General features: G+C 62.0%; 40 protein-coding genes, 1 pseudogene and 1 riboswitch (1 of these 42 only partly in view). Of the genes and pseudogenes, 26 read left to right on the top strand and 15 right to left on the bottom strand.

The window, feature by feature from the left end; translation table 11 throughout:
• The 3 genes and pseudogenes from JQN68_RS03705 to thiF form a co-directional block, all read right to left on the bottom strand.
• Positions 1 to 490: pseudogene (locus JQN68_RS03705) on the bottom strand (thiazole synthase); the annotation flags it as partial.
• A 144-nt stretch (positions 491 to 634) separates the two neighbouring features.
• Entirely contained in the window at positions 635 to 838 is a 204-nt protein-coding gene (gene thiS, locus JQN68_RS03710) for a sulfur carrier protein ThiS (RefSeq protein ID WP_225072939.1), read from the bottom strand.
• Positions 826 to 1,653 carry a sulfur carrier protein ThiS adenylyltransferase ThiF gene (gene thiF, locus JQN68_RS03715; protein WP_225072940.1) on the bottom strand — a complete coding sequence of 276 codons (828 nt, stop codon included), beginning with the start codon at positions 1,651 to 1,653 and terminating at the stop codon, positions 826 to 828. The genes thiS and thiF overlap by 13 nt, the downstream gene beginning before the upstream one ends.
• Before the next feature lie 49 nt (positions 1,654 to 1,702).
• A riboswitch (TPP riboswitch) is annotated at positions 1,703 to 1,807 on the bottom strand.
• 211 nt (positions 1,808 to 2,018) lie between these two features.
• Between thiF and JQN68_RS03720 the strand changes: the two genes are divergently transcribed.
• Both JQN68_RS03720 and JQN68_RS03725 read left to right on the top strand, forming a co-directional pair.
• A complete protein-coding gene (locus JQN68_RS03720) occupies positions 2,019 to 2,321 on the top strand; it encodes a hypothetical protein (protein WP_225072941.1) in 303 nt (100 codons plus the stop codon).
• 79 nt (positions 2,322 to 2,400) lie between these two features.
• Positions 2,401 to 2,586, top strand: coding sequence for a MerR family transcriptional regulator (locus JQN68_RS03725; protein ID WP_225072942.1), 186 nt, complete (start codon positions 2,401 to 2,403; stop codon positions 2,584 to 2,586).
• A 56-nt stretch (positions 2,587 to 2,642) separates the two neighbouring features.
• Here the strand turns inward: JQN68_RS03725 and JQN68_RS03730 are convergent, their stop codons facing one another.
• On the bottom strand, positions 2,643 to 3,713 hold the full coding sequence (locus JQN68_RS03730) for a 3-deoxy-7-phosphoheptulonate synthase (protein ID WP_225072943.1): 1,071 nt from the start codon (positions 3,711 to 3,713) through the stop codon (positions 2,643 to 2,645).
• A gap of 244 nt (positions 3,714 to 3,957) precedes the next feature.
• Between JQN68_RS03730 and JQN68_RS03735 the strand changes: the two genes are divergently transcribed.
• From JQN68_RS03735 to JQN68_RS03750, 4 genes are all read left to right on the top strand, one after another.
• Positions 3,958 to 4,254: a YggT family protein gene (locus tag JQN68_RS03735; protein ID WP_349632295.1), complete on the top strand. Its 297-nt coding sequence runs from the start codon at positions 3,958 to 3,960 to the stop codon at positions 4,252 to 4,254.
• 12 nt (positions 4,255 to 4,266) lie between these two features.
• A complete protein-coding gene (locus tag JQN68_RS03740) occupies positions 4,267 to 4,785 on the top strand; it encodes a DivIVA domain-containing protein (protein ID WP_225072944.1) in 519 nt (172 codons plus the stop codon).
• Positions 4,782 to 5,069 carry a DUF167 domain-containing protein gene (locus JQN68_RS03745; protein ID WP_225072945.1) on the top strand — a complete coding sequence of 96 codons (288 nt, stop codon included), beginning with the start codon at positions 4,782 to 4,784 and terminating at the stop codon, positions 5,067 to 5,069. Before JQN68_RS03740 ends, JQN68_RS03745 begins: the two co-directional genes overlap by 4 nt.
• A 96-nt stretch (positions 5,070 to 5,165) precedes the next feature.
• Entirely contained in the window at positions 5,166 to 5,414 is a 249-nt protein-coding gene (locus JQN68_RS03750) for a hypothetical protein (RefSeq protein WP_225072946.1), read from the top strand.
• Between the two features lie 106 nt (positions 5,415 to 5,520).
• Here JQN68_RS03750 and JQN68_RS03755 read toward each other — a convergent pair whose 3' ends face one another.
• The 3 genes from JQN68_RS03755 to JQN68_RS03765 are packed head-to-tail and all read right to left on the bottom strand — an operon-like array spanning position 5,521 to position 7,607.
• Complete coding sequence (locus JQN68_RS03755; protein WP_225072947.1) at positions 5,521 to 6,024, bottom strand: LEA/WHy family protein; 504 nt, start codon at positions 6,022 to 6,024, stop codon at positions 5,521 to 5,523.
• 18 nt (positions 6,025 to 6,042) lie between these two features.
• The gene (locus tag JQN68_RS03760; protein WP_225072948.1) at positions 6,043 to 7,209 is read right to left on the bottom strand and encodes a DUF362 domain-containing protein; all 1,167 of its coding nucleotides are present in this window, start codon (positions 7,207 to 7,209) and stop codon (positions 6,043 to 6,045) included.
• Positions 7,206 to 7,607 (bottom strand): secondary thiamine-phosphate synthase enzyme YjbQ, encoded by a 402-nt coding sequence (locus JQN68_RS03765; RefSeq protein ID WP_225072949.1) that lies wholly within the window; start codon positions 7,605 to 7,607, stop codon positions 7,206 to 7,208. The genes JQN68_RS03760 and JQN68_RS03765 overlap by 4 nt, the downstream gene beginning before the upstream one ends.
• A gap of 145 nt (positions 7,608 to 7,752) precedes the next feature.
• Here JQN68_RS03765 and xerC point away from each other — a divergent pair, with 145 nt between their 5' ends.
• A complete protein-coding gene (gene xerC / locus JQN68_RS03770) occupies positions 7,753 to 8,661 on the top strand; it encodes a tyrosine recombinase XerC (RefSeq protein WP_225072950.1) in 909 nt (302 codons plus the stop codon).
• 33 nt (positions 8,662 to 8,694) lie between these two features.
• Here xerC and scpC read toward each other — a convergent pair whose 3' ends face one another.
• The 3 genes from scpC to rpoH form a co-directional block, all read right to left on the bottom strand.
• Entirely contained in the window at positions 8,695 to 10,254 is a 1,560-nt protein-coding gene (scpC, locus tag JQN68_RS03775) for a succinyl-CoA:acetate CoA-transferase ScpC (protein ID WP_225072951.1), read from the bottom strand.
• A 172-nt stretch (positions 10,255 to 10,426) separates the two neighbouring features.
• Positions 10,427 to 11,164 carry an outer membrane protein assembly factor BamD gene (locus tag JQN68_RS03780; protein ID WP_225072952.1) on the bottom strand — a complete coding sequence of 246 codons (738 nt, stop codon included), beginning with the start codon at positions 11,162 to 11,164 and terminating at the stop codon, positions 10,427 to 10,429.
• 76 nt (positions 11,165 to 11,240) lie between these two features.
• Positions 11,241 to 12,137 (bottom strand): RNA polymerase sigma factor RpoH, encoded by an 897-nt coding sequence (gene rpoH, locus JQN68_RS03785; protein ID WP_225072953.1) that lies wholly within the window; start codon positions 12,135 to 12,137, stop codon positions 11,241 to 11,243.
• Between the two features lie 209 nt (positions 12,138 to 12,346).
• Between rpoH and mnmM the strand changes: the two genes are divergently transcribed.
• The 3 genes from mnmM (at position 12,347) to JQN68_RS03800 (ending at position 14,758) form a co-directional block, all read left to right on the top strand.
• Complete coding sequence (mnmM, locus tag JQN68_RS03790) at positions 12,347 to 13,027, top strand: tRNA 5-(aminomethyl)-2-thiouridylate-methyltransferase MnmM (protein ID WP_225072954.1); 681 nt, start codon at positions 12,347 to 12,349, stop codon at positions 13,025 to 13,027.
• An 18-nt stretch (positions 13,028 to 13,045) separates the two neighbouring features.
• Positions 13,046 to 13,876 carry an exodeoxyribonuclease III gene (gene xthA, locus JQN68_RS03795; protein WP_225072955.1) on the top strand — a complete coding sequence of 277 codons (831 nt, stop codon included), beginning with the start codon at positions 13,046 to 13,048 and terminating at the stop codon, positions 13,874 to 13,876.
• Between the two features lie 249 nt (positions 13,877 to 14,125).
• The gene (locus tag JQN68_RS03800; RefSeq protein WP_225072956.1) at positions 14,126 to 14,758 is read left to right on the top strand and encodes an OmpW/AlkL family protein; all 633 of its coding nucleotides are present in this window, start codon (positions 14,126 to 14,128) and stop codon (positions 14,756 to 14,758) included.
• Positions 14,759 to 14,990: 232 nt separating this feature from the next.
• Here JQN68_RS03800 and JQN68_RS03805 read toward each other — a convergent pair whose 3' ends face one another.
• On the bottom strand, positions 14,991 to 16,088 hold the full coding sequence (locus JQN68_RS03805; RefSeq protein ID WP_225072957.1) for an OmpA family protein: 1,098 nt from the start codon (positions 16,086 to 16,088) through the stop codon (positions 14,991 to 14,993).
• A 195-nt stretch (positions 16,089 to 16,283) separates the two neighbouring features.
• On the opposite strand from JQN68_RS03805, the gene JQN68_RS03810 reads away from it, so the two are divergent.
• Positions 16,284 to 17,972: a DUF6178 family protein gene (locus JQN68_RS03810; RefSeq protein WP_225072958.1), complete on the top strand. Its 1,689-nt coding sequence runs from the start codon at positions 16,284 to 16,286 to the stop codon at positions 17,970 to 17,972.
• A 27-nt stretch (positions 17,973 to 17,999) separates the two neighbouring features.
• On the opposite strand, the gene rlmD is transcribed toward JQN68_RS03810, so the two are convergent.
• Entirely contained in the window at positions 18,000 to 19,391 is a 1,392-nt protein-coding gene (gene rlmD / locus JQN68_RS03815; RefSeq protein WP_225072959.1) for a 23S rRNA (uracil(1939)-C(5))-methyltransferase RlmD, read from the bottom strand.
• Between the two features lie 162 nt (positions 19,392 to 19,553).
• Here rlmD and ispG point away from each other — a divergent pair, with 162 nt between their 5' ends.
• The 4 genes from ispG (at position 19,554) to JQN68_RS03835 (ending at position 26,196) form a co-directional block, all read left to right on the top strand.
• Entirely contained in the window at positions 19,554 to 20,630 is a 1,077-nt protein-coding gene (gene ispG / locus JQN68_RS03820; RefSeq protein ID WP_225072960.1) for a flavodoxin-dependent (E)-4-hydroxy-3-methylbut-2-enyl-diphosphate synthase, read from the top strand.
• Positions 20,631 to 20,682: 52 nt separating this feature from the next.
• On the top strand, positions 20,683 to 21,876 hold the full coding sequence (locus JQN68_RS03825) for a cation:proton antiporter domain-containing protein (RefSeq protein WP_225072961.1): 1,194 nt from the start codon (positions 20,683 to 20,685) through the stop codon (positions 21,874 to 21,876).
• A gap of 25 nt (positions 21,877 to 21,901) precedes the next feature.
• Positions 21,902 to 23,545, top strand: coding sequence for a glucose-6-phosphate isomerase (gene pgi, locus JQN68_RS03830; RefSeq protein WP_225072962.1), 1,644 nt, complete (start codon positions 21,902 to 21,904; stop codon positions 23,543 to 23,545).
• A gap of 305 nt (positions 23,546 to 23,850) precedes the next feature.
• Complete coding sequence (locus JQN68_RS03835; protein WP_225072963.1) at positions 23,851 to 26,196, top strand: methyl-accepting chemotaxis protein; 2,346 nt, start codon at positions 23,851 to 23,853, stop codon at positions 26,194 to 26,196.
• A gap of 52 nt (positions 26,197 to 26,248) precedes the next feature.
• Here JQN68_RS03835 and tsaA read toward each other — a convergent pair whose 3' ends face one another.
• On the bottom strand, positions 26,249 to 26,980 hold the full coding sequence (gene tsaA, locus JQN68_RS03840) for a tRNA (N6-threonylcarbamoyladenosine(37)-N6)-methyltransferase TrmO (RefSeq protein WP_225072964.1): 732 nt from the start codon (positions 26,978 to 26,980) through the stop codon (positions 26,249 to 26,251).
• Between the two features lie 140 nt (positions 26,981 to 27,120).
• On the opposite strand from tsaA, the gene JQN68_RS03845 reads away from it, so the two are divergent.
• Positions 27,121 to 29,607, top strand: a complete 2,487-nt coding sequence (locus tag JQN68_RS03845) for a PAS domain S-box protein (RefSeq protein WP_225072965.1) — start codon at positions 27,121 to 27,123, stop codon at positions 29,605 to 29,607.
• A gap of 41 nt (positions 29,608 to 29,648) precedes the next feature.
• Entirely contained in the window at positions 29,649 to 30,404 is a 756-nt protein-coding gene (locus JQN68_RS03850; RefSeq protein ID WP_225072966.1) for a ubiquinone/menaquinone biosynthesis methyltransferase, read from the top strand.
• On the opposite strand, the gene JQN68_RS03855 is transcribed toward JQN68_RS03850, so the two are convergent.
• Together JQN68_RS03855 and JQN68_RS03860 are read right to left on the bottom strand one after the other, a co-directional pair.
• Positions 30,377 to 33,577 (bottom strand): DUF3971 domain-containing protein, encoded by a 3,201-nt coding sequence (locus JQN68_RS03855; protein WP_225072967.1) that lies wholly within the window; start codon positions 33,575 to 33,577, stop codon positions 30,377 to 30,379. The genes JQN68_RS03850 and JQN68_RS03855 overlap by 28 nt on opposite strands.
• Before the next feature lie 84 nt (positions 33,578 to 33,661).
• Entirely contained in the window at positions 33,662 to 34,561 is a 900-nt protein-coding gene (locus JQN68_RS03860; RefSeq protein ID WP_225072968.1) for an RluA family pseudouridine synthase, read from the bottom strand.
• A 177-nt stretch (positions 34,562 to 34,738) separates the two neighbouring features.
• On the opposite strand from JQN68_RS03860, the gene smc reads away from it, so the two are divergent.
• The 9 genes from smc to tyrS all read left to right on the top strand — a co-directional run.
• Complete coding sequence (gene smc / locus JQN68_RS03865) at positions 34,739 to 38,260, top strand: chromosome segregation protein SMC (protein WP_225072969.1); 3,522 nt, start codon at positions 34,739 to 34,741, stop codon at positions 38,258 to 38,260.
• 8 nt (positions 38,261 to 38,268) lie between these two features.
• On the top strand, positions 38,269 to 38,628 hold the full coding sequence (locus JQN68_RS03870; protein ID WP_225072970.1) for a roadblock/LC7 domain-containing protein: 360 nt from the start codon (positions 38,269 to 38,271) through the stop codon (positions 38,626 to 38,628).
• A 58-nt stretch (positions 38,629 to 38,686) separates the two neighbouring features.
• Positions 38,687 to 39,967 carry a signal recognition particle-docking protein FtsY gene (ftsY, locus tag JQN68_RS03875; protein WP_225072971.1) on the top strand — a complete coding sequence of 427 codons (1,281 nt, stop codon included), beginning with the start codon at positions 38,687 to 38,689 and terminating at the stop codon, positions 39,965 to 39,967.
• 60 nt (positions 39,968 to 40,027) lie between these two features.
• On the top strand, positions 40,028 to 40,219 hold the full coding sequence (locus tag JQN68_RS03880) for a cell division protein ZapB (RefSeq protein ID WP_225072972.1): 192 nt from the start codon (positions 40,028 to 40,030) through the stop codon (positions 40,217 to 40,219).
• Positions 40,216 to 40,554 carry a cell division protein ZapA gene (locus tag JQN68_RS03885; protein ID WP_225072973.1) on the top strand — a complete coding sequence of 113 codons (339 nt, stop codon included), beginning with the start codon at positions 40,216 to 40,218 and terminating at the stop codon, positions 40,552 to 40,554. Before JQN68_RS03880 ends, JQN68_RS03885 begins: the two co-directional genes overlap by 4 nt.
• A 360-nt stretch (positions 40,555 to 40,914) precedes the next feature.
• Positions 40,915 to 41,505 (top strand): 5-formyltetrahydrofolate cyclo-ligase, encoded by a 591-nt coding sequence (locus tag JQN68_RS03890; RefSeq protein ID WP_225072975.1) that lies wholly within the window; start codon positions 40,915 to 40,917, stop codon positions 41,503 to 41,505.
• 13 nt (positions 41,506 to 41,518) lie between these two features.
• Positions 41,519 to 43,081 (top strand): ribonuclease Y, encoded by a 1,563-nt coding sequence (gene rny, locus JQN68_RS03895; protein WP_283775375.1) that lies wholly within the window; start codon positions 41,519 to 41,521, stop codon positions 43,079 to 43,081.
• A 60-nt stretch (positions 43,082 to 43,141) separates the two neighbouring features.
• Positions 43,142 to 43,924 carry a TIGR00282 family metallophosphoesterase gene (locus JQN68_RS03900; RefSeq protein WP_225072976.1) on the top strand — a complete coding sequence of 261 codons (783 nt, stop codon included), beginning with the start codon at positions 43,142 to 43,144 and terminating at the stop codon, positions 43,922 to 43,924.
• A 75-nt stretch (positions 43,925 to 43,999) separates the two neighbouring features.
• A protein-coding gene (gene tyrS / locus JQN68_RS03905) for a tyrosine--tRNA ligase (protein ID WP_225072979.1) crosses the window boundary here: on the top strand, positions 44,000 to 45,000 show its 5' portion. The gene runs 223 nt beyond the window's last position; the window shows 1,001 of its 1,224 coding nt (coding positions 1-1,001); its start codon is at positions 44,000 to 44,002; the stop codon falls past the right edge of the window.

Below are 45,000 nucleotides of genomic sequence, written 5' to 3' on the forward strand. Positions count from 1 at the left end.
GCAGCCCCTTGTTGCTGCCGATGGGCGCGCCCAGGGGCATGACCGTGGCGGTACCGACCTCCTGCAGACGTTTGGCCAGCACCGGGTCGGCGTTGATATAGGGCAGCACCACGAAGCCGTCCTTGACCAGGATCTCGGCGGCTTTGAGGGTCTCAATGGGATCCGGCAGCAGGTAATAGGGATCCGGCGTCACCTCCAGCTTGACCCAGGGCTCGCAGCCGGCGGCCCGCGCCAGGCGCGCCAGGCGCACCGCCTCCTCGGCGTCGCGGGCGCCGCTGGTGTTGGGCAACAGCAGGTATTTGTCGCGGTCGATGTGGCGCAGCAGGTCGTCGTCCGGGCGATCGATATCGACCCGGCGCAGGGCAACGGTGACGATCTCGGCGCCGGAGGCGTCCAGGGCCGCGGCCATCAGGGCGTGGGAGGCGAATTTGCCGGTTCCGGCCAACAGCCGGGAGGCAAAGGGACGGCCGGCGATAATCAGTTCATCCATGGTAGTATCCTTTATCGAACTGCTTTGGTCATGTAGTCGTGATCGTTGTCGCACTCGTACCCGTAATCGTACTCGTACTCAAAATCGTACTCATACTCGCCACAAAGTTCGCCACCAACAACCAACAGCTTTCGCGGCGGAGCATCAGCCGCCGCCCACGAACTGAACGATCTCCAGACGGTCGCCGTCGGCCAGCGGCGTGGTGGCAAAATGCTCCCCCTGCAGAATGATGCCATTGTGTTCCACCGCCACCCGCGCGGCATCGCACTGCAAATGCAGCAGTAACTCAGCCACCGAAAGGGGGGCCGAAGATTGGAAGGACTTGCCGTTGACCATCAGGTTGAGCATGCTTGATCCTGTTCCGGATTCTGGCCCAGCAGCAGGCGCAACACGGCGTTGGCCTGGTGATGGGCGGCGACGCCGACTCTCGGCGCCATGAGTCCCTGGCCCGGTGCCGCCGCGCTCCGGCCGTCACCGATCAGGTAAAGCTGCTGCAGCGTGCGACGGGTAGTGATGCGGTTGGCCGGGCCATGGCCGGCGACACCCGAGGCGGCCACCAGGGGCCGGCCCGGACAGCGGGAGAGAAACGTCTCCGTCAGCATGGCCTTGGCTGCCGGGTCGTCAAACGCTTCCACCAGTACATCCACCTCGCCGAAAATTTCCGGCACGCGTTCCGCAGTCAGGCGCAGGACGTGGCATTCCACCTCGACATAGGGGTTGATGCGGCCCAGGGTTTCACGCAGGGCGACGGTCTTCGGCAGTCCGAGCTGATCCATGAAATACTGTTGGCGGTTCAGGTTGGAGGGTTCGACCACGTCGAAGTCCACCAGCACCAGGCGGCCGATGCCGCTACGCGCCAGAGCGATGGCCACCGGCGAACCGAGTCCACCCAGTCCGGCAATGCCGACGGCAGCCCTTTTCAGTTTCTGATGCACCCCGGGCGTGTGCCGGGCGACCAGCAGCGCCTCCAGTTCCTCGGCGTCGGGCAGGCGCCCGCGCTGGATGAAAACCACCCGATCGCCGTCGGCCAGAGGCTGCTCCGGTTGAACCGGATAGCCGTTGCAGATGAGCACGTCGGCTTCCGGTTGGACCGCTGCTCGCAGTTGCGCCAAGGTGGTGCCTGCTGCGACTTCTTTGGGTTGTTCGTTGAGCCAGATTCTCATGAGAATAAAAAAGGTCGCGATACGCGACCCGTTCAAGCCGTACAGAGGCTTGTCGATAGCGCCGCTTCCCTCCGCCGGAATGACCCGGATCAGGTTCCAAGGGTTATCCGGCAGGTACCGGATTCTCAGTTTTACAACTCCCCTAGGGCGTGTTTCTTTGACATTGAAGATCTATACCTTAGCAGCAGCTTGAAGGGCCAGTCAATCCGGAAGTCGCAAAAAGGCGTCAGGTCAAGGTTGATGTTGTTATGGGACCCGCCAACAGTTAAAATGGCCGCTTCAGGGGAAAAAATGCGCAGACCGTTACCACCCTGCCGGTCATGGCTTTTGCAGGCGGCTAACCAAAGAGATGAGGGAGTATCAGGATGAACATATCGGTTCGTTATCGCAGTCTGGTCGAGGATGTGCGCTGTTTGCGGCAGGGCGCCCAGGATGAAAAGGAAGAACGGCTCATCGATCGGGCCCTGACTGAACTGGCGGCTCTTGAGGAAGGCGTCGGCGATGTGCCGCAAATGCGCCTTGAAGCGGAGTTGACGCCCGTGCTGCTCAAGGCGCACAGCCTGCTGGATCGATCCCGACTGCTGAGGGAGGAGGATGGGCAGCAGGACCGGGTGGCTGTCATCTGGGAAATGGAACAGCAGATATACCGGTTGCTCAACAGCCTGTGAGCCGGGTTGCTTTCCGCCGGGACTACATTAAAGTTGGAAGGAGAGCGGTTGCCTGCCGATGGCGGAAAGGAAGGGAAATATGGCTCTGGTCAAAACCTGGTTGTCGCCTGAAGAGGCCGCGGATAAATTCGGCATCAGCAAGGCTCTGTTGCTGGAATGGGTCCGGCAAGGGCTGGTTCGCAGCGAACGGGAAGATGGTCATGTGGCCCGGGTCAATATCGACGATGTGAAACTGGAGGTCGATGCCATGGTCCATCGTGGCTGAGTATGGCTGCAGTCCAGGGCGGCGCTCCGCGATACCATGGAGTGCCGCCCTGCGCTTCAGTCGGCCAAGGGTCGACCCCCGATGGCCTGCAGGCGGCTGTGGGCATGCCGCAGCATGCGCTCCGTGGTTTTCCAGTCGACGCATTTATCGGTAATCGAGACGCCGTATCTCAACTGGCGGATATCGGTCTGCATGGGTTGGCCGCCGGCCTCGAGATTGCTTTCGATCATCAGCGAACAGATGGAACGGTTACCGGCCTGGATTTGCTCGATGACATGGACCATTACTTCCTCCTGACGCTCATGGTCCTTGTAGGAGTTGGCATGGCTGCAGTCGACCATGATGGCCGGGGTGAGTCCGGCCTTTTGCAACAAGGCTTCGGATCTGGCGATATCCTCCGGAAAGTAGTTCGGTTTGCCGCCCCCGCCGCGTAAAACCAGATGTCCGTCCGGGTTGCCGGTGGTCTGCACGATGGAGATGCGTCCCTCACGGTTGATGCCGAGAAAGCTGTGGGCATGGCGGGCCGCGGCGATGGCGTCGATGGCAATCTGCAGGTTGCCGTCGGTGCCGTTTTTGAAGCCCACCGGAAACGAAAGTCCGCTGGCCATCTCCCGGTGGGTCTGGGATTCGGAGGTGCGGGCCCCGATGGCGCCCCAGCTGATCATGTCCGACAGATACTGGATGGTGATGGGATCCAGCATTTCCGAGGCGATGGGCAGGCCCAGATCGGTGATGGCGCACAGCAGGCCGCGGGCGACGCCGAGTCCCTTGGAAATCTGGTGGGTGCCGTTGAGATCCGGGTCGTTGATGAGGCCCTTCCAGCCGATGGTGGTCCGCGGTTTTTCAAAATACACGCGCATGACCAACAGCAGGTGTTCCGACAGTTCATGGCTCAGGGCGGCGAGTTTCTCGGCATAATCGATGGCGGCCTTGGGATCGTGAATCGAGCAGGGGCCGACCACCACCATGATCCGGCGGTCCTGCTGGGCGAGGATGTTGCGGATGTCCCGTCGGCTGTTGACCACGAATTCAGCGGCTTTTTCGGACAGGGGAAAAACCTGCTTGAGATCCGCCGGTGCGATAATCGGGGTCAGGGAGTGAACATTGAGGTTGGTGGTACGCAACATGGCAAATCCTTTGCGCCGCATGGCTTTGGGGGCCCGCCGAAGCGAACCGGTTGAAATTGCGCTGATAATCTAGCCGCTTTGGGACAGAAAGTCAAAACGTCTTCGGTGCGATTCGGGTTTTTCCGGTAGCCCGCGAGCCGAGCCGGGAAAGCGTTTGACAGCTTGTCAGCCTTTGGGTATAAATTGTCGGGTGTGTGATAATTGGTTGAAAATTCGATGAAAAATTTTTCTGGAGGGAGCCGCCGTGATCCTTGTTCGGGAACTGGGCCTGATTCTGGCACAAATGATCGGATTGATTATCAATGTGTATATTTACATTGTTGTCGCCCGAGCCCTCATCTCCTGGGTCAACCCTGACCCCTACAACCCCATTGTTCGCTTTCTGCACAATGCCACCGATCCGGTTCTGTATCGAATTCGCCGGGTTCTGCCCATGACCTTCGGCGGTTTCGATTTTTCGCCCCTGGTTCTGCTGTTTGGTCTTTATTTTCTGCAACGGCTGGTCAGCCGGTTTGCCCTGAGTCTTGCGCTGGGCATGTAAAAGGAAGTCACCATGGCCATCACTCCCATTGATATTCAGCAGCAGCGATTCAAATCACGCCCTTTTGGTTATGAAAAAGCCGGCGTGGATCAATTCCTCGAGCAATTGGCGGAGGAAATGGAGCGGTTGAGCCGCCAGGGCCTGGAGTGGAAAGAGGAACTGGCTCGGACCCGTGCCGCTCTGGACGAAATGCGTCAACGTGAGGTGACCCTCAAGGAAGCGCTGCTCACGACCCAGAAGGTGACCGACGAACTCAAGGCCAACGCCCGCAAGGAAGCCGAACTGATCATTGAGGAAGCCCGGCTGCAGGCTGAAAAAATGATGCAGGCGGCCGAGGAGCGGCGCTTGTTGCTGATTTCGGAAGTTCAGGAACTGAAACGCCAGAAGATCACCTTTGAGACGGTTCTTCGGACCTTGGTGGAAAGCCATCTGCGCATGCTGGAAGCGGATAATCCGACTGCGGAATTGACTCCGGACTGGCAGGAGCCGATAGCTGAAGTTCTGCCGGAAGAACCTTCCTCGGCATCATGACCCCTTGGCTGCGTCCCGGCGAGGGGGGAGCAATTCTCGAAATCCTGGTGCAGCCCCGTGCCAGCCGTAATGAAATAATCGGCCTCCAGGACGGCGCCCTCAAGGTGCGCCTGACCTCGCCCCCCGTTGACGGTGCGGCCAATCTGACCTGCCGGGAATTTCTGGCCAAAAAGCTTGGCGTGGCCAAGGGACGGGTCATATTGGTGGCGGGTGAAAAGTCCCGCCACAAGCGCCTGCTCATCTCCGGAATGACCGTCGAGGAAATCCGCCCCATACTCGGTTGAAGACCGCCCCGCGATTTTTCTTTGGCAATCATCCGCTCATCGTGTAAAATATGACTAAAAGAGTCATAAAAGCTCGGTCTGTGGAAAGGAGGGCTAATGGCAGCGGAAGTGGTACGAGCGGATATTTACGCCAGGTTTCTTGATGAAATTCGTGCCTTGAAGGAAGAAAACTTGGCCTTGAAGAAGACCAATGACGAGTTGTTGCAGCGTTTGCACGGCCTGCATGGCGAATACCAGGAGTTGCGCTACCATATAAAAGGGATGGCGTCTCACGGTGAAGTGTTGATGCTGCGCAAGAAGATCCTGGAATTGCAGAATCAACTGCAACTCAAGCGTTCCCATTGATTTTCATGTAACACGCAGGACCAGTCAGGCAAGGGTTGTTTCTTCCGGAGTTAGAGTAAAAATGGGGCCATGCCGGTTTTCAGAACGGCATGGCCCATTTTTTTCCTCAATTGACCAGCTTCAAAGCTTCATCAGCGCCGGCCCAGGGCAGATTGCCTGTCTTGCGGAAGGGCAGACTTACCTGCCGGTTGCCGAATCCGACGAGGTGGATGGTGCCCTCGATGACGAAGGGCAGTTCCCCGGGTTTTTGCAGAACCTTGCCGAGTTGCAGCAGATTCAGGTAGGAACTGGAAAGCCGCAGGCCAAGGGTGCTGCGGTCGTGAGCGGCTATGCGGACGCCCCCCAGGGAGTGGCCGGAACCGACGTGGATTCCTTTGAGATGCAACCGATAATCGATGTTTTCGATGCTTATGACCCGATCGTTGGGATTGAAGATGTCCAATTCGGCCAGAAACTGGGCGTGGCTCAGGGACAGGTTTTCCAATTGCAGGTTGAGCAACGCCACTTCCGGCGATTTTTTGGGAAGCGCGGCACAGCCGGAGAACAGCGCGGCCAGCAGCAGAAAGAGGCTAAGCCAGGAAAGATTGAAGAGACCGGTGTGTCTTGTCATGGTATCTACCTTGTGGAGTCAGGGGTGATTGTTCTTGGGCCGGCGATGAGTGCGCCGGCCGTACTGATTCAGGCGCAACAGCAGTCCCTGCCGGGTGAGCAGGGCGCCGAAAGGGCAGAGTTCCTGGCAGCAGAAGCATTGAATACACCGTCGCCGGTCGATGCGCAGCCGACCGTTGTGGATGGCCATGGCCTGCGGCGGGCAATGGCGGACGCACAGGCCGCATTGTTGGCAGCGCTGCCCGTCCGGTTTCGGCCAGGCGCTCATGGACCGCCGCAGCGGACGCCGCAGCCAGGCCGGCAGGCCGAATCCGACATCCGTATCGGCCGCCGGTCGAAAGTTGGGGCAAATCAGTTGTGACAGGGGATCACCCAGCAGTTCGATGTCCGAGGGCGAGGCCCCAGCGCGTCCGGTCTGCTCCGCCAGGCGGGCGGTCCAGACTTCGGATCGGGGCAGGTTGACCAATTGGCACGCCACCGTGTCCAGGGCCACGGGGTTGGCGCCGGCCAGCAAGGCGCCGATTCGCACCGGGTCGCCGCTGCCCGGACCGTTGCCTTCCATGCCGACAATGGCATCGGCGATGGTCAGGGCCGGTGCCAGCTGCTCCGCCAGTTCCAGCAGCATGAGAGCGAACAGTGCCTTGTCGGCTCCCGCCTGCAGGTGCAGGGCGGGCTTGCGCATGCCGACCACGCAGCCGAACAGGTTCTTTACGCCGCAGGTCAGGCCCATCATCTGGTGGGTTTTGAGTTTGGGCAGGTTGATGATGACGTCGGCTTCCAGGGCGTCGCGGGCCAATTCCAGGTGTTGGAAGGTACGGCCCCGGGGGCGCACCCGTACCGAGTCGGCAAAGGGCGCGAAGTGACAGCCGGTCTCCTCGATGACCTGCAACAGACCGCAGCGCTTGGCCACGGCCAGGGGTTGGCCGATGCCCGGTGAATCGCCGACCGCGACGATGCCGCCGGCCTCCTGGACCAGTTGGATGACGGCCCGCAGGACTTCAGGGTGGGTGGTGACGGCCTGTTCCGGCGGTTTGCCCGCCAGCATGTTGGGTTTGAGCAGAACCCGTTGGCCCGGTTTGACGAACCGCGACATGCCGCCCAGCAGTTCCATGAGCCGTCGCAGGGCCGGAGCCACGGTTGCCGGCCCATAGTCCGCGGCCGCGACCAGGGCCACCCGGGACTTCATGAGCCGCTCACCTGGATATGGACCTGGCGTTGGCGCGGTCCGTCGAATTCACAGAAAAAAACCCCCTGCCAGGTCCCCAGCAGTGGTTCGCCGCCGGTTATGATGAGGGGCAAAGTGACACCGAGCAGGGAACTCTTGATATGGGCGTCGCTGTTCCCCTCCCGATGTCGGTAGGTGTCGCCCGGGGGCGCGATGCGGGTGAAGAACTCCTGCAGATCGTGCATCACATCGGGGTCGGCATTCTCGTTGATGGTCAGGGCGGCCGTGGTGTGGGGGACGTGAACCAGGGCTTGGCCGGTGAAGATTCCGCTCTGCCGAATCGCCTGGCGAATCTTTTCGGTCAGGTCGATCATCTGGCTGCGCCGCTGGGTGAGAATATCCAGGGTGATAAGCATCATGTCTCCGGCTTGATGGGTTGCCAAGTGCCCTTGACAGCGGGTAAGATTTTGAAAAACAAGGACAAGCTGTGCGTCAGGATGGGTATTATGGCATGCGAGCGGGAGGGCGTCAACGGCGCTCGCCGGCCGCCGGGCAGGAGCTGGGATGAAACGACTGATTGACAGATTCGCGGGACATCTGGAGCATGAACGCAGCATGTCGCCGCATACGCGCCGTGCCTACCGCCAGGACCTTCATGAGTTCGCGGGGTTCCTGCGGGAAGCCGCCGGCGACCAGGCGTCCGCTCAGGCGCTGCAGGAGCTGACCCCGGTGCTGCTGCGGCGCTACCTGGCCATGCTGCACCGTCGAAACGGTCGCGCGACCATTGCCCGCAAGCTTTCGGCGCTGCGATCCTTTTTCCGGTTTCTGGTGCGGGAAGGGGAATTGGCGGTCAATCCGGCCGCCGGCCTGCTCACCCCGCGTCGGGAACAGCATCTGCCGGTAACCCTGACGGTGGACGAAATCTTCGTGTTGCTGGCTGCGGCCTGCGAAGACGATGAACTCGGCCTGCGCGATCGGGCCATCCTCGAAACCCTGTATTCCTGCGGCCTGCGGGTCGGCGAGTTGACGGCCCTGGATGTCGGCCACCTGGATCTGGAGGAGGGCCTGGTGCGGGTGCGGGGCAAGGGCAACAAAGAGCGTATCGTGCCGGTGGGGAGCAAGGCCTGCGCCGCCTTGCGGGATTACCTGGACTGCCGGGGCCGGCCGGGACCGGAGCGGGCCCTGTTTCTCAACTACCGGGGCGGTCGCCTGACTCCGCGCAGCATCGAGCGCAATCTGCGTCAACGGCTGCTGACCGCCGGCATTCTCAAGGCCGCCACCCCCCATTCCCTGCGGCACTCCTTCGCCACCCATCTGCTGGACGGTGGCGCCGATCTGCGCGCCATCCAGGAACTTCTCGGCCACGCCTCCCTTTCCACCACCCAGAAGTACACTCAGGTCAGTCTCGACCGCCTGATGGCGGTCTATGACCGGGCCCATCCCCGCAGTCGCGGATCCGACAAGGAATCCTAACGGGCTCTGCCGTTTGCCGACCACCTTGCCGGATCAGTTCCAGTTGGGGACTTTCATGGTGCCGTGGCTGGCCAGATGCTGCTGCATGCGGAACACCCGGTCAAGCAGGTGCGGTTCGTGGCCGACGCCGCGGGACAGGCAGGCGCGGCTGGCCCGGTCGAAGTATTCCTGCAGCAGCGGGCGGTAGTCGGGGTGCGCGCAGCGGTCGATGATGGTCTGGGCGCGATCCCGCGGGCACAGGCCGCGCAAATCCGCCAGACCCTGTTCCGTCACCAGCACGTCCAGATCGTGTTCCGTGTGGTCGACGTGGGGCACCATGGGTACCACGCAGCTGATGCCGGTGGGATCGTAGCGGGTGGCGCGCACCGAGGGCGTGTGCATGATGGACAGGTAGGCGTTGCGCAGGAAGTCGCCGGAGCCGCCGATGCCGTTGATCATGCGGGTGCCGCCGACCAGGGTTGAGTTGGCGTGGGCGTAGATGTCGAATTCGACCGGGGTATTCATGGCGATGACGCCGAGGCGGCGGATGATTTCCGGACTGTTGGCCAGGTGCTGGGGACGCAGCACGACCTTGGAGCTGTAGCGGTCCCAGTTCTGGTAAAAGCGTTGGAAGCCTCCGGCGGACAGGGCCAGGGAGGTGGTGGAGGCAAAGTCCAGCTTGCCGGAGTCGAAAAAGTCCAGCATGGTGTCCTGCAGGACTTCCGTGTACAGGGTCAGTCCCGAAAAGGGGCCCTTGACCAGGCCGCCGACCACGGCGTTGGCGATGTTGCCGACTCCGGACTGCAGGGGCAGGAGATTGGCGGGCAGGCGGCCGGCATCGACTTCGGCCTGGAAAAAGTCGAGGATATGGCCGGCGATGCGTTCGGAAACCGCGTCCGTTTCGCCCATGGCCCGGCCGGTGTCGGCTTCCCGAGACTCGATGATGGCGACGATCTTGTCCGGATCGCAGGGCACAAACGGAGTGCCGATGCGGTCGCTGACCCGGGTAATGGGATAGGGTTGCCGGTGCGGCGGCGGTTCGATCATGACGATGTCGTGCAGCCCCTCGTGGTTGGGGATGGCGGTATTGATCTCGATGATCAGCCGATCGGCCATCTGGATGATTTCCGTCGCGGCGCCGATGGAGCCCGCCAGGATGATGCCGCCCTCGGCCGTGATGGCCGTCGCCTCGATGATGCCCAAATCCAGTCGGCCGCCCAGATCCTTGGTATAAAAACCGTACACCAGGTCCTGGGCGAACATGGACAGATGCTTGTCCTGCATGCGGATGCGGCCGTTGTTGATTCCTTCCTGGATGTTGCGACCGTTCTGGTAGGGCCAGCGGCGGGCGATCATGTCCAGGCCGGCCCAACGATCTTCCGTTTCCGTACCGACGGAGGCGCCGATGAACAGATTGAAACGCAACTGCCCCTGCAGGTTGTGCTGTTCGACGTGGTCCGCCAGGGCCTTCGGTACCGCTTTGGGATAGCCGGCCGGGGTAAAACCAGACCAACCGAGATTCATGCCGTTTTTGAAGAGCGGAAGGACATCCTGGGCGGTGCGGATGCGTTGGAACAGGGCGGGACAGGCGATGCGTTGCTGAAGGTCGGACATGGCAGTTCTCCGGGCTGGCTGGGACCGGTGGTCGCGGCCGGCCGCAAAAGCACCGGCGCGGAGGACTCCGGCCGGTGCGGGGTGTAACCATTCATATTGTCACTTCCGTCCGGCTCCCAGAGGATCGCGGCGGGGGAAGGGCAGATACTCTGAGGTCCGGCAGGGCGAACCATCAGAAACGCTGGCGCAGAATTTCCGTGGCGCGGGCCGCCTCGGACGAGCGCGGCTGGTCGGCAATCAGCTGTTCGAAGGTCTGTACCGCCAGATTGGGGTGGCCGTTGTTCAGGTAGGCCTGGCCGAGGAGCAGGTAGGCTTCGCTACGGCCCGGATAGTCCGGGTAGTCCTTGAGCAGTTTCTGCAGACGGCCGATGGCGGCCTGGTGGCGGGCCATCTTCAGGTAAAACCTGCCGACATAGAGTTCATGGGCGGCTAGCTGTTCACGGCAGGCCTGGATGCGGGCCGTCGCTTCGGCAGCTTCCGGTGCGTTGGGGTACAGCCGCAGGAGACTTTCAAAGGTTACCAGGGCGCTCTGGGTAGCCGTCTGATCGCGATCCATGGACAGGATCTGGTTGAAATAGGACATGCCCAGCCGGTACATGACGCGCGCTGCCTCGGCGCTGCCGGGGTACTGTTTTAGAAAGTTTTCGTAGGCGGCCGCCGCTTCGACATACTCCTTGTCGAGAAAATGGGCCTCGGCAATGTTGAGATCGGCCCGGCGGTTGAGCTCGGCCGATTCGAAGATTTGACGGGCTTCGCCGAAAGCGGTTACCGCCTCCCGGTAGCGCCCCTTGGCCATGGCTTCTTCCCCCTGGCGGAAAAAATCCTGGGCCGATGAACCGACGGGCGCCGTTTTGGATGCACAGCCGGCGACCAGAATGAGGAGCAGCAAAAGCGACAGAGTGGTTTTCATTGGGGCCCCCGGGAGGTCAGCACTATGGTTGCAAAGGACGCAAGCCGTGCCAACTTAAGGGATTTACCGTTGTTTGTCAATGCGCCAGAGTCGCAGCCCTGCTCTTTTCGGGCCGCTGCCGATGCTCCTGGTCGGCATCCAGCACCAAGGCCCGGCGGATTTTCTCCAGGGCATTTTTTTCCACCTGACGAATGCGCTCGCGACTGATGCCGTAATCGTCGGCCAGTTCCTGCAGGGTGCGGGGCTGGTCGCTGAGAATGCGGTCCGTCACGATGTGCCGCTCCCGTTCGTTCAATCCCTGCAGGGCCACCCGGACCCTTTTTTGGGTCAGACGTCGCTCTTCCTGTTGGAGCAGCAATTGCTCCTGGTCGGCGCGATCATCGGCTAATGTGTCGAGCAGGGAATAGCCTTCGCCTGCAACCAGCTCGACATCCAGGGAAGCATCATGACCGGCCATGCGCCGGCTCATCTCCTCCACTTCCTGGTCGCTGACCTGCAGTTGCCGGGCAATCTCGCTGGCAGGGGCGGTGCCGGTCATCCGCCGCAGTGCCTCCCGGGCCTGGCCGAGCTTGAAGAACAACTTCTTCTGGGCCTGGGTGGTCCCAATTTTGACCAGAGACCAGTTGCGGATGATGAAGTTGTGAATGAAGGCCCGGATCCACCAGACTGCGTAGGTGATGAAGCGCAGCCCGCGATCGGGTTCGAATTTTTTCAGGGCCATCATCAGGCCGATGTTGCCTTCCTGGATCAAATCGAGCAGCTTGAGGCCGTAGCCGCGATATTCATGGGCGATCTTGACGACAAACCGCAGGTTGGCGCAGATCAGGCGATGGGCGGCATCGACGCTGCCTTCCCTCCGGTAGGCGGTGGTCAGTTGGAGTTCTTCCTCCCGGGACAGGATCTGAAACTGCTTGATTTGGGCGATGTACAGGTCCAGGGTATCGGGCAAGGCGGGCAGCATGGTATTGCTCATGACTTGAACCTCCATAACCGGAAAAAGTCGCATGGTATTAGCACTCATCGAGGCAGAGTGCTAATAATGTATAGCAAAATACCGCTAACGCTTCAAGCCCCCTGATGATGCATCCAACCGGGATGGTGTGGCGCATTGACAGGATCATGGTCCCCTTCGCATAATGGTGCCCGGCAGTTATGCGGGCAATCGGCGGCGAGGAAAACGCGATGGCAGACAGAGAAAAGGCTGATGGTTCGGCCGCTTGGGCGGCGGACAAAGAATCTGACGGCAGCACCCGAGGTGATGCGTGCCCTCTGGCAAGAATGACGGATTGGGCCCGGCTCTGGATAAGCGGGGTTTTGCAGCCGGGCGACATGGCGGTGGATCTGACGGCCGGCAATGGCCACGATACGGCTTTTTTGTGTCGGATGGTGGGTGCCCCCGGTCGGGTCGTCGCTTTCGATATTCAGCACCAGGCCCTGCAGCGCACCGCGGAGCGATTGCAGGAGCAAGGCACGAGCGTGACCTGGACTGCTTCGGAGGGGCCGCCGGCGGCGGCGCCCGGGGCGCTGCTGGTAGCGGCTTGCCACTCCCGGCTGGAGCGTTATGTGGAAGGCCCGCTACGGGCGGTGATGGCCAATCTCGGTTATTGTCCCGGCGGCGATCATGCCCTGGTGACCCGAACCGACACCACTTGCGCCGCTTTGCGCGCGGCCTTGGAACGGCTGCTTCCCGGCGGACGCATCACGGTAGTGCTTTATCCGGGGCATGCCGGCGGTGCCGGGGAGTCTGCCGCGGTTCGGAAATTATTCTCCTCCCTGCCGCCCGGGGAGTGGCAGGTCATGGAACTGGCGGCGGTCAATCGAAGGGCGGCCCCGCATTTGCTGCTTGCGGCCAGAAAGGCGTGAGTCGAAGGGAAAACAGCCATGCAGATTGTATCCTTCAACATCAACGGCATCCGGGCGCGGCTCCATCAGCTGGAGGCGCTGGTGGCCAAATACCGGCCGGATGTCATCGGCCTGCAGGAAACCAAGGTCAGTGATGAAGAATTTCCTCTGGAAGCCGTGACCGCTCTGGGCTACCGGGCTGAGTTTTATGGTCAGAAGGGGCACTACGGCGTCGCTCTGCTGTCCCGCCGGCCGGCGTTGGAGGTGGTCAAGGGATTGCCTGACGACCCCGAGGAGGCGCAGCGCCGGGTGGTCTTTGCCGCCTATCCCATGACCGACGGTGGTCGGCTCTGGGTTGCGAATGCCTATTGGCCGCAGGGCGAAGATCGGCAACATCCCGTAAAGTTTCCCGCCAAGGAGCGCTTTTACAAGGACCTTGGCCGCTATCTGGCTGAGCAATTCAGCCCCGATGATCGTCTCATCCTCATGGGCGATGCCAATGTCGCGCTTACCGATGGCGATATCGGTATCGGCGATGACAACGCCCGTCGCTGGCTGCGCAGCGGCAAATGTTCCTTCCTGCCCGAGGAGCGGCAGTGGCTGCAGGGGTTGCTCGACTGGGGGCTGCAGGATACCTTTCGAGTTTTGCACCCCGAAGTGTCCGACCGCTTCAGCTGGTTCGATTACCGCAGCCGGGGTTTCGAGCGGGTTCCGCCTCGGGGCCTGCGCATCGATGTCATGCTGGCGACTTCACCCCTGACGGCTGTTTTGCAGGGGGCGGGCATCGACTATGAACTGCGGGGCATGGAGCGGCCTTCCGACCACTGTCCGGTTTGGAGCGACTTCGGACTTGAAATTGCGCAGGATTGACCGGGCCGAAATTTGGGGTAACGTTGCTGGTTTCATGGGGGCCGCTCGAAAATTGCGTATACGAATTTTGTGTTCCGCCAGATATCGTATACGGTAAGTATCGGTTGACATGGGTCGGAACTTGTTCTACAGAAAGAGGCTTGGGAGGCGATAGTAACCGCCGAGCGCTGGATATTACAAAACAGTGTTTTGCAGGGTGGCATCGGGCCGCCTTGTATTTGGTCGTCTTTTTTGCGAATGGAGGCAACAATGAAGAGCGTAGTTGCAAGAACGGGAAGTGTCCTGCTCGCCGCCCTGCTGGTGCTGGCGACGGCCTCGGTGAGCCTGGCTGCCGGGCAGAATTTCAAGCGCTGGAGCGTCGGTACTCAGATTATGTATCTCAATCCCGATGTGGATGAGAACTTGGTGGGCTTGGTCAGCGCCGAGGACACCATGACCGGTGGTTTGACCGTGGAATATTTTTTGACCCCCAATTTCAGTGCCGAATTGGTAGCGGCTGTTGCCCACACCGATCTCGTGGTTAAGGCTGGGGGGTCCGAAATCGGTTCCGGCAAGGCCTGGTTGCTGCCGCCGTCCCTCTATGTCAAATATCATCCCATGCCCCAGTGGAAAATCAGCCCTTATGTTGGCGGCGGTTTCTGCTGGATTTTGCCCTGGGACGAAACGCTGTCCATTACAGGTAATCGAGTTGATCTGAAGATCGATGACGCCTTTGGGTGGGCTGCCAAGGCCGGCGCCGATATCCATATCATGGGCAACCTGTACGCCAATGTCGATATCATGTACCTGAATGCCGAGCACGATGCGAAGGTTAATGGGACGAAATTCGACCTCGACCTCAAGGTCTGGAGCTACAATATCGGCATGAAATACCGCTTCTAAAAAGTTCCAATGTACCGAAAAAAAGGGCCTGCGCATGCAGGCCCTTTTTTATTCCGAAGCAACAAAGCGCAGTCCATCCGTCGGATCGTATTGATCCGACGGTTTTCAGGCGACGCAACGCGCACCGGTTGGCAACCTGGGGGCAGTGATAGGCAGGCAGCCATAGGCGCATGATGCAAAAAGGGCGACAGGAATGTCGCCCTTTTTGCATCATGCGTATTTGAAATCCTGCTCAATCCGGTAAAACGCTCAATTCCACCCGGCGGTTGCGCCGGCGCCCGGCCGAAGTGCCGTTGTCGGCGATGGGGCGGCTTTCGCCGTAACCTCTGGCCACCAGGCGCGTGCCGTCGAGGTTGAAGGTCTCCATCAGGTAGCGGCGTACGCTTTCCGCCCGGCGCTGGGACAGGGCCAGGTTGTCGGCCGCCGCTCCCTGGGCATCCGTGTGGCCGGCAATCAGCACGCGGGCCGTGGGATTTTTGCGAACAAACTCGGCGGCCCGGCGCAGTTCCTGGTGGTGACCGGGCTTGATGGCCGCCCGGTTGGCATCGAATTCGATGGCCAGGGCCAAGGTCGCCGGCCTGGATATTTCCGCGGTCGGTGCCGGTGCGGATGCGATGGCGGCAGGCTGGGCAATGGGCCGCTGTTCGCGGACCGGAACTTTCACCGGGCAGCCGTGGGCATCGACCTTGGTGCCGCGGGGGGTGCCGGGGCAACGGTCGAGGCGATCCGGAACGCCGTCGCCGTCGCTGTCAAGCAGAGGTGAGGCCGCGTCGCCTGCCAGGGAGGGTTTCGGACCGCCGAAATGGTAGGTGAGACCCGCCGTGTAGACGAAATTGTTGTCGGGAAAGGTGTATACGTGCCGCAAATCGCCCCTTAATGCCAGGGAGTCGGTGAGAAAATATTTGAGGCCGAAACCGTAGTTGAGCAGCAGATCGGTTTCGCTGCCGCGATTTTCCCGATCGAGGGTGATGCCGCCGATGCCGCCGGCCAGGTAGGGCACCAGGCTGCTGTGGGGCAGAAAGTGATACAGAGTGTCGAAGCGGTAGGCATAGCCGTCCACATCCGTGCCCCGCTGGGTCCCCTGGCCTTCGGTGTTGAAGTAGTTGAGGACGAATTCCGTGCTCCAGCTGTCGCTGATGTTGTAACCCAGACCGAGGCTGACAGTCAGATCGTCCGCCAGCTTTTTGCTGCTGTCAAAGCTGAAGCCCCCCACCATGGGGGAAATGGAAAAATCGCCCTTCGAACGCTTCGCCGCTTCTGCCGGGGCGATCTGCAGGACGGCCACAAACAGGACCGCCAGCAGCAGATAGGAACGCATCGCCCGTGACATGAAAGCCTCCTGATGAAAAACCGAATCGTCTGAACATTGCTGCAATGGAGAGAAAATTACACTCTATAATAATAACATTTGCCCTGCGCAGTTCAAGCCAAAAGTGACGGTGCTGCAAGGACCTTGCTTCCTGCCGGCGCCTGCATTACATTGAGCGGGCATTTCTCAATACCACTACGCAGGAGTCACCTGGATATGGATAAAAGCAATCGTTCCGGGCCGTCACGGTCCGGCTCGTTGATGGCTGCCAGTCGCGCCGGAAGCATGTCCGGAGCCGAATTCAACGCCCTGAGTTTCGAAGACCGCCTCGAAGCCGTGCGTTGGGCGGAGGCCGGACTCAAGTACCGCCTGCTGCTCAAGGCCGCCGATACCAGCGATCTGGTGGCAGCCCTGCCGGCGCAGGATCTTTTCCTGATGATCAAGGAACTGGGCCGTGAGGAGGTCACGGAGGTGCTGGCACTGACTACCGGCGAGCAACTGACCGCTTTTGTCGATCTCGACTGCTGGAACCAGGATCAATTCGATGGCCGGGAAGCGCTGCTGTGGCTGGGGTTGGCCATGACCGAAGGCGAAGAGCGGGTACTGCAGGTCGCCCGCAGCCTCGATTTCGAATTGCTGGTGCTGGTCTGCAAAAAACATGTGCATGTGCTGCGGGGGCTCGAAGCCTATCTGGATGACGAGCAGCCCCGGCCGCGCACCGGCTATTATGAGCTGGCGTTCAAACAACAGGATTTTGCCCGTTTGGTCGGGGCACTGCTGGAATGCCTCTGTCGGCTGGACGAGAGTTTTTATGTTCATCTGCTCGAGGCGGTACGCTCCGAACAGGATGTGACCTTGGAGGAAACGGTTTTCCAGCAGCGCCGTGCCCGCCTGCAGGACCTTGGCTTTGCCGATCCGGCGGAAGCGCGCGGAGTCTATGCCTTTCTGAATCCGGCGGATTTCGATCCGGCACGTTTTCGTCGTGCCGGCGGCCCGGCGGTGCAGGAGGTGTCGCCCTGTCTGGCACTGACCGCCGTCCGCCCGCAAGGCGTGCTGGCGCGGGTCTTGGCGCAGGGCATCGACGACAGTACGGCCTGGGATCTCACCTGCCTGGTCAATCGGGTGCTGGCGGCCGAACAGGCCGATATCGGCCAGCGGGATCAACTCCGCGCCGTGCTCAAGAGGGTCTACGGCTTGCTCAATCTGGCCTTGGAAGGTCTTTGCGGAGAGGATGTGGAACGCGCCGCCGAACTGTTCGCCGCCACCTACCTGCAGCCCCTGTTTCGTTACGGCTTGAGTCGCACCCTGCTGTTGCAGCGTCGGGCACGGGCCTTGCGACGCAGCGCCGTCGGCCCCTACCTGGAGGAACCTTGGGCCGCTCTGGTGGCCGCCCTCGAACGGGCCCTGCCCAACTATTCTCCGGCCCTGGAGGAAGGCGACGGGGTGGCGGAACGTCCCATTGCCGACGGCACGGAACTGGCGCGCTGTGACCAGGCGTTGACGGTCCTCGAGGCGGTTCGGCGGCTCTTCGAGGAACATTGGCAATTCGCTCTGCCGGTCCCGGAGGATTTGGACCTTGCCGGCTGCCTGCCGGCAGCGGCTGCCGAGATGGGCCTGTCCCACTTCTTCCTTACCGCCCTGGCGAATCGTTTGCTGGGAGGGGAGTTTGCGCCCCGGCCCCTGTCCCCGGCCGCCTTGGCGGCTCTGCACCGGCAGGTCTGCGACCAAGGTCGACTGTCGGTTGCCGTGAAGGAGGCGGTTCTGGCTGAGATTGCGACCCTGGAGAGCGCAGCCGGCCCCTTTGCTGCCTGGTGTTTGGCGCGCTGGCAGCAGGATTTGTGCTCCCTGGCTCCGGAACACCTGGATCCGCGCTTCGTCTCCGGTCTGTTGCTGCGGCCGGCCTGACGGGCGCCTGAAATTGATCCGGGGATATTACTTTCGCACCAGTCGGGCCACGGTTTCGACATGGCCGGTCTGCGGAAACATGTCCACCGGCTGCAATTCCAGGGTGCGGTAGCCGAAGCCGGCGAGCAGGCCCAGATCCCGCGCCAGGGTGTCCGGATTGCAGGAGACGTAAACCAGGCTGCGGCAGGCCAGACCGGCCAGTTCCTCAAGGACCTGGGGATCGCAGCCGCTGCGCGGCGGATTCAGTACCGCCACCGAGCCGGGCGGGACTTCCGTGTGCAGATCGTGAATCAGTTCGGCCGCGTCCCCGGCGCGAAACACGCAGTTCCCGAGCCCGTTGAGGGCGGCGTTCTGGCGGGCGTTGCGGACCGCTTCCTCCACCACTTCGATGCCGATCACCTTCCCGGCGTGGCGGGCCAGGTGCAGGGCGATGCCGCCGATGCCGCAGTACAGGTCGAGGGCCCAGTCCTGCGGGCCGGGCGCGGCCCACTGGCGCACCAGTTCGTAGATCCGGGCCGCCTGATCATGGTTGACCTGGAAGAAGGCGCCGGGCGAAATGCGCAGGCGCACATCCCCGACCTGATCGAACAGATCCTCGGCGCCCAGCACCCGGATGGTTTCCCGACCGAAAATGACATTGCCGGCGGAACTGTTGATGTTCTGGTGCACCGCCACCACCTCGGGCACCTTGCGCTGCAGCCATTTGGCCAGTTGCGGGATGCGACGAAAATCCCGTTCGCCGGTGACCAGGGTCACCATGGCCCGGTTGAGGCCCGGGCTGACTCGGATCAACAGGTAGCGCAACAGGCCGCGGCCGCTCATCGGGTTGTAGAGATAGATGTCCTGGCGGGCGATCTCTTCCCGCAGAACCTGAACGATGCGGTTGATGAGGGGGTGGTGCAGGGGGCAGTCGCCGATGTCCACCACCTCGTGGCTGCCGCGCCGGTAGAGGCCGATGCGCAATTTGCCGTGCTGTTTGGCCAGCACCAGCTTGGCGTTGGTGCGGTAGCCCAAAGGTTGCGGCGCCCTCCAGATGGGCAACTGCCGGGCGTCGGCCAGGGCCGGCCGACCGGACAGGGCGTTGCGCACCTTGTCCTCCTTGAAACGCAATTGGGCGTCGTAATCCATGTGGATCAGGGAGCAACTCTGGCAGGCGGCCGCACAGGGGCAGGCCGGCTTGATGCGGTCCGCCGCCGGGCGCAGCACCTGCTGCAACAGGCCGACCATGCGTCGCTGTCCCTGGTGTTCGATGGCGACCTTGATCCGCTCACCGGGCAGGGCACCGGTAACCAGCACTTCCTTGCCGCCATGGCGGCCGACGGCCAAGCCTTCTTCATCCAGGCGATCCACCTCGATTTCGATGCTGTCGGGTTGCGGACGACGCCGGGTGCGGGGCGGCTTGCCAGAGGGTCTGCGCATGGGAAATCCTATTAATTGGGATGGAAGTGTATTCAGTGTGCCGCACCATAAGCCTTCCGCCTCGCGACTGTCAAGTTCCGGCGGCCCTGCCTTGACTTGCCGCCCAACGACGCGTAAACTCTAGGCGCCCATTCGAGGCTAAAATTTCAGGAGTTTAACAATATGAGTCGTACCACCCGCCGCATCACTCTCGGCGGTGTCGCCCTTGGCGGCGGCGCCCCGGTGGCCGTCCAATCCATGTGCAGCACCGACACCCGGGATGTCGCCGCGACCGCCGAGCAGATCCGGCGCCTGGCGGCCGCCGGATGCGAGATCGTCCGCTGTGCCGTACCCGACGAAGCGGCGGCTTTGGCCCTGGCCGACCTGCGGCGGCAATGTCCCCTGCCGCTGGTGGCGGATATCCATTTCGATTATCGCCTGGCCCTGACCGCCCTGCAAAGCGGTGTCGACGGCCTGCGCCTCAACCCCGGCAACATCGGCGAGCGCTGGAAGGTCGAAGAGGTGGTGCGGGCCTGCGCCGAGCGCCGGGTTCCCATCCGCATCGGGGTCAACGCCGGTTCCCTGGAAAAGGACTTGCTGGCCCGTTACGGCCACCCGACCGCCGAGGCCATGGTGGAAAGCGCCCTGCGCCACGTCCGGGTGCTCGAGGAGTTGAACTACGGCGAAATCAAAATCAGCCTCAAGGCCTCCGATGTCCGCCGGACCGTGGAGGCCTACCGTCTGCTGGCGGCGCGGGTCGATTATCCCCTGCATATCGGCATCACCGAGGCCGGCACCACCTGGAGCGGCACCATCAAAAGCGCCGTCGGCCTCGGGGTACTGCTCTACGAGGGCATCGGCGATACCCTGCGGGTTTCCCTGACCGGCGATCCCGTGGCCGAGGTGCGGGTCGGCTGGGAGATTCTCAAGTCCCTCGGACTGCGGCAGCGCGGGCCGATATTCGTCAGCTGCCCGACCTGCGGCCGCTGCCAGATCGATCTCATTGCCGTGGCCGAAGAGGTCGAAGCGCGTTTGCAAAACCTGCCGCGGGCCATCACCGTGGCGGTCATGGGCTGCGTGGTCAATGGACCGGGCGAGGCGCGGGAAGCGGACGTCGGCATCGCCGGCGGCCAGGGCATGGGCCTGCTGTTTCGCCGCGGTCAGGTGGTGCGCAAGGTGCCGGAAAAGGAACTGGCCGATGCCCTGGTGGCCGAGGCCTGGCGCCTGGTGGAGGAGGAAGGCGCCGAAGGCGAAGCCTGAGCAGCGGCCGGAGGTCGGATGATATGTTGCATTTGGAAGCGGAGGGAAGCAAATGACGACCAGTCTGGCCTTGATGCTGATCCTGGGAATGGCGGCCAACGCCCTGTTCGTGAAGATGCGGTTGCCGGGGTTGCTCGGCATGTTGCTGCTGGGGGTGCTGCTCGGTCCTTATGTGCTGAACTGGCTGGATCCCGATATGCTGCGCATGTCCGGGGATCTGCGCCTGCTGGCTCTGATCATCATCCTGCTGCGGGCCGGGTTGGGCATCAAGCGCGAAGCCCTCAACCGGGTCGGGGTGACCGCCCTCAAGCTGAGTTGTATTCCCGGTCTGTGTGAGGGTTTCGCCATCGCTTTCGTATCCATCTACCTGTTGGGCTTCAGCTTCATCGAAGGCGGCATCCTCGGTTTCATCGTGGCGGCGGTCTCGCCGGCCGTGGTGGTGCCGCCCATGCTCAACTTCATCGACCGTCGGGTCGGTGCCAAAAACAACGTGCCGACCCTGATTCTGGCCGGCGCCTCCATCGACGATGTGTTCGCCATCACCCTGTTCTCGGCTTTTCTCGGCCTTTACGGCGGCCATCATGTCAATATCGGCCTGCAGTTGCTCGGTATCCCCCTCTCTATCGTGCTGGGCATCGGTCTGGGTCTGGTGGTCAGTATCGTGCTGGTGCGCCTGTTTACCACCTACTACATCCGATCCACCAAGAAGGTGATGATGATACTGGGGGTGGCCATCTTTCTGACCGCCGTCGAAAAGACTCTCAAGGCCCGGGTGGAGATCGCCAGCCTCCTCGGCGTTATGACCATCGGCTTCATCCTGCTGGAAAAAATGCCCGAAGTGGCGGCCAAGCTGGCGGGCAAATTCAACCGCATCTGGCTGTTCGCGGAAATCCTGCTGTTCATGCTGGTCGGCGCCCAGGTCAATATCCATGTCGCCCTCGATGCCGGCCTTACCGGCCTGCTGCTCATCGCCATCGGTCTGGCGGCGCGCAGCGTCGGCGTGGTGCTCTCCACCTTCGGCACACCCCTGACCTCGCGGGAGCGGTTTTTCTGTATCGTCTCCTATCTGCCCAAGGCCACGGTCCAGGCCGCCATCGGCGCCATTCCCCTGAGCATGGGGGTGCCGTCGGGGGACGTCATCCTGGCCATTGCCGTGCTGTCCATTCTCATTACTGCGCCCATCGGTGCCATCGGCATCGAATATTTTTCCAAACGCTGCCTGGAGGTGGAGTCTGAGTCCGCCTGACAGCGGTTTTGCAAAGGAGGTGGCCGTGTTGACCGGAAGCCGTGCCTGGCAGGCCCTGAAGGAACATTACGCGGCAATGCGCGAAGTCCACATGCGCGACCTGTTTGCCGCCGATCCGGAACGATTCGAAGGGTTTTCCCTGCACTTCGGGGAACTCCTGTTCGACTATTCCAAGAACCGCATCTCCGCCGAAACCCTCGATTTGCTGTGTCGGTTGGCGCGCCAGGAGGGCCTGGAGGACAAGATCGACCGGCTGTTTGCCGGGGAACGGGTCAACGTCACGGAGGAGCGCCCGGCCCTGCACATGGCCTTGCGCAACCGCAGCGGCCGGCCCATGACCGTGGAGGGTCGCGATGTCATGCCCCAGGTCAACGGCGTGCTGGCGCGCATGCGGGAGTTCGTGGCCGCGGTGCACTCCGGCGCCTGGCGCGGATTCAGCGGCGAACCGGTGCGCGACGTGGTGAATATCGGCATCGGCGGCTCGGATCTCGGTCCGCAGATGGTCTGCGCGGCCCTGCGGCCCTATGGCCGGCCCGGCCTGCGGGTGCACTTTGTTTCCAACGTCGATGCCAGCCAGTTGCTGGAAACCCTGCGGGACCTCGACCCGGCCACCACCCTGTTCCTGGTCGCCTCGAAGACCTTTTCCACCCAGGAAACCCTGGCCAACGCCCGCTCCGCCCGCGACTGGCTGCTGCGGGCGGCCGGCGACCCGGCCCATGTGGCGCGGCACTTCGTCGCCATGTCCAGCCACGCACAGCGGGTGCGGGAGTTCGGCATCGATCCGGCCAACATGTTCGAGTTCTGGGACTGGGTCGGCGGCCGTTTCTCCCTGTGGTCGGCCATCGGCCTGTCCATCGCCCTGGCCGTGGGCATGGAACGCTTCGAGGAACTGCTGGCCGGCGCCCATGCCGTCGATGAGCATTTCCGCAGCGCTCCCCTGGAGGCCAACATCCCGGTCATCATGGGGCTGCTCGGCATCTGGTACATCGACTTTTTCGGCGCCGAGAGCCATGCCATTCTGCCTTACGATCAGTATCTGCACCGCCTGCCGGCGTTTCTGCAGCAGGGCGAAATGGAGAGCAACGGCAAAAGCGTGACCCTCGACGGCCGGGCCGTCGATTACGCGACCGCCCCCGTGGTCTGGGGCGAGCCGGGCACCAACGGCCAGCACGCTTTCTACCAGCTTCTGCACCAGGGCACCCGGTTGGTACCGGCCGACTTCTTTGCCGCGGCGCAAAGCCACCATCCTCTGGGCGAGCATCATACCCTGCTGCTGGCCAACTGCCTGGCCCAGAGCGCGGCCCTCATGGCCGGCCGCACCCCGGAGCAGGCCCGCCGGCAACTGCAGGCCGCCGGGCTGCCGCCGGAGACCATCGACAGGTTGCTGCCCCATCGCGTGTTTGCCGGCAACCGGCCGAGCAACACCTTCCTCTATCCCAAACTGACCCCCCGTGCCCTGGGAGCCCTGGTTGCCCTGTACGAGCATAAGGTATTCGTGCAGGGGGCCGTCTGGGGTATCAACTCCTTCGATCAATGGGGCGTGGAACTCGGCAAACAACTGGCCGACTCCATCCGGCCGGCCTTGCGGGACGATGCCAGGGACCAAAAGTTTGACAGTTCCACCGCCGGTCTGCTGCGTTTCTGCCGCCAGTATCGGATTCCTTCCTAACCTTCCTTCTGCCAACCTTATGACAGTTGTCAAGAGACCGGCCGGCAGCCTTCCAGGCCCAGGCTGCCGCCGGTTTTCCGAATGCAGCGCCGCCTTTTGGCTGCGGCTGAATGGGTGTCCAACTGGCTCCAATCATTGAATATTTATTCATCATAAGGGATTCTCTCTTTTCCTGATCTGCATTGGCTTGAACCTTGCTTTTAATGAGCAACACGGTCCCTACCCGGGACCTTGCGTGCACATGTCGAGACCAGACCCAGTCTTTGCGGGGCCTGAGCCGATTCAATTTTTCAAGGAGGAAGTGTATGAAAATTCGTTCCATTCAGATGAAAATTTCCCTTATTGCCGGCTGTTGCCTGCTGGCGGCAGCCTGTATCCTGGTGGGGTACGGGCTGGTGGCCAGCAAGCGGACCCAGAGCCTGGTGGGCGAGCGGGTATCCGGCATGGTTTCCGAGGGCACCCTGGACAGCCTGAAAAACCTGGCCGGCATGCAGGCGGGGCGGATTCAAAGTCGGTTCGATGTGGCGCTGGACGCGGCCCGCACCATGGCCCACACCTTCGCCCTGGCCAAACAGAGCGATGCCTACGGCCGCAGCGTCAACCTGGGCCGCGACCAAATCAACGCCATTCTCCTCAACGTGTTGAAGAACAACCCAGAATTCAACGGCACCTACTCCTGCTGGGAGCCCAACGCCCTGGATGGCCGGGATGCCGATTTTCGCACCGGTCGGGACGGCAACAACAACGAGACTGGCCGCTTTACTCCCTACTGGACCCGTGACGCCGCCGGCAACATCGCCGTGCAGGCGCTGGTGGAATACGACAGCAACGACAAGCACCCCAACGGGGTCGCCAAGGGAGGCTGGTATATCGGCCCGCGCGATACCCTCAAGGAGAGTGTCCTCGATCCCATCCCCTACATCGTCCAGGGCAAACAGGTGTGGCTCGCCACCCTGTCCGTGCCGGTGGTGGCCAACGGGCGGTTTTACGGGGTCGCCGGAGCCGATTACAACCTTGATTTCGTTCAGGAACTGAGCCAGGCCGTGGACGGCCAACTGTTTGACGGCCAGGGCGAGGTGGCCATCGTCAGCAACATGGGCCTGATCGTCGCTCACAGCGAGCGGCCCGAGCTTATCGGCCAACCCTTCAGCGCCGCCGGCAATGCCAATTGGGACAAGACCCTGGCGGCCATTCAGGCGGGCGAGGCGGTGGCGGAAGTCAACGAGCAGACCGGCCGCGTGGAAGCTTTCGCCCCCATTGAGCTGGGCCGCACCGGCAAGCCCTGGGCGGTCATGATCGGGGTGGACAAAGGGGTGGTGCTGGCCCATGCCACGGCCCTGGATCAGGATCTGGGCCGGCGCGGCAGCGTCGGCGCCATGATGCAGGTCGGGGTTGGGCTGCTGGTTACTGCCGGCGCCATCGTGTTTCTCTGGTTTGCGGCCGGCGGCATCGCCCGTCCCATTCGTGCGGCGGCCAAACTGGCGGAAAACATCCAGGCCGGCGACTTTTCCCAGCGCATGACCCACAATAGCGCGGACGAAGTCGGCCAATTGGCCCGTTCCCTGGATGCCATGACCGTCAGCCTGGCGGACAAGGTGACCCTGGCGGAAAAGATTTCCCACGGCGAACTGGATGTTGAGGTGAAGCTGGCTTCCGATCGGGATCAATTGGGCAAGGCGTTGCAGAACATGGTCGCAAAACTGCGGGAACTGGTGACCCAGGTGCAGAGCGGCGCGGATCTCATCGCCGGGGGCGCCATGCAGGTGGCGGATGCCAGCCAGACCCTGTCCCAGGGCGCGACCGAATCGGCTGCCTCCCTGGAGGAGATCAGCGCCTCCATGACCGAGATGGCTTCGCAAACCCGCCTGAATGCCGAAAACGCCCAGCAGGCCAACAGCCTGTCGTCGGGGGCGAAGAATGCCGCCGAGCACGGCAACAAGCTGATGCAGGAACTGGTGCAGGCCATGACCGACATCGAGCAGTCGGGTCAGGATATCACCAAGATCATCAAGGTCATCGACGAAATCGCCTTCCAGACCAATCTGCTGGCCCTCAATGCCGCCGTCGAGGCGGCCCGGGCCGGACAGCACGGCAAGGGTTTCGCGGTGGTAGCCGAGGAAGTGCGCAACCTCGCCGCCCGCAGCGCCGAAGCCGCCAAGGAAACCGCCCTGCTGATTGAAGGTTCGTCGGCGAAGACCCACAAGGGCAGCGAAATTGCCGAAAAGACCGCCGCCTCCCTCAAGGGCATCGTCGCTGGAGCCGCCAAGGTTTCGGGGCTGGTGGCGGAAATCGCCGCCGCCTCCAAGGAGCAGGCGTCCGGCCTGGATGAGGTCACCCAAGGCCTGGGCCAGATTGACCAGGTCACCCAGAACAATACCGCCAGCGCCGAGGAGAGCGCCGCATCGGCCCAGGATCTCTCCGATCAGGCGGCGCGTCTGCAGCGGCTGGTCGCCCAGTTCAGAGTCGGCGGAACCAGTCGGGCCGCCCAGCCCGCCGCGGCGGCCAAACCACGGGCGGCGCGGCGGGAAACTGCGGCTCCCCCCGCCTTGGGTTGGGGCGGGACCGTGCCTGCCGCCAAGGCGGCGGCCGGACGTGAACCCGCCCCGAAAGACGTCATCGCCCTCGATGACAGCGAATTCGGTCGCTTCTAAAGAAGTTGGCAACAGGAAAAAAAGTCCCGCGGCGCAGGCTGCGGGACTTTTTTTATGGGAGCGGCAGAGGCGTTTGGTGTAAAAAAAGGACCTCCGTGATCGTAGCTTCGGCACCGGCAACCTGCCAACGGACCTCGAAGTCGAGCAGGCGGGTGCCGAACTGATCCCGTTGCAGGTTGCGCGGCAGGTAGGCCGGGCGCGGGTCAAGTCGGACGATTTCTCGAATCAGCTCCCGCAGTTCGGGGTAGCCCTGGTTTTCCCAGTGCCGACAGGCAAGCTCCACCGTTTCCGGAAAGCGCACCCGGAGTTGTTCGGCCGGCGCTTCCGGGGCAAATCCGGAACGGGCGTCGGGCCGGGCGTCGGCATAGGGCAGGTAGGGCTTGATGTCAAGCACCGGCGTCCCGTCCAGCAGATCGGTGCCGCCCAGGTGCAGAACGACCCCGCCGGCCCCACAGTCCATCCCTTCCAGGGCGACGGCCGACAATCCGAGGGGGTTGGGTCGAAACGGGGAGCGGGTGGCGAATACCCCCAGGCGTTGGTTGCCGCCGAGACGCGGAGGCCGCACCGTCGGCCGCCAGGTCTGACCCAGGTGGTCGTGAAAGACGAACAGCAACCAGAGATGGGAAAAGGCCTCCAGGCCTCGCACCGCCTCGGGTCGGTTATAGGGCGGCAGCAATTCCAGGGTGGCCCGGGCGGACGGCGACAACCCGGGCTGTCGGGGGATGCCGAATTTGCTCTTGAAACAGGACTGGATGATGCCGATGGGATTCATGGTGAAGTTCATGCCCCTTATTAACACGTTTGCGGGCCGACAATCCACTGCTTCTCATGCCGAATTAAAAAGCGCCGGGGTGGGCAGACGCTTATGGTAAACTGATGAGCAGAAGCGGGTGCCGTAGGCCCATTGACAATCCGGAGCCATGGATGGAACCAAAGCATATACCCAGGCACATGCAGCTGATCGAGCAGTTGCGACACATCGGCTTTCACGATCACCTCTGTCTGGTCCCCGGAGATCCATCCGAACAGATGGAGGTGTTTACCGCCTATCTCGCCTGGGCCGGGGATCGGCGTGAACACTGCCTGCCGCTATTGGTCGAATCCAGCCGTACGGTGCTCGATCGTCGGCTGGCGCGGCTCGGCTATCCGGTTATTGCCGAAGCCGGCGGAGACACGACGGTCCGGCCGGCTTTGCAGGCGGCCCGGGCCGGACGGTTGCTGGAGTATTGTCGAGATTTGGCGGGCCGCGTGGCGTCGAAGGGTGGCGTCGGGCTGCGGGTGCTTTGCGACATGGCCTGGCTGAGCCGGCAAGGGATGCGCATCGGCCAAATCGAAGATTTCGTTCGCCTGCTGGCCTGCTGCGGCGAGGGTGAGCCGGTATTGTTTCTCAACAGTTTCTGCCCCAGCATGGGGGCTGCGAGACTGGTCTGCGAGGCCATCGGCTGCCATCCCTTTGTGATCCAGTCGGGGGTGGTGTGCCGCAATTTCTATTATTCCATGCAGCGGCCCCCGGTGGCATCCCGACCGGTTGGTGTCGAAGACCCGGTGACGGCGGGGGAGGCTTCCCAATTTCGTCGGGGTCAGGTTCTGGATGCCATATTCCGAACCGCGCCCATCGGCCTTTGGATGCTCAACCGGGAACACCGAATGGTTTTCACCAACCGGAATTTTTGCGCCGCCACCGGAATCTCCGAGGAGGAATTCCTCTCCGCGGACCATTATTCCGAGGTGATGGCGCCGGAAACGGCATTGAAGTGTATGCTTTCCGACACCTACGCCTTTGGCGCCGAGGGGCATATCGCCGCCGAGGAGCGACTGCTCGGTGCCGATGGCCGGTTTCGTGACTATCAAATCGTCAAGACCAAGGTGCTCGATCCGGCCGGTGAGTTTGACGGCCTGCTGGGTTTGGCCATCGATATCACCGATCGCAAACGAGCTGAACGCCTGCTGAGCGAAAGCGAGTCCCGGTTTCGGGATATCGCTTTGAGCATCGCCGACATTATCTGGGAAACCGGGCCGGACTGGCGCCTGACCTACATATCGGAACAGGTGACCAGCGTGTTGGGATTCCAGCCGGAGGAAATGCTTGGGCAGCCCCTGTATGAATTTTTCGTCGCCGAGGAAGCCGGGCGCCTGCTGGCCCTGTGTCGGCAACTGACGGATGGCAAGAGGCCGTTTCGAAATGCCGAGCACTGGGCCCTGCACAAGGCCGGGCAGCCCTGTTGCCTGCTGCTCAACGGGTTGCCCCGCCAGGATGAGCAGGGCGTGTTCGCCGGTTACCGCGGCGTGGCCCAGAATATCACCGATCGCAAATTCGGCGAGGCCGGGCTGAAGCGGGCCTTGGCCGATTCTCAGGATGCTCGGGACAAAATCGACAGCATCCTGCGTTCCATCGGGGACGGCCTCATCGCCATCGATGAGCGGGGTTGCATCACCATGATGAATCCCAAGGCGGCGGCCATCTTTTCTGTTGCTGCCGACGAATGGGTGGGGCAACCCCTCGACCGACTCTGCGTATCGCAGGAGATCCGGGAAAAGTTGCGCGGGCTGGTGAACGGTATTGAAAGCGGTGTGGAAAAGGTCGAACTGGTGTGGCCCGGGCGGGAAACAGCCACGCCGCGTCATTATCAGGCGCGGATTTCGACCATGCGCAATCCCCGGGGGGAGGCAACCGGGGCCATCCTCATTTTTCAGGATGTGACCCGGGAGCGGGAGATGGATCGGGTCAAGAAGGAATTCATTTCCAATGCCGCCCACGAGTTGCGCACGCCGCTGACCTCCATCATGGGCTATCTGGAATTCTGTCTGCATCCGGAAGATTTCGGCGGTTTCAGTGAGGAACAACGACACGAGTTTTTGGCTGAAATCTACGACAAGGCGGAAGTTCTGGAACGGATCGTTTCCGATCTGCTGGATATCGCGCGCATCGATTCCGGTCGGCCCATTCCTCTGGAGATGGGAAGGGTGGATCTGCGTGAGGTCTGCACCAAGGTTGTGGAGCATTTTCAGTTGCAGTTTCCCCGCCATCGGTTCGAACTGGAATTTGCCGCCCAAGGCCGGCATGAGTTGCATGCGGACCGTGCCAAGCTGGAGCAGGTACTGGAGAATTTGCTCAGCAATGCCGTCAAATATTCGGAGGAAGACAGCCTGATTTGCATCAGCGGCCGGGCGGAAAGCGGAATTTACCGGCTGTCCGTGCGGGATCAGGGCATCGGGATGACGCCGGAACAACGACAGCGCATGTTTGAAACCTTCTACCGCGCACCGGGGGCCTGCGACGGCGTGCGCGGGCTGGGTCTGGGCATGAACATCGTCAAGCACATCATCGAGCGCCACGGCGGCGCCATCGAGGTGTTCAGCGAGACCGGGCAAGGCACCGAGATCCTTCTGCGCTTGCCATTCACTGATTGAACAGGTTCAGAATTTTCGTTTTTGATGCAGGAAGCTTTGCCATGCCGCAGCCCTTTCTTCCCGGCCAGGATACCCGGCCCCTGTTCGATGCCATCGCTCGCCGCTATGACCTGCTCAATCTGCTGCTGTCCGGTGGTCTGGATCGCTACTGGCGCGCCAAAGCGGTGGGCGAGTTGGAGTTGACGACTTCCTCCCGGGTTCTGGATGCCGCCACCGGCACCGGCGATGTAGCCCTGACCGTGGCCCGGGCCATGCCGGGCGTGACGGTGGTCGGCCTCGATCAATCGATGGCCATGCTGCATCTTGCCTACACCAAGTTGCGGCGTCGGCCAGCTTGGCCGGCGATTCAACTGGTGCAGGGCGATTGCGAGGCGCTGCCCTTCGGCGAGGGGATGTTCGATGCGGTGACCATCGCCTTCGGGATTCGTAATGTGCAACGGCGCGCCGCGGCGTTGGCCGAGTTTCGGCGGGTACTCAAGCCAGGAGGCCAACTGGTGGTTCTGGAACTCGGTCAGCCCCGCTCCGCCCTTATGGCAAGGATCTTCCGCTGCTACGGGGGCTGGTTGCTGCCGCGCATCGGCGGCCTGCTATCCTCGCGGGACGCCTACCGTTATCTTCCTGCTTCCATGCAGGCGTTTCCGGACCCGGTACTTTTTCTGGCCGAGTTGGCGGCGGGTGGTTTTGAAAAACTGGAGCACCAAGCCTTCATGGGTGGCATGGTGGGCCTGTTTCATGGCCGGCGAAACAGTTGTGCGATGAATGGGAGCGGTCAGGGCTCCCCTCGGGGCTCTTTCTGAGGGGGCGGTGACGCGGTCTGGAACAGCTGGCCCACGTCACTGACCATCTTGCCCGGCAGGCCCAGAACCCGCCTGAATATGCCAAGCACCTTTTCCGATACCGAGGTGATGGGGATGGCGTCTACATCCGGGTCGGCGCTGTTGCCGGTGACCCGGAAATGAGCGGTGATCAGGGCTTTTTCCTTGCCTGCCAGGATCCATCCCGCCACGGGGATGCGGGACACCACTTTATCCAGGGTGCCGAAGGGCTGCACGCCGAGCACCAGATCGAGCTCGTCCCGGGGCAGATCCACCGCCCCCACCAGGGAAAGATTCATGGCCGGACTCTTGACAAGCAGGTCTTCGGTGCGCAGTCGACCCTGCCGCAATTCGAAGCTCCCTCCGATTTCCTGAAACGGCATGCCGTCGCGGGCCATGTCCGGCCATTGCAGAGCAAACAGCTGGGCGACATTCAGCAGCGAGAAAACCTTAGATAAAAAGGGAAACTGGCGCAGGACGCCCGACCGGATCTGGAGGCGCAGTTGGCCGTTGCCCTGTTCAATGACGGATGCCGAGACCGGCCCGCTGAGATAGAAATCCGCCGTCAGGGCGCCCGTCGCCAGTCCCCTTCGTTGTAGCAGATCCCGCAGCAGAATTTCGGCGTCGACCTGTTGCAGATGCCCTGAAACACTGAGGCGGCTGGCCGCCGGTTGCGCCTCGTCGACCAGAATCTGGGCATGACCCCGGCCCGGTCCCAGACGAAACTCGAGGGGGTGGATGCTCAGCTGTTGGCCGGTATGGTGAACCGTGCCGGACACTTTCTGAAAATTTAAAGGACCGAAGCGGGCCTCATCGACCGTGGCCCGGACCGTAACCCGCCCGGCCTGGTCGGTCTCTTCGCCATCGCTTTCCGGCTCGCCCTCCCACAGTTCCAGGACTTCCTCAATGACGGCCCGTTCCGCGCGAGCGGTCAAGTCCGTGACCGGCCTGGCGGTGAGTTGGGTGTGGCCGTCCACACGGATCAGGCTGGAATTTTTCAGGCGCAGTCGGACGTCTTGGTAACTCAGGCGGTCCGCCTTGATCAGCACCGTGCCTTTGAGGTCGCGCAGCACCGCGGTTGTCGAGGGAAACAGCAAATCCCCGGCATTCATGGCCGGAGCCGCAACCTGCAGTCGGCTCTCCCGGCCCGGGCGAAAATCCAGCAGACCACCAAGGGTTATATTGGAGCGGCCGAGCTGCCCCTGCAGTTGTTGGAATTCCAGGCCCGTTTCGGACAGGCGCAGTTCGCCGTTGAGGTGGTGCAATGGGGCCCGCAGTCCCGGAATGGCGACCTGGACCTGCTGCAGACGAAGGTTTCCCTGCAGGGTGAGAGGGGGGCTTGCGGTGCGACTCAGTTGCGCTGTCAACCGCGCTTTGCCGGCCAGCGGGAAATCGGCCAGGGCAGGTACCAGAATTGGCAGGGATTTCAGGTTGCTGCCCGTCAGGTCGGCCTGCAGGCTCAGGGGACCCGGCAGGCGTTTGGTGATCCAGCCCTGGAGTTTCAGGTCCAGGTCCGGCAGTTGCAGCAGGCCGTTGCGCAGGGCTATCCGTTCGCCTTGCACGGCTACCTCGGCGCGCAGCGTGGCCGGGGTGCCGGGAAATTTGTCGAACCCGTTGCGCCATTGAATCCGGCAGGCCGCCAGATCCGCGTCGAGTTCGCCGGCCAGAGCATCCAGGGGGCCGTGCAGAGACAGGTTGATGGGGACAATTCCCTGAACGGCGCGGCGTATTTCGGCATGGTCGGTGAGGCGGGCCGCCAGTTTGCCGGACGGCGCCAGCCAGCTTGCCGCCAGGGCCAGGGTGGGGACGGCCTGGTCGAGGGCGGCCAGGCTTCCTTGGAACTGTAGAGGGGTGTCCAGCAGCCTGGCGCTGCCCTCCGTCAAGGCCAGTCGGCCTTCCTGCCAGCGCAGGATAGCCCGCAGTTGTTCCAGGCGGGTCGAACCTGTCAGCTGCAGGCTGCCGTCGCGGAACTCCAGCGAGCTTTCCAGATGTTCATGCAGGGTGTCAGGTTGCAGCCGGGCAAGTGGGCCGTCAAGGCTCGCCTGCAGCTGCAGTTTTCCGGCCTGCAGGTCGTTGCGCAGCCGGGCCAAAAGCGGCCAGGTTTTCGGCTCCGGCAGCCACCTGCGCAGTTGCGCCCAATCCAGCCAGTCGCTTTGCAGATGGACGGCCACCCGGGGCTCCGGTTGCTGGTGCTGATGCGACAGGTGGCCGCTCCATTTCTGGTTGTCGAGGGATATGGACAGATCCTGCCACTGGTCGAGGCTTGGAGTGGAAATCCAGCGGGTGCTGAGGGACAACATACTCAAAGCGGCCGGATCCCGGGGTCGATCCGGCCAGGCCATCCGCAGGTCTTCGCCCTTTATCTGCAGGTTCAGGTGCAGGCCGGTGGCCGGAGACCCTTCGCCGGATATATGCCAGGTCGCGCGGCCCGTCAGGTTGGGGAGGTGTTTTGCCGGCGACCATAAACGACCCGGTTCAAAGGCGTCGAGGTGCAAGGTGAAGCGGCCTTCGGTCCGGCGCCAGTGCCGCGGGTCCTCGGCCAGTTGGAAGCGGCCGTCCAGGGCCAGGGGGATGCGTTGTCCGGAGCGCTGCAGGGTTGCCCTGACGCGGAGTTTGGTGGGAGAAGATTCAAACAGGTTGCGGGCCTGCAACTCCACACCGGACAGGGAAAAATCCATGGATTCGCCATGTTCGTCGACCAGTTCCACCAATCCGTCGCTGATGGACAGGTGTCTCACCCGGACGCTGCGAACCAGTTTGTCCAACAGTTCTCCAAAATCGGGTGCGGAACCGTTCTTCGGCGGCCAGGGTTGGCGAAAACGGGGCTGGTCGAGAATCAGTCTTCGACAGGACAGTCGGCCGAAAAGCAGGGGCAGCAGCTTGGGTTGCAGATAGAGTTGGCGCAGTTGCAATTGCGGGCGGATCGATGGTGCGGTACCGATTTCCAGCTCGCTGCATTGGAGCACCGGGCCCCGGTGCCAAGCCAGGCGGAGGTCCCCGATGCGTACCGTGGTTTGCCAGGCGCTGCTCAGCTGATATTCGAGTGCCGCGCGGTAGCGGGCCGTATCCAGGCCGGCGAGCACCAGGGCCGAACCGGCGACAGCGGCAAGCAGCAGGGTGCCGCAGGCAATCAATAGCAGACGTCGGGTGGCCATGCCGTTCCTCGAAAAAAACCGGTTGACCGGTCGGTTGGAAGAGCTTTTTTAAAGAATGCGTCCATGGGCTGGGCAGGCGGCGGCTCAGCCGCCTGGCAGGGAGCGGTTTGTCGATCCCGGCGGCGGTTCAATGCCCCACTGCGGCAACCGGGCGCTCAATTCGGCGGGCAAGGGGCAGCAGACCCGGCCGCCGGATATGGATTCGAAGGTTGGCCAGACCAGTTCGCAGCAATGCAGGAACTGCCGTTGCAGGCCATCCAGAGGAGGACCGCCGTAACGCTCGTCGCCGACCAGGGGCCAGCCTGCGGCCGCCAGCTGTTGGCGGATCTGGTGCTTGCGCCCGGTGACCAGTTGCAGGCGCAGCAGGGCGCCATCCTGGCCGTAGGCGGCCACCTCAAAGATGGTCGCCGCTTCCCGGACTTTGCCTTTGGCGACCACCGGTTGTTCAAGTCGGCCGTGTTGCGGAGGACGACCCGCCACCAGGGCCAAATAGTGCTTTTCCATTCGGCCGTCCATCATCATCCGGCCCAGAATGCGGGTGGCGTGACGGCCCTTGCCGAACAGAACCGGACCCGAGGTACCGATATCCAGGCGATGGACGGGGGCAACGCTGTAAGCCACGCCGCGCTCTTCCATGAGCCGCCGCAGGCGATCGGTCAGATTGTCCTGATCGTGACCGAGGCTGCTATGCACCGCCAGTCCGGCCGGCTTATACACCACCAGGCAGGATTCGTCCTCCAGCAGGATGCTGCGGATGGTCAGGGACTGGGCAAGGATATCGCGCATCCTGCCGCTGTCCGGCAGCCAGACAACAGCGCCGGCCTGGACCAGGCTGTCCTCGCCCGGATTCGGACCCGGACCGGCGATGCGGCCACGGCGCAGCAGTTGCCGCAGATAGCCGATGGGAGCGGCGGGAAGCTGCTGCCGGAGAGCCTGCAGCAGGGTCTGGCCCTGTTCCTGTTCAGAAAATCGCAATTCATGCATGGTCGCCCATCATACCTTTCACCCGCCTGCAAGGCAAGCCGCCCTTTGCCTGGCGGTTGGGACTTTTCGTTGCTGGCAAAGTGCTTTACATGCCTGGGGGAGATTGTTAGTATCCATCGGGAATTCTCGTAGGAGCGGCAGCCGGCCGCGGCCATTCCTGTCATCAGTGTCGGTCCCATGCAAATCAAGCAGGTTGAAATCGTCGGTTTCAAATCTTTCGTCGACCGGGTCTCCCTGGAATTCGGCCCGGGCATCGCCGCGGTTGTCGGGCCCAATGGTTGCGGAAAAAGCAATATCGTGGATGCCCTGCGCTGGGTCATGGGAGAGCAAAGTCCGAAGAATCTGCGCGGACGCGCCATGGAGGACATCATTTTCGGCGGCAGCGAACGTCGCCGGCCCCTGGGCATGGCCGAAGTATCGCTGATCTTTTCCAACGAACAGGGTCTTGGTCCGGCCGCGGTACGGGATTATGCCGAATTCATGGTGACCCGCCGGTTGTACCGCAACGGCGAAAGCGAATACCTGTTCAACAAGAAGCCCTGCCGCCTGCTGGATATTACCGAATTGTTCATGGACACCGGCATCGGCGCCCGGGCCTATTCCATAATCGAGCAGGGCAAAATCGGCATGCTGCTCAATGCCAAGCCGGAAGACCGCCGTTTTCTCATCGAGGAAGCGGCCGGCGTCAGCAAATTTAAAGCCCGCAAGAAGACCGCCCTGCGCAAGATTGAAGCGACCCGCCACAACTTGTTGCGGCTGCAGGATATCATCGGCGAGGTGCGGCGGCAATTGGCCGGTCTCAAACGGCAGGCCCGCAAGGCCGAAACCTTTCGCGGGCTGCGGGAGGAACAGCGGCAGATTGAGCTGTGCTTCGCCCAGGTGCGGTTTGCCGAGTTGGCGGATGAGTGTCGGGAGCAAACCGTCCGGGAGCAGTCCCTGAGCATGCAGTTGGCCGGGCTCGAAGGACAGCTCGCGGCTGCGGAATTGTGTTTGGAACAACAGCGGCTGCAGCAGACGGCGGAGGAACAGGAGCTGGGGCTGGTTCAGGAACGGGTCTTTCAATTCAGCAGCCAACTGCAGCGCCTGGAACTGCAGCGCGACAACGATGCACGGGAACTGCAGAGCCTGGCGGGCCAACAGGAGCGTCTGGCGGAGGAACAGCAGGAAATCCAGGAGCGGTTGCGGGCGGCGGTGGTTGAAGAGAAGGATTTGCGCAGCAGCAGCGCGTCCCTGGTCGAGGAAGGGGAGGAACAAGCGAATCGGTTGATGCGGGAGGAGGCCGAACTGGCCGAATGGTCCGGTCGGGAAGAGGCCGACGCGGCCTGTCTGGAAGAAAATCGCCGCCGGTTGATGACGATGGTGAGCGATGTCAACCGCTTGCGCCTGCGCCGGGAGGACATCGAGCGCCGCCGGCGGTCTGTGGATGAGCGTTTGGCCCACCAGCGGCGGGAAGCCGTGCGCCTGGGCGAACAGCAGGCGGAATTGGCCCGGCAGGCCGAGGCCCATGGGCAGACGCTGGATAGCTTGGAAATCGGGATGGCGGCCGCGAATGGCCTTTTGCAGGAGGCGCTGGAGGCCCTGGCCGTCGGTCGCCGCCGGTTGGAAGACAACGAACAGGTTCTGTTGCTGGCCCGCCAGGAACTCGGTGCCTGTCGAACGCGGCTGGAGTCCCTGCAACAACTGGAGCGCAACCTCGAGGGCTACGGTCCGGGTGTCCGACAACTGTTGGCGGATGAATCCCTGCGCGGGCGCCTGCAAGGCATGACCGCGGATATATTGGAAGTGCCCGCCCGCTACGAGGTCGCCGTCGAGGCGGCCTTGGGGGAACGGCTGCAGGCTCTGATCGCTGCCGATGCGGAGGCGGCCCGCGCGGCGCTGGCGGCCCTGCGCCGTTCTGGCAGTCGAGGGTTGCTGCTGCTGCGAAATCGCGATTGCCAGGCACCGCTGCCGCCGGTTGTCGGGCGGCCCCTGGTGGATCTGATTGTGCCGCGTCCGGGTGCGGAGGCTCTGGTCCGGGATTTGCTGTCCGGAGTTTGTCTGGTCGAGGATCTCGCTGCCTGTTTTGATCAGAGCCTGCCCGTTGGTGCCATGCTGGTAACAGCGGAAGGCGAAACCCTTTGTCATCGCGGCATTCTCATCGGTGGCGGCGCGGCCGGCGGCGGCCATGGCCTGCTGTCCAAAAAGCGGGAGATCAAGGAGTTGGCGGCGCTGCTGGAGCAGCTGGAAGAACGGGCTGCCCAACTGCATCAGGAACGCCTGGCGCTCAAGGAGGCCCATGGGTTGGCCGAGCACAGCCAGGCCGAGGCGGCTGCCGAAATCCAGCGGCTGGCCTTGCGCCGGACGGAAGCCGAGCAGTTGCTGTCTGCCGCCCGTCGTGCCCTGGCCCAACTCGCCGAACGCCTCGAGGTCCTGACGCTGGAAGATGACCAGGCCGATGAGGAGTATCGCATGCTGCAGAAGCAGCATGCCGAGGTGGTGGAAGGTCTCCATGGCCAGGAATCGGCCAGGGCGGAAGCGGAAATGCAGGCGGAACAGTTGCAGGAAGCATTGTTGTTGTCGCGGCGCCGGCAGTCCGAGCGGCGTGAGCGGGCCACCGCCATCAAGGTTGAGTTGGCCGGACTGCGGGAACGTGAAGAAAGCTGCCGCCGCAACCTGCAGCGTCTGGTCGAACTGCAGCAGGATTTGCAACGCCGGCAGCACCTGAACGAACAGCGACAGGCTGAATTGCAACGGCAACGGGATGAGCTGGGACGGGCCGGACAACGAAGGTTGGTCGAAATGGAGCTCCTGGCGAGTCGGCGCGATGAGGAACAGCTTCTGCTCAGCCGCCGCAAGGAGCAGCATGGTTTGCTCCAGTCCCGGTTGGAGGCCGCTGAGGAAGCCCTCAAGGAGCAGCGGCGCGCGGTTCAGAAGTTGCGGGACGCCGTGGCCGATTTACTCCTTTGTCGGCGCCAGTCGCAGCTGGAGTATGAACATCTGCATCGCACCGTGCTGGAACGCTACCGATTCGATCTGCAGCAGGAAGCCCTGCCGTTGGACGAGTTTCAGGCTGCGACAGCCGAAGGACGGCTGCAGGATTTGGTCCGGCAGATCGAGGAGATGGGTGAGGTCAATCTGACCGCCATCGACGAATTCCGGGAACTGGAGGGTCGCTGGCAGTTTCTCTGTACCCAGGAACAGGACCTGCAGCAGTCCCTGGAGGGATTGCAGGAAGCCATCGCCAAGATCAACCATACCACCCGGCGACGGTTCCGGGAAACCTTTGATCTGGTCAACCAGCAGTTCCAGGCCATCTTCCCGCGGTTGTTTCTGGGGGGAAGGGCCGAACTGGTTCTGACCGATGAGCATGATTTGCTGGAAACGGGCATCGAAATTGTCGTGCAGCCGCCCGGCAAGCGGTTGCAGAGCGTCGGTTTGCTGTCCGGGGGTGAAAAGGCGTTGACGGCCATCGCCTTGGTTTTTGCCATCTTTTTGATCAAACCGTCGCCCTTCTGTGTGCTGGACGAGGTGGATGCGCCCCTGGACGAAGCCAACATCTATCGCTTTAACGAGATGGTGCGGGAAATGTCGCAGTGTTCCCAGTTCATCATCATTACCCATAACAAGCGCACCATGGAGATGGCCGATACCTTGTACGGCGTGACCATGGAGGAGCCGGGCGTCTCCAAGCTGGTTTCCGTGCGCATGAACGACAGTTGAGGGACGTTATGCCGTTTAAGGTCGTGCTCGGAGAACTTCTCGCCTCGGTGCCCGGGGCCGAAGGCGCTATCATCGCCGATTGGGAAGGAGAAGCCGTGGATCAGGTCGGTTGCATGGAAGCCTTCGATCTGCAGGTCCTTGGCGCTTATAAAGGCATCATTCTCAACAACCTGCGCATCGCCCTGCAGCGCTCCAGCGGGGATGATTTGCAGGAGGTGGTGATCGGTACCGAGCGCACCCGAACCGTGGTGCTGCCCATCACCGCCGACTACTTTCTGGTTTTGACCGGATTGCGGGAGGCCTTGCTGGGTCGGGCGCTGTTCGCGGCCCGGAGTTGTGTGGAGCAGTTGCGTTCGGAGTTTTCCTGAACACCCTCGATGGTGTTTCCAAGGTCTGGCAGCAGACCGCATAAGTGGGGATGGCAAGATGATCATGGTTTGTTTCTGGCGTTTGTTACGAAATCTATTAGAAAATCCGGTTTGCTTCGCAGATCCCGCCTGGCAGTTCGCCGGGGTCGGGAGGGACGCCGTCATACCCGGCGAGGAGCGGTTCGAGCGCGGGTTTGACTTCAGTCTGTGGCAGCGCTTGAAAGAGGGGTTTCGACCCGGTTCCCAGCCAGAGAAGCTGCCCGCTGAAGAGGTGTCCCAGGATCCTGAGGAGGTCGAAGTGTCAGATCTGCCGGTGGCGGAAGACACCGCAGGCGATGCACCTCAGGCCGAAGCACCTCAGGTCGAAGCACCTCAGGTCGAAGCACCTCAGGTCGAAGCACCTCAGGCCCCCAAACCGGGCAGCCTGTTTTCTCGGCTGCGGGCCGGATTGGCCAAAACCCAGGCCTCTCTTGTGGGGCGCATTGATACTCTGCTCCGGGGTCGTCAGGTCGTGGACGATGCATTGCTTGAAGAACTGGAAGAGATATTGATTACCGCCGATCTGGGAATGAAAACCACCCGGGAGTTGATGACGGCATTGGAACAGCGTTTGACTCGCAGCAACGGCAGCCAGGTGGAGCAGGTACGGGAAATTCTGCAGGATGAAATACGGCAGCGACTGCGGTTGGAGGCGCAACCCCTCGCGCCGGAGCGGGCCAGGCCCTTCGTGATCATGGTCGTCGGCGTTAATGGTGTCGGCAAAACCACGACCATCGGCAAGTTGGCGAACCAACTGGTCGGTCAGGGCAAAAAGGTGTTGATCGGCGCCGGGGACACGTTTCGGGCCGCGGCGGTGGAGCAGTTGGAAATCTGGGGTCGGCGGGCCGGGGTCGAGGTGATTCGGCATGCCGCCGGCTCCGATCCTGCCGCCTTGGCCTACGATGCCATCAAGGCGGCGCAAGCTCGAGGCGCCGATGTGCTGTTGCTGGATACGGCCGGCCGGTTGCACACCAAAGCCAATCTCATGGAAGAGCTGAAGAAGATCCGCCGGGTGCTGAATCGCGAATTGCCCGGCGCTCCCCATGAAACCCTGCTGGTGGTGGATGCCACCACCGGTCAGAATGCCTTGGTGCAGGCGCGGCTGTTCCAGGAAGCGGTAGCCGTTTCCGGCGTGGCTCTGACCAAGCTGGATGGGACCGCACGCGGCGGCATGCTGGTCGCCATCGGCGCCGAACTTGGGTTGCCGGTGCGATTTGTCGGGATTGGCGAAGGGATTGAGGATCTGCGTCCCTTCGATCCCGACCAGTTTGTCCGGGCCTTGTTTGAGAGGCCCGCATAATACCTTGACTTGATGCTGTTTTTTTCTTAGACTTCCAACATATTCGAGCGAAGGAAAGTCGTGGATTTATCAGTTATTCTCCATCTTGAAGAAAAGGTTGACCTGCTCCTGGCCCGCAAGCGGGAGTTGGAAGAGGAGTGTCAACGGTTGGGAGCCGAGCGGGATCGCCTGCTGCAGGAGCGGGAGCAATTTCTCGCCGAGCTGGATAGGGTTTTGTCCAAGCTGGATGGGCTGGGTGAGGAACTGGCTTGAAGCATGCCGTTCAGGTCACGATTCTGGGGCAACAGTACACAATCCGAAGCGGCGTTGCGCCGGAAGAGATCCATCGGGTAGCGGAGTTCGTCAACGAGAAACTGGCCGATATCATGGCGGGCAGTCGTTCCGTCGACTCCCTCAACACCGCGGTGCTGGCACTGTTGCACATCAGCCAGGCCTATTTGCGGTTGCGCGAGGAGCATGAGGAACAAGCCGGCATTGCGGCGATGCGCTTGGCCCGACTGCTGGAACGTCTTGAAGGGGCCTGTGCCGGAGGGCCGGAACCGTCCGAGAAGAAACGGGATGCCGGCGATATTTTCTTCGCAGAATGATGCAGTTGGTGCTTCGGCGCCGGTCGATTTCTGTAAGAAGATTTTAGATAGATTGGCTGGAAGATTGCTTTCCAAAGCGCAGGTCATGCTTGCGTTTTTTGTTCGTTTGGTCGAAATGGCGGCCAAGGCCCCGAGCGGGTGCCCTGATTTGCATGCAAAGCATGCCGCCCAGGCTCAGGGCCAAGGTGTTTCTGCCGGATAGTGCGAAAGAGTGCATAAAACGGTGGAAAACAGCTGAAGGTGCCCGTTTTTTCTCCTGTCTGCCAAGTGCTCAGGTGGAGCGGCCAGACGAATAACCCATCCTTTCCCGTCTAACAACTTCCTACGGAGATCGCCGGGCTGCCTCGGGGATCTCTCACCATGCCGAAAAAGCCGATACGCGTTGACATGCTGGCGCGGCGCAAGCACTTGGCCGCGGAGATCTGTCTGAGCCACAGTTTGAGAATTCAGGAACGGTTCCTGACGATGGCAGTGTATCGGGATGCCGGCACCCTGGCCCTGTACAGCCCCATTTTGAATGAAGTGTTTACGGAAGAGATTTTCCATCGCGCCCGTCGGGAGGGCAAGAAGCTGGTCTTCCCCCGTGTCCACGGAGAGGACCTGGTTTTTGTCGAGGTCAGATCCCGTCGGGAACTGGTGCCGGGAGCCTTCGGTGTCCTGGAACCCGAAGGCCAAGACCTGGTGGCGGCCTCCGAATTGGATGTGTTGCTGGTTCCCGGGGTGGCCTTCGATCTTTGCGGTCATCGGCTTGGTTACGGCAAGGGGTTCTATGACCGGGCTCTGGGCCGCCAAGGCCGCCCAAGCCAGGTTATCGGTCTGTGCTACGAACTTCAACTGGTTCAGCGTCTGCCTGCGGAAGAGCATGATGTATGTCTCGATCTGCTGGTAACGGAAGAGCGCTGCTACGCCTTCGGGCCGGCGGTCTCCGCTCTGGACAGTTGCCAACATTGAGGAGGATAAGGCGTTGAGTATAGAAATCGCATGGTTGCAGGTAGGGGTGGCACTGCTGGCCGGCGCCCTCGGCGGCGTCCTGGTGCGCAGGCGTCTGGCGGAAAACGAACTGGCAACTGCTCGGCGTAGCGCTGAGCAGATTCTGGCGGAAGCCAACAAGGACGCGGAAATTCTTCGCAAGGAAGCGGAAATCCAAAAAAAGGATGCACTGCTGCAAGCCAAGGCGGAGTGGGAGGAAGAGGCCCGTGAGATGCGCCGGGAGCTGCAGTCCCAGGAGAAGCGCTTGTTGCAGCGAGAGGAGCTTATCGACCGGAAGACGACGCAGCTGGATGGCCGGGAGGAAAGCCTCGAACGCCGGGAAACGCGCCTGGGTGAACAGGAAGAGCAGATCCGGGGCCGCGAGGCTGAGGTGGAGCAATTGCGCGTCGCCCAGCGCGAACGGTTGGAGCAATTGGCCGGGATCTCGTCCGACGAAGCCAAGCAGCAGATCATGGCCATGATGGAGAGCGAAGCCCGCCACGAATCGGCAAAATGGATCAAGCAGATCGAAGATGAGGCACGTGAGTCGGCGGACAAGAAGGCTCAGGAAATTCTCGCTTTGGCGGTGCAGCGCTACGCCGGTGATTTCGTGGCCGAAAGTGCCGTCAGCGTGGTGCCCTTGCCGTCGGACGAAATGAAGGGGCGCATCATCGGCCGGGAAGGCCGCAACATCCGTGCCATCGAGGCGGCCACCGGCATCGATCTGATTATCGATGATACCCCGGAGGCGGTCATTATTTCCGGGTTCAATCCGGTGCGGCGTGAAGTGGCGCGCATTTCCCTGGAGCGCCTGATTACCGATGGCCGCATCCATCCGGCGCGCATCGAGGAAGTGGTCACCAAGGCGGCTCAGGAAGTCGACAACTCCATTCGCGAAGCGGGCGAGCAGGCAACCTTCGATGTCGGTGTCCATGGCATTCATCCGGAAATCATCAAACTCATCGGCCGCCTCAAGTACCGCACCTCCTATGGCCAGAACGTGCTGCAGCATTCCATCGAAGTGGCTTTTCTTTGCGGCATCATGGCGGCCGAACTCGGCATCAACGTCAAGCAGGCCAAGCGTGCCGGTCTGTTGCACGATATCGGCAAGGCCGTGGACCACGAGATCGAGGGGTCTCATGCCGTCATCGGCGCCAACCTGGCCCGCAAGTTTGGCGAATCGCCCAAGGTGGTTCACGCCTTGGCGGCCCACCATGAGGATGAAAAGCCGGCCACTGTGCTGGCGGTCCTGGTGCAGGCCGCCGATGCCCTCTCCGGGGCTCGGCCCGGCGCCCGCCGCGAAATGCTGGAAACCTACGTCAAGCGCCTCCAGGATTTGGAACGTATCGGCACCTCCTTCCAGGGCGTGACCAGTTGCTACGCCATCCAGGCCGGTCGGGAGATCCGGGTGATGGTTTCCAGCGAAGATGTCTCCGATGTTCAGGCCCATGTCCTGGCCAAGGATGTGGCCCAGAAGATCGAGGCGGAAATGACCTATCCCGGTCAGATCAAGGTGAATGTCATCCGCGAAACCCGCGCGGTTGAATACGCAAAATAGCGGCCCGCTGCCTGGCTGTTCGGCGCGATCCGGAGGAGACCCTGGAAGGGGCGAGAACTGTTGAATATTCTTTTTATTGGTGACATCGTAGGCCGCCCCGGGCGGCATGCCGTAGCCAGTTGTCTGCATCAGGTGGTGGATGCCTGGCAGGTCGATCTGGTTCTGGCGAATGGTGAAAACGCCGCGGCCGGTTTTGGCCTGACCGCCGCCATTGCCCTTGAGTTGTTTGAAATGGGCATCGATTTCATGACCACGGGCAATCATATCTGGGACAAGCGGGAAGTCTACGATTACCTGGAACGCGAGCCCCGCCTGTTGCGGCCGGCCAATTATCCACCGGGACTGCCTGGTCGCGGCGTTGGTTTCTGTACCACCGCTGCAGGGTGCAAGGTTGGTATTCTCAATCTCGAGGGCCGGGTGTTCATGAACAACCTGGATTGCCCCTTCCGGGTCGCCGACCGCGAACTGGACCAGCTGCGCCGTGAAACTTCCGTGATTCTGGTGGACTTTCATGCCGAAGCGACCAGTGAAAAAATGGCCCTTGGCTACTATCTGGACGGACGGGTATCGGCGGTCATCGGCACCCATACCCATGTTCAGACGGCGGATGAACAGATTCTCGGCGGCGGGACGGCTTATATTTCCGACGCCGGCATGACCGGCAGCCGTGATGCGGTCATCGGTATGCGCAAGGAACTGGCCATGGAAAAATTTCTTACCCAGTTGCCGGTTCGCTTCGAAGTCGCAAAAAAGGACGCGGCCCTGTGCGGGGTGGTGGTGACCGTGGACGAGCAGTCGGGGCGGGCCAGCGCTATTCGCAGGATTGTGGCGCCGGTCGCCTGAGTTTGAGGATAATGCCCGGTGCCGTTATGCAATGCGCCCTGCGGGCTGAAATAAAATGAGGAGGGACACCCTATGTTGTCGGTTCCGGAGCAATTAGCGATCATTCGCCGCGGCGCGGTGGAGATTCTGGTGGAAGCAGAGCTGGAAAAGAAGTTGGAGAAATCCCTGGCCACCGGTGTGCCACTGAAAATCAAGGCCGGTTTTGATCCCACGGCGCCGGACCTGCATCTCGGCCATACGGTCCTGATTCAGAAGCTCAAGCAGTTTCAGGACCTCGGTCATCAGGTTTATTTTCTCATCGGCGACTTTACCGGCATGATCGGCGATCCGACGGGAAAAAACGAAACGCGCAAATCCCTGACCCGGGAGCAGGTTTTGCAGAACGCCGAAACCTACAAGGAACAGGTGTTCAAAATACTCGATCCGGCCAAGACGCAGGTGGTTTTCAACAGCACCTGGATGGGCGGCATGAGTGCCGCCGATCTCATCGGCCTGGCGTCCCGTTATACGGTCGCCCGCATGTTGGAGCGGGACGATTTTCACAAACGATTCGCCGGCCAGCAGCCCATTGCCATCCACGAGTTTCTCTATCCTTTGGTGCAGGGTTACGATTCCGTCGCCCTGCGGGCCGATGTCGAACTGGGGGGCACCGACCAGAAGTTCAACCTGCTGGTTGGCCGTGAACTGCAAAAGCAAGAGGGGCAGGAGCCCCAATGCGTGCTCACCATGCCGTTGCTCGAAGGTCTCGACGGGGTCAACAAGATGAGTAAATCCCTGGGCAACTATATCGGCATCACCGAGCCGCCGCGGGAGATTTTCGGCAAGGTCATGAGCATCAGCGACGACTTGATGGTGCGTTATTATGAGCTCTTGTCCGATGTCGACCTGGCCCATCTGCAGCAGGTCCGCGATGGTATCGCCGGGCGGACCGGAGGGCTGCATCCCATGGAAAGCAAGAAGGCATTGGCCCGTGAGCTGGTGGCGCGTTTTTACGATGCAGCTCAGGCCTGCCAGGCCGAGCAGGATTTCGTTCAGCAGTTCAAGAAAAAAGAGATTCCTGAGGACATCCCCACCGT

The sequence above is a fragment of the Desulfuromonas sp. CSMB_57 genome, from assembly GCF_020194955.2.
In the GTDB taxonomy this organism is placed as follows: domain Bacteria; phylum Desulfobacterota; class Desulfuromonadia; order Desulfuromonadales; family Syntrophotaleaceae; genus JAFCIY02.

Excerpts from the sequence above, each read along its gene's own strand:
- ftsY (WP_225072971.1), top strand. The coding sequence starts at position 38,687 with ATGATCATGGTTTGTTTCTGGCGTTTGTTACGAAATCTATTAGAAAAT.
- rlmD (WP_225072959.1), bottom strand. The coding sequence starts at position 19,391 with ATGCGCAGACCCTCTGGCAAGCCGCCCCGCACCCGGCGTCGTCCGCAA.
- JQN68_RS03805 (WP_225072957.1), bottom strand. The coding sequence starts at position 16,088 with ATGTCACGGGCGATGCGTTCCTATCTGCTGCTGGCGGTCCTGTTTGTG.
- smc (WP_225072969.1), top strand. The coding sequence starts at position 34,739 with ATGCAAATCAAGCAGGTTGAAATCGTCGGTTTCAAATCTTTCGTCGAC.
- scpC (WP_225072951.1), bottom strand. The coding sequence starts at position 10,254 with ATGTCCGACCTTCAGCAACGCATCGCCTGTCCCGCCCTGTTCCAACGC.
- JQN68_RS03730 (WP_225072943.1), bottom strand. The coding sequence starts at position 3,713 with ATGTTGCGTACCACCAACCTCAATGTTCACTCCCTGACCCCGATTATC.
- JQN68_RS03855 (WP_225072967.1), bottom strand. The coding sequence starts at position 33,577 with ATGGCCACCCGACGTCTGCTATTGATTGCCTGCGGCACCCTGCTGCTT.
- JQN68_RS03765 (WP_225072949.1), bottom strand. The coding sequence starts at position 7,607 with ATGATGCTTATCACCCTGGATATTCTCACCCAGCGGCGCAGCCAGATG.
- JQN68_RS03890 (WP_225072975.1), top strand. The coding sequence starts at position 40,915 with ATGCCGAAAAAGCCGATACGCGTTGACATGCTGGCGCGGCGCAAGCAC.
- JQN68_RS03870 (WP_225072970.1), top strand. The coding sequence starts at position 38,269 with ATGCCGTTTAAGGTCGTGCTCGGAGAACTTCTCGCCTCGGTGCCCGGG.
- JQN68_RS03850 (WP_225072966.1), top strand. The coding sequence starts at position 29,649 with ATGCCGCAGCCCTTTCTTCCCGGCCAGGATACCCGGCCCCTGTTCGAT.
- JQN68_RS03845 (WP_225072965.1), top strand. The coding sequence starts at position 27,121 with ATGGAACCAAAGCATATACCCAGGCACATGCAGCTGATCGAGCAGTTG.
- JQN68_RS03745 (WP_225072945.1), top strand. The coding sequence starts at position 4,782 with ATGACCCCTTGGCTGCGTCCCGGCGAGGGGGGAGCAATTCTCGAAATC.
- JQN68_RS03835 (WP_225072963.1), top strand. The coding sequence starts at position 23,851 with ATGAAAATTCGTTCCATTCAGATGAAAATTTCCCTTATTGCCGGCTGT.
- JQN68_RS03825 (WP_225072961.1), top strand. The coding sequence starts at position 20,683 with ATGACGACCAGTCTGGCCTTGATGCTGATCCTGGGAATGGCGGCCAAC.
- xthA (WP_225072955.1), top strand. The coding sequence starts at position 13,046 with ATGCAGATTGTATCCTTCAACATCAACGGCATCCGGGCGCGGCTCCAT.
- JQN68_RS03810 (WP_225072958.1), top strand. The coding sequence starts at position 16,284 with ATGGATAAAAGCAATCGTTCCGGGCCGTCACGGTCCGGCTCGTTGATG.
- JQN68_RS03725 (WP_225072942.1), top strand. The coding sequence starts at position 2,401 with ATGGCTCTGGTCAAAACCTGGTTGTCGCCTGAAGAGGCCGCGGATAAA.
- JQN68_RS03750 (WP_225072946.1), top strand. The coding sequence starts at position 5,166 with ATGGCAGCGGAAGTGGTACGAGCGGATATTTACGCCAGGTTTCTTGAT.
- tsaA (WP_225072964.1), bottom strand. The coding sequence starts at position 26,980 with ATGAACTTCACCATGAATCCCATCGGCATCATCCAGTCCTGTTTCAAG.
- JQN68_RS03780 (WP_225072952.1), bottom strand. The coding sequence starts at position 11,164 with ATGAAAACCACTCTGTCGCTTTTGCTGCTCCTCATTCTGGTCGCCGGC.
- thiF (WP_225072940.1), bottom strand. The coding sequence starts at position 1,653 with ATGAGAATCTGGCTCAACGAACAACCCAAAGAAGTCGCAGCAGGCACC.
- JQN68_RS03760 (WP_225072948.1), bottom strand. The coding sequence starts at position 7,209 with ATGAAGTCCCGGGTGGCCCTGGTCGCGGCCGCGGACTATGGGCCGGCA.
- JQN68_RS03800 (WP_225072956.1), top strand. The coding sequence starts at position 14,126 with ATGAAGAGCGTAGTTGCAAGAACGGGAAGTGTCCTGCTCGCCGCCCTG.
- JQN68_RS03740 (WP_225072944.1), top strand. The coding sequence starts at position 4,267 with ATGGCCATCACTCCCATTGATATTCAGCAGCAGCGATTCAAATCACGC.
- ispG (WP_225072960.1), top strand. The coding sequence starts at position 19,554 with ATGAGTCGTACCACCCGCCGCATCACTCTCGGCGGTGTCGCCCTTGGC.
- thiS (WP_225072939.1), bottom strand. The coding sequence starts at position 838 with ATGCTCAACCTGATGGTCAACGGCAAGTCCTTCCAATCTTCGGCCCCC.
- xerC (WP_225072950.1), top strand. The coding sequence starts at position 7,753 with ATGAAACGACTGATTGACAGATTCGCGGGACATCTGGAGCATGAACGC.
- JQN68_RS03860 (WP_225072968.1), bottom strand. The coding sequence starts at position 34,561 with ATGCATGAATTGCGATTTTCTGAACAGGAACAGGGCCAGACCCTGCTG.
- JQN68_RS03755 (WP_225072947.1), bottom strand. The coding sequence starts at position 6,024 with ATGACAAGACACACCGGTCTCTTCAATCTTTCCTGGCTTAGCCTCTTT.
- JQN68_RS03720 (WP_225072941.1), top strand. The coding sequence starts at position 2,019 with ATGAACATATCGGTTCGTTATCGCAGTCTGGTCGAGGATGTGCGCTGT.
- rpoH (WP_225072953.1), bottom strand. The coding sequence starts at position 12,137 with ATGAGCAATACCATGCTGCCCGCCTTGCCCGATACCCTGGACCTGTAC.
- mnmM (WP_225072954.1), top strand. The coding sequence starts at position 12,347 with ATGGCAGACAGAGAAAAGGCTGATGGTTCGGCCGCTTGGGCGGCGGAC.